This is a genomic window from Noviherbaspirillum massiliense JC206 (assembly GCF_000312045.1).
In the GTDB taxonomy this organism is placed as follows: Bacteria; Pseudomonadota; Gammaproteobacteria; order Burkholderiales; family Burkholderiaceae_D; genus Noviherbaspirillum; species Noviherbaspirillum massiliense.
Map to the genome: position 1 here is coordinate 948,491 of NZ_HE978635.1, position 56,723 is coordinate 1,005,213.

Sequence of the window (56,723 nt, forward strand, 5' to 3'; positions counted from 1 at the left end):
CGAATTTGGCGGGAGGCCCGGGCGCGGCATTGCGCATTCCGGTGATGCCTGGCCTTCTCCCGTCCGTCATGGCCGACCGGCCGCAAGCACGGCAAATGAGGAGAAAACAAAGCAATGTCAACACTGAACATCAATGGCAAACCGATGTCCGTCGAGGCATCCGACGACACGCCCATTCTGTGGGCGCTGAGGGATGAACTGGGCATGACCGGCACCAAGTTCGGCTGCGGCGCCGGCCTGTGCGGCGCCTGCACCGTGCATATCGACGGCCAGGCGGTGCGCTCCTGCGTCACTCCGGTGTCCGAGGCCGCCGGCAAGAAAATCACCACCATCGAAGGCGTCGGGTCCGACAAGCTCGGCGCAGCGCTGCAAGCCGCATGGGTCGAGCAGGGTGTGCCGCAGTGCGGCTACTGCCAGTGCGGCCAGATCATGTCGGCCGTCGCGCTGCTCAAGCGCAACCCTCGCCCGACCGATGCCGAGATCGACGAGGCCATGAACGGGAACATCTGCCGTTGCGGCACCTACAACCGGATCCATGCCGCCATCAAGAAGGTTGCACACTCCCAGGGAGGCAAGGCATGAGCGCGCATATCATTGACATGGAGTCCACCGGCCTGCCAACCAACCCGTCGCGGCGCAGCCTGCTGAAGGCGGCCGGCGCCACCGGCCTGATGATCGCCGTCACGCCCGCCGGCCACGTGTTCGCGCAGACGGCCGCGGCAGCGGATAAATTCGGCGGCGATCGCATGCCGGGCGGCGTGGTCGACAACCCGCTGATCTTCGTTTCGATTGCGCCCAACGGCATCGTCACCGTGACCTGCCACCGCTCGGAAATGGGACAGGGCGTACGCACCAGTGTGCCGCTGATCGTCGCGGAAGAACTGGAAGCCGACCTGAACCGGGTACGGGTACGGCAGGCCGATGGCGATGAAGCCCGATACGGCAACCAGAATACCGACGGTTCGCGCAGCGTGCGCCACTGGCTGGAGCCGGGCCGCCGCGTCGGCGCCGCAGCGCGGGCGATGCTCGAGGCGGCAGCCGCTGCCCAGTGGGGCGTGCCGGCCGCCGAAGTGCAGGCGCAAAACCATGTGCTGGTGCACAAGCCGACCGGACGCAAACTGCCGTTCGGCCAGGTGGCCGAGGCCGCCGCAAAGCTGCCGGTGCCGGCGCGCGACTCGCTCAAGCTCAAGAATCCCGCGCAGTTCCGTTACATCGGCAAGGACGGCAGGAAGCTGATCGATGGCAACGACATCGTCACCGGCCGCGCCGAGTTCGGCATCGATGTGCGGCTGGACGGCATGGTGTATGCCGTGATCGCCCGTCCGCCGGTCGTCGGCGGCAAGGTGAAAAGCTACGATGCCACTGACACGCTGAAGGTGCCGGGCGTGCTGAAGGTCGCCGAGATCGCACCGGCACCCGCACCGGTAGTCTTCAACCCGCTGGGCGGGATTGCGGTCGTGGCGAAGAACACCTGGGCCGCGATCAAGGGCCGGGAGGCGCTGAAAGTCGAGTGGGACGACGGCCCGCATGCGTCTTATGATTCCGAGGCATACAAGACGGAGCTGGAGGCGGCGGCACGCGCGCCGGCCAAGCCCGCACGCGACGATGGCAAGACGATGGAAGTGCTGGCTTCCGCCAAGCGAAAGGTGGTTGCGGACTATTACCTTCCCCATATCGCGCATGCCACCATGGAGCCGCCGGTCGCGGTTGCGCGCATCGTCGACGGCCGTTGCGAGGCCTGGGCACCGATACAAGCGCCGGAGAACGCGCGCAAGACCGTGGCCGACAAGCTTGGCCTTAAAGCGGATCAGGTGACAGTCCATGTAACGCTTCTGGGCGGCGGCTTCGGCCGCAAGTCCAAGCCTGACTTCGTCGCCGAGGCAGCGCTGGTGTCCAAGGCCATGGATGGCCGGCCGGTCAAGCTGCAATGGACGCGCGACGACGATCTGCACCATGACTACTTTCACGCGGTGTCGGTACAACATCTGGAAGCCGCGCTCGACGACAAGGGAATGCCGGTCGCCTGGCTGCACCGCTCGGCGGCGCCGACCATCCGTTCGACCTTCGTGGCTGGCGCCAAGGGCCTGGGTGTGAACGAGCTCGGCCACACTGCGCTCAACGTTCCGTTCCAGATCCCGAACGTGCGCGTCGAGGCGCCCGAGGTCGAGGCGCACACGCGCATCGGCTGGTTCCGCTCGGTCTACAACATTCCGCATGCGTTTGGCGTGCAGTGCTTCGTTGCCGAGCTGGCCCACGCGGCGGGACGCGACCCGAAGGACTATCTGCTCGAGCTGATCGGCCCGGCCCGCCGCATCAACCCGACTGCCCTGGGCGACACCAGCAACTACGGCGAAAACCCGGCGCTGTATCCGATCGACACCGGTCGCATGCGGCGCGTGGTCGAGCTGGCCGCCAAGGGCGCCAACTGGGGCCGCAAGCTGCCGAAAGGCCACGGGCTGGGAATCGCCACGGCGTATTCATTCATGACCTACACCGCGGTTGCGATCGAAGTAGCAGTGGACGACAAGGGCGAGTTCCAGGTTGTCTCCGCCGATATCGCCATCGACTGCGGACCGCAGGTCAATCCCGAGCGCATCCGCTCGCAGGTGGAAGGCGCGGTCGTGATGGGCATCGGCCTGGCCAAGCATGGCGAAATCAGCTTCAAGGAGGGACGCGTCGTCCAGACCAACTTCCACGACCATGTGCTGCTGCGCCACGCCGAGAGGCCGCAGGCGCTGCGCGTCCACCTGGCACCGTCCGACCATTCGGTTCCGCCGGGCGGCGTGGGCGAACCCGGCCTGCCGCCGGTTGCACCGGCACTGGCCAATGCGTTGTTCGCGGCTACCGGCAAGCGCATCCGCCGCCTGCCGATTCGCGACCAGTTGTCCTCGGCTGCCTGAGTTCATCGGCTTTTGCATGAAGTGCTCCCTGGCGCCCCGCGCGGCGTCAGGGGCATTCGACCGGATCAATTCATTTCGACCATGGACAGCATCGACCTCGAAGTATTGAAAGCCAGCGACCGGTGGATTCGCCAGGGCCGGCGATGCCAGCTCGTGACCATCACCAGGACCTGGGGCTCCAGCCCGCGTCCCGAAGGCGCGATGCTCGCAATCTGCGAGGACGGCCAGGTGGTCGGCTCGGTCTCGGGCGGCTGCATTGAAGACGACCTGATCGAACAAGTGAGGAAGAACGGCATTGTCCAGACACGGCCCTGCATCGTCACTTACGGGATCACGGCGGACGAGGCCCATCGCTTCGGCTTGCCTTGCGGCGGCACGATCCAGCTGGTGATCGAGCCCTTGTCCGCCGCGAGCCGGATCGGCGAGTTGCTCGAGCGACTGTCGCAGCATCAGCTCGTGGCACGGCGACTCCGGCTCTCGTCGGGCGAAGTCAGCCTGGGCCCGGCGAAAGGCGGCATGACGCTGCAAGTGTCGCAGGAGGTGCTGACCACCATTCATGGTCCGCGCTGGCGGCTGCTGATCATCGGCGCCGGTCAGTTGTCCCGCTTCGTGGCGCAGATCGCGATGGGCATGGATTACCACGTGACGGTATGCGATCCGCGCGAGGAATATCGCGCCGGCTGGGACTTGGATGGTGTCGAGCTGGTCCACGCCATGCCGGACGACCTCGTGATGGAAATGCAGCTGGACGCGCGCAGCGCGGTAATTGCCTTGACGCACGATCCGAAGCTCGACGATCTGGCCCTGATGGAAGCCTTGAAATCCGACGCTTTCTATGTCGGCGCCATCGGCTCGCGGGCCAACAATGCCAGACGTCGCGAACGCCTCAAACTGTTCGACCTGAGCGAGGAACAGCTGGCCAGGCTGCATGGGCCGGTCGGCATCTACATCGGCAGCAAGACGCCCGCGGAGATCGCCATCTCCATCCTTGCCGAAATGACGGCAATCAAGAATGGCGTGCAATTGCCGAGGGAAGTGCAGATCGAGCATGCCAAGCTTGCCACTGCACAAGTGGCGTCATCGGATTCTTGCGGCATGGCTTGACCGCCTGCGATTGCCGGTTACGTCCTGAGCGACTGGACGAGCCGGCAACGCTGCAGATCTGGCAATTGCTTTCCCGTCACCATACCTTCCTTATCCGGGCAAACCGGACATCTGCCAGGGACCTTTAATTCCCGATCGCCGTCAGAGGAGAGGCATGAAGGCACCTGCAGAAGCAGGGGCCGGCAAGGTCTCGAAATTATCGCAAGCGTAAAATACGGCCTTTTCCACGCAAGACGAAGCTGTTTGCGCGACGGCGACCACAGGAGTTTTACCGATGAGTCTCTTCCGCAAGAAGAACATCGACGCCATGCTCGCCGTGGCCAAAGACGATGGTCTGAAGAAGGTGCTTGGCCCGACGGACCTCGTGATGATGGGCATCGGCGCCATTGTTGGCACCGGCATCTTCGTCCTGACCGGCACGGGTGCGCTGACTGCCGGCCCGGCGCTGACGGTGTCGTTCCTCATCGCAGCCATCGCCTGCGGATTTGCCGCACTGTGCTATGCCGAGTTTGCATCGGCGATCCCGGTATCGGGATCCATCTATACCTACAGCTATGCCACCCTCGGCGAAATCGTCGCCTGGATCATCGGCTGGGATCTGCTGCTGGAGTATGGGTTGGCCACGTCCGCGGTGTCGGTTGGCTGGTCCGGATATTTCCAGTCGCTGATGGCAGGCTTCGGCCTGCACTTGCCAGCGGTGCTCACGGCCGCGCCGGGCGCATTGCCGGGTGTCCACACGCTCCTGAACCTGCCCGCGTTCCTGATCATGATGGTAATTGCCTGGGTGGTGTCGTATGGCGTACGCGAATCCGCGCGCGTCACCAACCTGATGGTGATCGTCAAGATCAGCGTCGTGCTGCTGTTTATCGCCGTTGGGGTCTGGCATGTGAAACCTGCCAACTGGCAGCCGTTTTCGCCTTTCGGCGCGGCCGGCGTGTTCAACGCGGCAGCGCTGGTATTCTTTGCCTTCATCGGCTTCGATGCAGTCAGTTCGGCGGCAGAGGAGGTGCGCAATCCGCGGCGTGACCTGCCCATCGGCATCATCGGCTCACTGGCAGTCTGCACGGTGCTGTATGTGGCCATGGCCGCGATCATGACAGGCATCGTGCCGTTCCCGAAATTCGCGGGCGTGGACCATCCGGTTTCGCTGGCGCTGCAGTTTGCCGGCGAGACATGGGTGGCGGGCTTTGTGGACCTGGGCGCGATCCTCGGCATGACCACGGTGATCCTGGTGATGACCTTTGCGCAGACCCGCATCATCTTCGCGATGTCGCGCGACGGCCTGCTGCCCGAGCGACTCTCGTCGGTGCACCCTGTGCATGCCACGCCGTACTTCGCGACCTGGACTGTGGGCATCGTATTTGCCGTCATCGCCGCCTTCGTGCCGCTGAACGTGCTGGCCGAGCTCATCAATATCGGCACGCTGGCTGCCTTCACGCTGGTTTCCATTGCCGTGCTGGTGTTGCGCCGCACCCGCCCGGACCTGCCGCACGCGTTCCGCTGCCCCGGGGGACCTGTCGTGCCGGTACTGTCGATCGCTTTCTGCGCCTTCCTCATCGCACACCTGCAGGCACTGACGTGGATAGCCTTTCTGATCTGGCTGGTGCTGGGACTGGCGATCTACTTCCTGTACGCCCGGCGCAATGCCGTGCTGCATAACCACGGCGGCTGACGCTGACCAGCGGAGAGATTCAGCGTGGCGCATGCCATGCCGGCCGGCGTCTTCACGTGCGCAAGGCCGCGCACCAGCACCTGATCCGCCGCCGGAAAGTCGACGCGAAGAGACGCCGCCAAGGGTCTTGGAAATTCATCCGATACAGGTGACGTGGCCCACGTTGATCAAAAAATGTCCGAGTCGGAGACCGAGCGTCACCGAGTTGCCTGAATATTGGGGGTCGTCGCCCCCGGAATGCGAAGCAGGCAGGGCCTGCCCCACTTTACTTCGCAGACTCTCCGGTTCTGGCGGTTTGCAGACACCGTCAGATTTCTGCCAAGGGCGAGAAGTAGACGTTGCATATCGCCAATCAGGGTCCGGACCAGGCTCGCGCGATTGCGCTATACTCGACACGGGTGCTCATAGTCCAAGTATGAGCAGGTTCATGCGACGGTCGGGCCGCCTCGCGGCTTCCTGTCGGCCAAATGAACGCACCCTCACGACTCTTGCCCATTCATGCCTCGTCTCCAGCGGGGTTCAGTTTCCCAAGGCACACCCTCCTGGCATGCAATTCAAGCCGAGCGCCGCCGGCAATTCTCCCGCCACCTGGTCGAGAGATACTCCCGCTTCCGACAGGGACGTACTTTCATGATCAGTACCGATGCACACAACTGCGTGCTCATCAGAAAAAGCAAAATGGACGAGAAGATTTTATGGAACACATCAACCTTATTGCCGCCGTCATTTTCGGCTTGGCCCTCATCCACACCTTTTCAGCGAAGTCTTTCGAGCGTCTTGCTGACCGCAGTCCCCGGCATGCCGGACTGTTCCATCTGCTGGGCGAGATCGAAGTTGTCTTCGGCTTCTGGGCATTCATCCTCATCGCCATCATGGCACTGACAGTCGGAGAGGAACAGGCTATCGGGTATCTGGAATCGCAGCAATACACCGAACCCCTGTTTGTGTTCGTCATCATGGTTGTGGCCGCTTCACGGCCTGTGCTCGAGGCGGTACGCACGGCAATTGCGGCAGCGGCCAGACTCGCGCCGACAGACACCTTGGTGGCGCGAGTCTGGCTTTGCTTCGCCGTGGTTCCGCTGATCGGCTCGTTAGTCACGGAACCGGCTGCCATGACGCTCGCGGCATTGATGCTGGCTCCACTCGTATTCCGCCCCGGCATTCCCGAGTGGCTCAAGTACGCAGCACTCGGCGTTTTGTTCGTCAACATCTCCATTGGCGGCACGCTCACTTCTTTTGCCGCCCCGCCAGTGCTGATGGTCGCCACAAGCTGGCAATGGGACACCGCTTTCATGGCGGCGAATTTTGGCTGGAAAGCCGGAGCTGCCGTAATGGTCAATGCGACTTGCATCACATGGCTCCTGCGCAAGCATTTGGTGTCGCCCGGCCACGCTGCCGAAGCCGAGCCGCAAACCGATGTACCACTGGTGGTAATGCTGATACATCTGGCTTTTCTAGGCGCGGTCGTGGTGTTCGCGCACCATCCGGTCGTATTCCTTGGCGTATTTCTGTTTTTCCTCGGCTACACGCACGCCTACTCACAATTTCAGAGTCCGCTGATCCTGAAGGAAGGACTTCTGGTGGGATTTTTCCTCGCAGGTCTGGTGGTGCTAGGCGGCCTGCAGCAGTGGTGGCTGCAACCCATCGTCTCCAGCCTCGAACCAACCGCCTTGTTTTTCGGCGCCCTTGGCCTGACCGCCATCACCGACAACGCGGCACTGACCTATCTCGGATCGCTCATCGAAGGCATATCCGACCAGGCGAAGTACATGCTGGTCGCCGGGGCGGTCGCAGGAGGGGGCCTTACTGTCATTGCCAATGCGCCGAATCCGGCCGGGGTTGCGCTTTTGCGCGATGGATTCAATGACGGCAGCATCGGGATCGGAGGGCTGCTTGCGGGTGCCATCCTGCCCACACTGGTCGCCGCCGGATTTCTCCTCCTGCTTTGAGCGAAGCAAAAAACGGCCGTACAGGTCAGCCGCAGGCACCACCCTATGCCGCGTCAGCCCTGAGTGCTCATCAGTATGCCATCGTAGGAGACGGTTAAACGTCCGACATAGCCGCCTTGGACCGGCCTGGCAGGGCGGCAGTCGATATCACATCCTCATGGCTTGCCTGCCGCGCCTGCTTGACCAGCGTCACCGGCACCTGCACCGCATGCACGACCGTGCTGCATAACCACGGCGACTGAGGCTGACTAGCAGAGCGATTCAGCGTGGCACATGAAGGCCATGCTGGCCGGCGTCGTCACGTGCGCAAAGTGCTGCCACAACGTCTTGGAAAATCCACCGGCACGGATGAGATGGCCCGGCCGGTTCGAAACTCCTCGAGCGAGGGACCGGACGCCACCCGGTTGCCTGAACACGGGCAGCGTCCACTCTGGAACGCAATGCAGTCAAGGAGCCGCACCGATTTGTCCAGCTTGCACAGCTGCGGTTCTGACCGACAACGGACTTAAGCAATCGTCCGCATTGCCCAAAGCCAGAATCGCTCGAATAATTTCCAGCGCGGTTACTCTGCCTTGCACGCGATCCACGCTCCCCAGAACAAGCTGGAAAAGAATCGCTTCGGACTTGCAAACCCGCTACCGGCCAGCAAGGCGAATACAGCTGCTTCGGAATGCGGCGGATCGGCCCCTTGCAGAATCTTGCCCAGTTTGGCCTTGATCTCATCTGCAGTTGCGCCGTGCATACGCCAGCGTTCACCCCAGGCTTTCAGCATGAGCGGCTCGCTGGCGTAAGCATAATGATTGCCTGCCAATATCAGCGGTGCCCCTGGCTTGAGGCGGGACGATATTGCCCGGAGTATCTCCCGTTTTGCTTCGTCGCCAGGCAAGTGGTGCAGAACACCGACTAAGGTCGCAGCATCAAACGCCGGTTCATTTGGCAGATCCTCCACTCGTCCCAGGATCACTTCAGTCCGCCCGGCCATGCCTGCCTCGGCAATCCGGGCCCGGGCAATCTCCAGCATCGGCTCCGACGGATCGATTGCCGTAAAGCGCCAGTTGGATTCCATGCGCCCTGCTCTCGTGATTTCCTGCGCCGGACCACCTGCCCCTACTACCAGCAGCTTCGCCGCACTTCCTGTCCCCAACTGGGCAGAGAGCATGCAGGCTGCCAGCTCATGACATGCATCGTAGCCGGCAAGGGCGATACGGCTTTGCTGTTCATATTCTGCGGCGCGCGCAGGGTCGAATTTGCTCGCGCTATCGAGGCGTGCTTCTGGCATGGTCAACTCCTTTAAGTTGGCATTGGCATTGTCTGCTGCGCAGGATAGCTGCAGAATCATGCTATTAAAAGATGACAATTTATCCTGGTATAAGAGCTACCAGTTCACCCATATGCGAACGAAAAATGACTAGCAAACTCGGCGCGTTCGTCCGCGCTCACCGCGAACGCATAGGCCCGGCATCCATCGGTCTTCCCACAGGCGAGCGCCGTCGAACCCCGGGCTTGAGGCGTGAAGAACTGGCCGTCCTTTGTGGCGTCAGTGCTACCTGGATAACATGGCTGGAGCAAGGAAGGCCTGTAACGGCATCTGCAAAGACGCTTTCGGGCCTTGCTACGGCTTTGCGCTTGTCGAAGGCTGAGCGAAGCTATCTCTTCAGGCTTGCTGACAAGGTAGATCCCGATGCGCACATAAAAGACCTCGCTGATGCAAAAGCCAAAGAAATATCGGGGCTAGTTGAAGTCATATCGACACCGGCATATGTCCTGGATCGCCAATGGAACGCCGTGGCATGGAATGACCCGGCGGCACAACTTTTTCTGACCTGGTTGGGCAAGGAAAGCCTGGAGGGCGAGCGCAATCTGCTCAGGTTCATGTTTTTGCAAGCTTCCGCCAGAGACTTTGTTGTTGACTGGCCAGAACGCGCCCGGCGATTGGTCGCGGAGTTTCGGGCGGAATGCGGAAAGGGAATCGATGATCCGCCGATCAAGGATTTGATCGCCGCGTTGCGCGACCGCAGCAGCGATTTCGCGCTGCTGTGGGATGCACAGGAAGTAGTGACAAGAGAAGGCGGCATCAGGACCTTCATGCATCCCTTTGCCGGACGCCTGACATTCGAGCAGATGGCGCTCCAGCTTCAGGGACGTCCGGATCTCAAGCTGACGATACTGTTGCAGGCCTCAAAGTAAAGGGAGCTGCAGGTCTCTGCTTCTGGCCGCAAGCAGCCCGGTTCGTTGATATTGCTCACGCCACTTGTCTCGGCGTCGCCTATTTTTGTATAAGCGGCGCCGCTTGTGCGGCCTGGCTCGTGGACCGAAGGAGTCTTTCTATGAAACTATTTGGCGCGGTTGTTCTGTCGTTGCTGCTTTTCGGATGCGCTACGAAACAGGGCGTGCAGGCATCGCGCACAGAAGAGTGCAGGTCCATATCGGAACAAGAGATTGCAGCCCTGTTTGATCGGTGGAACCAATCGCTGCAAACCGGAGATCCGCACAAGGTGACAGCCAATTACGCGGAGACTGCAATTCTTCTTCCTACTGTTTCTAACCAGCCGCGCCTTACCACGGCCGAGCGGGAAGACTACTTCCAAAAATTCTTGATGGACCGTCCCTCAGGCAAGATCAATTCCCGCAGGATTTATTTGGGATGCAATTCCGCCGTTGATGCCGGGCTATACACCTTCACCTTCGCAAGAACGGGAGCGATGGTTGCGGCGCGTTATACCTACACCTATGCCTGGGATGGAAAGCAATGGCTGATTACCAGCCATCACTCATCAGCCATGCCGGAGAAGAAATAAAAATGTATTCACCTGCTTCCGGCACCGCCTTCGCCAGTCGATGACCCAAATGATCCGGCAGCCCAGCAAGCAGGCGATCAGCGCGCCGCTTGCGCCAGTTCCCGTGCAAGCAGGTTGTGCGTTTCCAGCACCGGTTCGAGTTCCACGCTGACCAGCCGGCCCTCGCGCACCACCACACGGCCATTGATGATGCTGCAGGCGACGCTGGCTGGCGTGCAGAACACCAGGGCGGCGACGGGGTCGTGCAAGGCGCCGCCGAAACCGACCTGGCGCAGGTCGAACATCGCGAGGTCGGCCGACATGCCGGGCGCGAGCGCGCCGATGTCGTCGCGCCCGAGTACTTTCGCGCCGCCCAGGGTCGCGATTTCCAGCGCCTCGCGCGCCGTCATCGCCGCCGGCCCGAAGCCGACGCGCTGCAGCAGCATCGCCTGCCGCGCTTCCCCAAGGAGGTGGGCGGCATCGTTGGAAGCGCTGCCATCCACGCCCAGCCCGACCGGCACGCCCCGGTCCCGCATGCGGCGCACCGGCGCAATGCCGGAGGCCAGGCGCATGTTGGAGCAGGGACAATGCGCGACCCCGGTCCCGGTATGCGCGAACAAATCGATACCTGCATCGTCGAGCTTCACGCAATGCGCATGCCAGACATCGTGCCCGACCCAGCCGCAATCCTCCGCATACTGCGCGGGCGTCATGTTGAACTTTTCGCGGCTGTAGGCAACGTCGTTGTCGTTTTCCGCCAGGTGGGTGTGCAGGGACACGCCGAAGCTGCGCGCCATCCGCGCCGACTCCCGCATCAGGTCGCGCGACACCGAAAAGGGCGAACAGGGCGCGACCACGATGCGCAGCATTGCATGGCGCTGCCCGTCGTGATAGGTCTCGATCAGGCGCTGGGTGTCCCTGAGGATCGCGGCTTCGCTTTCCACCACGCTGTCCGGCGGCAGGCCGCCTTGCGACTGCCCCACGCTCATGGCGCCGCGCGCCGCGTGAAAGCGCATACCGATATGCCGGGCAGCTTCGATGCTGTCGTCGAGCCGGCAATCGTTCGGATAGATATAGAGATGGTCGCTGGTCGTGGTGCAGCCCGAGAGCATCAGTTCCGTCATCGCCGTCAGGGTCGACACCCGGATCATCTCCGCATTCAGGTTCGCCCAGACCGGATACAACTGGCGCAGCCAGCCGAACAATTCCGCATCCTGCGCGCCCGGTACCGCGCGCGTCAGGCTCTGGTACATATGGTGGTGGGTATTCACCAGACCGGGCAGCACCGCGTGGCCACGCGCGTCGATGACTTCGTCCGCGGTCTGCGGCAGCTCGGCGCTCTGGCCCACCTGTTCGATCACGTTACCCCGGATGAATACCGCGCCATCCGTGATTTCGCGGCGGGCGTCGTCCATGGTGATGAGGATGGCCGCATTGCGTACCAGGGTCGTCTTTTGCATCGTCAATACTTTCGGTTCCAATCGATTAAATGGGGGTTGCCGGAGCAGCACCGCATGTGCCAAGGATACCGTGCGGCGGCGGCGAACGCGACTGCCTGCTGCGTCCGACTCAAGCAGTGCACGCAATACGCGCCATGCAAGACTTCTTCAGGCGCGCACCGAATCGACGCACCGAGGCCCGCGCGCACTCCATACCAGTGCGTGCCACATGCCGGCGAACCAAGTGTGTGCAGCATGTGAATGCATCTCTGTCGCCGCGGCGGTTCATGACGATGCCCTATGCCGCCGTCATCCCGGCGCTGGTTCCGATCCCGCATGACCTGGACTGGATACGGCCTGAATCCCTGGCTTGGATATTGCTATCAAGAACGGCAGCAGCACGCAATCGTTTGAACATTCAGAACAACTTCAGGGAATCTTATGTTCGATCCGAAAAAACGCAGCACACTCAAGTCGGGACTGGTCATTGCGGCTTCGTCGCTGATGCTAGCCGCATGCGGCAAGAAGGAAGAAACCAGGCCGGAAGCCGTACAGCCCGCAGGCGCGGCGACTGCCGCCAAGGCTGAACCGCTCAAAGTCGCCTTCGTGTACATCGGTCCGGTCGGCGACGCCGGCTGGTCGTTCGCGCACGACAATGCGAGGAAAGCGGTGGAAGCCGAGTTCGGCGACCGGATCAAGACCACCTATGTCGAAAAAGTGCCGGAAGGCGCGGATGCGGAGCGGGTGTTCCGCGACCTTGCATCGCAGGGCAACAAGATGATCTTCGCCACCAGCTTCGGCTACATGGAACCGATGCTGAAAGTCGCGAGGCAATTCCCGGACGTGAAATTCGAGCATGCTACCGGCTACAAGACAGCGCCGAACATGTCGGTCTATGAATCGCGAACATACGAAGGCGCGTATCTCGCCGGCGTGGTCGCGGGCAAGATGACGAAGACCAACAAGCTCGGCGTGATTGCTTCGTTCCCGATTCCGGAAGTGATCCGTAACGTCAATGCCTTCACGCTCGGTGCGCAGTCGGTCAATCCCAGGGTCAGCACGCATCCGATCTGGGTCTCGTCCTGGTTCGATCCGCCCAAGGAACGCGATGCGGCCCTGACCCTGATCGGCCAGGGCGTCGATGTGCTGATCCAGAACACCGATTCGCCGGCGACCCTGCAGGCGGCCGAAGAAAAAGGCGTATATGCCTTCGGCTGGGATTCCGACATGTCATCCTTCGGGCCCAAGGCCCATCTCGGCTCCGCAATCATCAACTGGGCGCCATACTACAAGCATGCGGTCGGTGCCGCGCTTGACGGCACATGGAGCAGTGGCGAGACCTGGTGGGGCGTGAAGGAAAATGCGATCGACCTCGCGAGCATCGGGGCGGCGGTGCCGGACGACGTGAAAAAGCTGGTGGCCGAGCGCAAGGCGGAACTCGCTGCCGGCAAGCAGATCATCTTCACCGGCCCGGTATTCGACCAGTCCGGCAAGGAAGTCCTCGCCGCAGACAAGGAAGCCGATGCCGGCTTCCTCAAGGGGATGAACTTTTACGTGAAGGGCGTGCAGGGCAACATGCCGCATTGACGTCCGTCTGCCCTTTCTGCTCATTCCAAGGTGCGGCTGCCGACAGCGGAGCGGCCGCGCCCCTGACCCGATACCCATTCCGGAGGCAAAGAATGACGCCGCATCACGGCTCCCCCAGCATCATCCCTCTTACTGCCGAAGACCGGCGCCACATGCAGTACGTGCTGGCGCTGGCGATCCGCGCCAAGGACGTCGGGCGCCATCCGTTCGCCGCGATCGTGGTCGACCAGCATGGCCGCATCATGGCGGAGGCCGGCAACAATTCGATGCCGCCGGAAGGCGACCCCACCCAGCATGCGGAACGGCTCGCGGCAGCCGAAGCCGGGCGCCGGCTTCTCCCCGAAGCGCTCGCCAGATGCACGCTGTATACGAATGCCGAACCCTGCGCCATGTGCGCCGGCGCGATCTACTGGTGCAGCATCGGCCGCGTCGTCTATGCGATGGCGGAACAGCGCCTGCTGCAACTGACCGGCAACCATCCGGAAAATCCCACGCTGTCGCTGCCCTGCCGCGAAGTCTTCGCGCGCGGCCAGCGTCCCATCGAAGTGCTCGGTCCGATTGCCGAACTGGAGCAGGAAGCCGCAGCCCCGCACATCGGCTTCTGGTCCTGAGGAGCCATCCATGGATCCGCTTCTCCTGAACGACTGGCATCCGGTGGCCGATGCCGCCGCGCTGAAGCCGGGCTGCCTGCTGCCGGCGCGCCTGCTGGAGCATGAACTGGTGCTCTGGCGCGCCAGCGACGGCACAATCCACGCCTGGGATGACCGCTGCCCGCACCGCGGCGCGCGCCTGTCGCTCGGCCGGGTTGCGAACGACCGTGTGGTGTGCGCTTATCACGGCTGGCAGTTCGACGCTTCCGGCCAGTGCCGGCTGCAGCCGGCGCACCCGCAGAACACGCCACCGAGAAATGCCTGCGCCGCCCGCTTCAACGTGCAGGAAGCCTATGGCCTGGCGTGGGTCTGCCTCGGAGATCCGGAGCGCAGCCTGCTGCCCTTTCCCGAATACGAGCATCCCGGCCTGCGCAAGGTGTTGTGCGGCCCCTTCCCGGTGCATGCCTGCGGGCCGCGCATCATCGAGAATTTCCTCGACATGGCGCATTTCGCGTTCATCCACGAAGGCATCCTCGGCGACACCGGCCATGCCGAAGTCCCGGATTACAAGGTGGCGGCATTCGACGACAAGCTCGGCCGCACCGGCATGAAAGGCGTGATCGCGACTGCATGCTTTGCCTACCAGCCGCAATCCAACCTGCAGGCCTCCGGCGGCTCGATGGTGGAATACACCTACCGCGTCGTGCGCCCGCTGTCGGCGATCCTGACCAAGCTGCCGCAGGAGCAGTCCGGTTTGGCCGATGTGATCAGCCTGCATGTGCAGCCGATCGACGAGGAACACTGCCAGGCCTGGATGGTGCTGGCGACGACCGACGAGGGCTCCAGCGATGAGGAGATGCGGGATTTCCAGGGCCGGATCTTCATGCAGGACCTCGCCATCCTTGAATCGCAGCGGCCCAAGCGCATTCCGCTCCAGCCCGGCCTGGAAGTGCCGCAACCCGCGGACCGTCTCTCCGCCGCCTACCGGCGCATGCTGCGCGAACTCGGGATGAAATACGGCGTGATGTGAATCTTCGCAGCCGGCCGCGGCAAAGGCGCGGCGTGGGCCGCCATTCCCAAGCCAGTCAGGTCGGAACACGACGAATGGAATGGTCCTGTCGATGTAACCTAATCTCTGGCAGGTAAGAAGAGGTCCGGAACCGCGCAGCGTATGCAGTGAAGCATAGCCACCGCCACATATTGGTGCAGGTCGAAGTCATGCGCCAGTCATGCGCAGCGGGCGTGCAGATCGCAGTCTTCCATGCGCCGCCGCGGTGCACGTCAAGGTGCACACCAGGGTGCGCAGTGCGATTGCCTTGAAGAATATTTCTGGTACGGATATTGCTGAATGAGGTAAGGCGCAGCAGCGCAAGCCGATTCAAGGAACGCCTGCTGCAATCTCTTCAACCGCATCGACACAGGAATGTAATGAACCTTCACCGCATCTTGCGTAGTACCGCCGCCGTGCTGCTGTGCGCCGTCGCCGCCCACAGCTTCGCCCAGGACAACAAGATCCGCTTCCAGCTCGACTGGCGCTTCGAAGGCCCGGCCGCGCTCTTCCTCGTGGCCAAGTCGAAAGGCTATTTCGCCGACGAGAAGCTTGATGTCACGATCGATGCGGGTAACGGCTCCGGCAATGCGGTCAACCGCGTGGCTTCCGGTTCCTACGACATGGGCTTTGCCGATCTGGCCGCGCTGATGGAATTCATCGGCAACAACCCGACCGCGCCCAACAAGCCGGTGGCCGTGATGATGGTCTACAACGACACTCCGGCCGCGATCTTCGCGCTCAAGAAGTCCGGCATCAGGACGCCGGCCGACCTCGCCGGCAAGAAGCTCGGCGCCCCGGTCTTCGATGCCGGCCGCCGTGCCTATCCGATCTTCGCCGAGGCCAACAAGCTCGATCCGGCCAAGGCAAACTGGATCAGCATGGATCCGCCGCTGCGCGAAACGATGCTGGTCAAGGGCGATGTCGACGCCATCACCGGCTTCTATTTCACGTCGCTGCTGAACCTCAACGCGCGCGGCATCAAGGATGAGGATGCGGTGGTGCTACCCTATCCCGACCATGGCGTGAAACTGTACGGCAATGCGATCGTCGCCTCCAGCGCCTTCGCCCGGCGGCACCCGGAAGCAGTCAAGGGCTTCCTGCGCGCCTTCGCCAAGGCAGCCAAGTTCGTGCTCGCCAATCCCGACGAGTCGGTCAAGGCAGTCAGGGAACGCGACGGCCTGATCGATGAAAAGCTCGAGGCGCGCCGCCTGAAACTCGCGATCGCCAGCGCCATCGTCACGCCGCATGCGAAGGCCGAAGGATTCGGCCAGGTTTCCGCGCCGCGGCTGTCGCTGATGGCATCGCAGGTGTCGGATGTCTATCAGACCAAGACCCGCGTCGATCCAAGAATGGTCTGGGACGATTCCTTCCTGCCGTCGAAGGCCGAGCTCAAGGTTTTTCCGAAGTAACCGCCATCCCAAGGGTATTTCCCCTCGTCGTCCCGGCGGCGAGGGGCTTTTTTTGAGTTAGCCGATCCATCATGTTCGTCGATTTCCAGAACGTCTTCCTCGCCTACGGCGGCGCAGCCGGCTATGCAGTGGAAGACATTACCCTGCAAGCCCGCCCGGGCGAATTCATCGCCATCGTCGGACCGTCCGGCTGCGGCAAGTCCACCTTCATGAAGCTGGCCACCGGACTGAAAGCGCCGACCCAGGGCAGCGTTGCCATCGGCGGCACCCCGGTCACCGGCCCGCTCAAGTTCGTCGGCATGGCCTTCCAGGCACCCACGCTGCTGCCGTGGCGCACCACGCTCGACAATGTCCTGCTGCCGCTGGAAATCGTCGAGCCACACCGCAGCCGCTTCCGGCGCAACAGGGACGAATATGTCGAGCAGGCCCTGCGCCTCTTGAAGCAGGTGGGACTGGACGGCTATGCCGACCAGTATCCCTGGCAACTGTCCGGTGGCATGCAGCAGCGCGCCTCGATCTGCCGGGCGCTGATCCACGAGCCGAAGATGCTGCTGCTCGACGAGCCCTTCGGCGCACTGGATGCCTTCACCCGGGAAGAATTGTGGTGCGTGCTGCGCGACCTGTGGACGGAGCATCGCTTCAATGTGATTCTCGTGACGCACGACCTGCGCGAAGCGGCCTTCCTCGCCGACACGATTTACGTGATGAGCAAGCGCCCCGGCCGCATCGTGGTGCGCAAGGAAAACCCCATGCCGCAGTCGCGCGAGCTCGACGTGACATATTCCGAACCGTTCACTGAACTGGTGCATGAACTGCGCGAGCATATCGGCCGGGTGCGGCATGGTTGAGCGCCTGCCCTGCCCGCTGCAAGATCCATCGACTTTCACTTTGCTGCCGTGAATACCAAGACCGTCAAGCTGTTTGCTCCCTGGCTGCTGCTCGCAGCCATTCTGTTGCTGTGGCAAGCCATCTGCAGCATGTTCTCCGTATCGGAATTCATTTTCCCGAGTCCGCTCGCCATCGGGCAGGCCATGATGGAATTCGCCGGGCCGCTGGCAAGCCATGCGCTGCGCACCTTCTGGGTGACCATGGCTGGCTTTGCTATCGCGGTTGCAGTCGGCGTGCTGCTCGGCGTGGTCCTTGGCTCGTCGCCGTTGCTCTATTCTGCCGCCTATCCGCTCATGACCGCGTTCAACGCCTTGCCGAAGGCGGCGTTCGTGCCGGTCCTGGTGGTCTGGTTCGGTATCGGCGTCGGCCCGGCGGTGCTGACTGCCTTCCTGATTTCCTTCTTTCCGATCATGGTGAATATCGCGACCGGGCTGGCGACGCTGGAACCGGAACTCGAGGACGTGCTGCGGGTGCTGGGCGCAAGGCGCACCGACGTCCTGCTGAAGGTCGGCCTGCCGCGCGCCCTGCCCTACTTCTTCGCCTCGCTCAAGGTCGCGATCACGCTGGCATTCGTCGGCTCTACCGTGTCCGAAATGACGGCTTCGAACGAAGGCATCGGCTACCTGCTGGTGTCGGCCGGCTCATCGATGCGAATGCCGCTTGCCTTTGCCGGACTGGTCACCGTCGGCGCAATGGCAATGGCCATGTATGAACTGTTTGCCGTGATCGAGAAGCGCACGACCGGGTGGGCGCATCGCAATGGTGATGCGAACTAGGCCGGGACCTTTGCGAGAAGTCGGCAAGGCTTGGTACGCCCGACAAAAGCACCAGCGTGCTAGCTGGATTACGAGCCCTTACGCGAAACCGTTCTGAACGGCTGCAAGTTGCCAGAAGCGGTATTCCATGTCGGTTTGCCGTGGCTCGCCTTGACGACCTTGATCGGGATGAAGTCGCTGACGGGGTCGAAGCACCCTTCTGCGGCCAGCAGCAGGCCGATTGCACTCGAATTGGTATGCGCCCGCCGCAAGGTGTACGCGCCCGGGTCGGAGCATTCCGGTTGCAACTTGCGGAAAATGGCAAGGCCGCAATGCGTGCAATCATTTGGCGGCGCTTGCTATCAATGCTTATATCTTGATTTCCGATCGATAGGTTATATCGGCGGTCCGCGAACCAGGCCGGAGATCGTGTCTATTTCACCTCGCGCAATGGCGCTACTGCTGCGCCCTGAATGCCATGGCGCCTTAATGCCTCTGCAACGAAGCCTGATCGCTTCATCTCCTCCACGAACGCAGCGAGCGCGTCTATGGCCTGTTGTCCACGGCTTTTCGGAGTGCCCATTGCCTGCTCGATGACCATGAAACGCCCGGGTAGCAAACGTAACCCAGACAGACGCTGCGCATCGCTTTCCAGCTGCTGCTTTACCCCGGCGGCGATATCGGCCTTCTCGGCCAGGAATGTGTCCACGACGGCCGGGGAACTTGGCGCTCGCAGGATCTGCGCATGTTTGAGTTCGCGAGTAAGGAACAAGTCATAAGCGCTTCCCTTGCCGACCATCACGCGGTGTTCGGCGCGGTCGACATCTTCATTGCGTTGCAATGACGATTCTTGCCTGACTAGATAGCTGCCTTCGATCAGTACATAGGGCGCCGTAAAGAGGATTCCTTCGCCCCGCAATGGATCGATTGCGAAAAAGCCGATATCCGCCTTCTCATTTTTGACTGTCTCAACGGATTTGCCCGCCGTATCGAGCACGACGAGTTCAATTTCCACGCCAAGGCGCCGCGCGAATTCGCGTGCCAGGTCAACTGAAACTCCGCAGGCTTCCCCGGTCGCCGGATCACGATTGGCAAGGATGGGGTTGCCGAGATTAATGGATGCACGAAGGCGGCCAGTTGGAGTGAATGCCGAGATGATGGAGGGGTCGATGGTCATGATAAGCGTTCTTGGATTTAAAAGTTAAGATTGCAGGCAGGCTTCACCAAACCCATCGCCACGACAAGGGCTGATCCCCGCACTCCCGCCGGGCACACAGGGAACAACAGATTCGATGGGCAGGCCCGGATAATTCGCGACGCTTGCCGCACGCGCACATCTCGGGACCGGCGCGGCCGCCCGCAGCGGCATCTTCTTCATGTCCCGATTCCTTGTTCCCTGTTGGGTTACGTGCTGCAAGACCCCAGGCTATGCCGGAGCATTGGTGGCGTGTTTCTGCAGCAGGGCCAGCACGTCTGATCCAATGTTGATACCTTCTTTGCGCTGGCGCTCCATCTTGGCCAATTCTATTTCTCCCGGTACCAGCACTGGCTTGGCAGGGTCGGCTGGCGGGCTGTCATGCAGAATCGCTGCAAAGTCGTTCATGCGGTTTGCAAGCCATTCAGTCGAGCCAAGCAGCCTGGTATTGATGAGAATGAAGAAATGACCGAGATTTTGCGGCTGGTCGGGCGCATCCACCCAAGACTTCACATGCGTCAGGTAGGCAGCATCGGACAGCAATCCAGCGAACAGGTCCACCAGCAACGCGAGTCCATATCCTTTGTGTCCGCCGATGGGCAACAGGAAGCCATCGAGCGCGGCCGCCGGGTCTGTTGTGGTTCGTCCATGCTTGTCGGTGGCCCATGTATCGGGAATAGCTTCGCCCCGCTTCAGCGCATTGCGAATCTTGGCACGTGCTGCCACGCTGATCGCCATATCCAGCAAAAACGGCGCGCCTCCGGGATTGGGCACACCGAATCCGACCGGACTATTACCCAATCGAGCATCGCTACCGCCCCAAGGAGCAATCGTTGTAGTCGCATTGCTGCCGATAATGCTCGCGAACCCTTCTTCTGCCGCCATGAGCGAATATGGGGAAACGGGGCCGAAATGGTTGCTGCCGCGCGCAAACGCAATGCCGACGCCACATTCCTTCGCTACCTCCATAGCTGCGCGCAGGGCGTGCATGCCGACTACCGGACCTACCGCATTATCGCCGTCGACGCGCACTATCGCAGGAGCCACTCGCTCGACGGAAATTTTCGGGCGCGGATTGATTCCGTTGACAAGCAGGCGTTCGCCATACGACTCTACGCGGCTCAACCCGTGCGTAGCCAGACCAAACAGATCCGCCAGGACCAGAACGCGGCACACATCTTCGGCATCCGCTTGCGAAAGACCCAGCCCCTTGAAAGCCTTGATGCCGATTGCGGTGAGTTCGGCTTCGGGGACAACGACCTGATCTGCGGCGCGTGTGTTCATACGGTGGTACTCCTTGTTTATCAATCTATCGATGCTGTTCGTGTAGGCGCGGTAGCTGTTCGGCAGTTCTGTGCGAGTAATAGATAACGAGCAGCGCCTTTCGCATGCCTTGTGACGCCATGACAGCCGCCGCCTGGAAAAATTGCATTATCCAGAGCACCATAATTAGTGTAAAGTGCAAATATTCGATCAATTATTGTCTCTGACGCATGAATTTCGACCTCGCGGACTTGCGCACTTTTCTTGCCGTGGCCGACCTTGGCAGCTTCAAGGCAGCGTCCGATGCTTTGCATCTCTCCCAATCGGCGCTGTCACGACGTGTCGACAAGCTGGAAGAAGCGCTCGGGATATCGCTCTTTGTGCGAACTACCCGCAAGGTGGAATTGACGACGGTCGGGCGAAGCTTTGTACCAAAGGCCCGTAACGTACTGAACGAACTGGATAGTGCCCTGCTCGGCATTACTGACGTAGCCGAACGTATTTCCGGTCAAATCACCATCGCTTGCGTGCCGTCCGCTGTGGCCTATTTTCTTCCGAGGGTGGTACGGGACTATCACGCACAATATCCGGGCATACGGGTCCGGCTCATTGACGAGTCCTCGTCAAATATCCTGCTGAACGTGGCGAGAGGTGAAGCCGATTTCGGCGTGACCTACATTGGCGCGCAGGAAGCAGACCTTGAGTTCCAGCCTGTCATGCATGACCCATTCGTTGTCGCATGTCCCAAGGATCACCCTTTGGCAAAGAGGACAAAGGTCAAATGGAGTGAACTGGAGAAATATGACTACATCAGCCTTGCGCAGGGCAGCGGCAACCGGCTGTTGATTGATCAGGCCTTAAGCACAAGCAGCAGCCGCCCCCGGTGGTTTTGCGAAGTGCATCACGTTCCCGCACTGGTAAGCCTGGTGCAGGCGGGAGCGGGACTTGGCGTAGTACCTCGCCTTGCGATGCCGCCGGAAGGCCATCCTACCCTGGTAAGCGTTCCGCTCACTCAGCCGGAAGTTGCGCGCACCCTCGGATTGATCAAGCGAAGAGGCCGAGCGCTAGGTGCGGCCGCTCAGCTCTTCTATGATTTGCTGATGCGTTCCATCGTTTAGTTCGCCTCGGCCGGCGCGATAGAAATTGGGCGCGCAGAGTATCGTGCGAAGTTGCAGAAAGCAGCGCTTGCATGGGCAACTGCCGCATGAGTGGGGTGGCGGAGGCCAGCACTGCAACCTGGTCATTCAATGCCCTGCAAGCGCCGACCCGATGCAGTCTGCGATCCCCGACCGAGCGAAACAGTGGTCAGCTTACTCGGCTTTCAGTTTCGCTTTACGCACGACTTCTCCCCATCGTACGCGCTCAGCCTTGATGAATTTAGCAAATTCTTCCGGCCCCGCTCCCACGGAAATGGAGGCATCTTCCTGCAAGCGTTGTTTGACGTTTGGTGAATTCAATGCCTTTACAGCGTCTTTATGCAAACGTGCGACCACTTCCTTTGGCGTGCCTTTGGGCGCGAGCAGGCCAAACCATTGGGAACTCTCAAAGTTCGGATACCCTAACTCGGCAACTGTGGGCAGATCCGGCAGCAGAGGAATGCGTTGTGCCGAGCCGATGGCTAAAGCCCGGATTCGCCCTGTCTTCATGTGGGGCAAGAATGGTGGCACGCCTGCGGATGCGGCACTGGTGGTATTCGAAAGCAGGTCGGTCAATTGTGCACCGGTTCCTTTGTATGGCACATGCACCACATCTATGCCCGTAGCCTGCTTGAGCATTTCAAAGGCCAGATGCCCGGCGCTGCCGTTTCCTGCGGAGCCGTAATTCAATTCGCCTGGCTTGGACTTGGCAAGGGCGACGAACTCCGTAAGGTTTTTAGCCGGCACTTCAGAATTGACCACGAAAATCATCGGCACATTGACCAGATGAGTGACTGGCGCAAAGTCACGGTCAGGATCGTAGGACAGCCTGGCAAACATGGCGGGATTTACAGCCAGCACGCCGACATGTCCCAACACCAATGTATATCCGTCCGGTGCGGAGCGCGCGACATCCTGCATGGCGATGGTGCCGGAACCGCCGCCCTTGTTCTCGACCACGACCTGCTGACCGAGCGTGTTACTCATCTCCCTGGCAACCAGTCGGGCGATAACATCACTTGAACCTCCCGGTCCGTATGGCACTACAAGCCGTATCGGCTTGGTTGGTGCCCATTCTGCGGCAGAAGCGCCAGCAGCCGGCACCAATGCCAGGGCGCACAGTGTGGAAAGAAACAACCGCTTCGATTTGCTGCGCAATGACTTGACCGACTTGCAGGATTGAGAAGAACGCGATGAATCCATGTCGAGGGAAATGGTGTGCTTGTTTGCCGCCATAAGATGGGTCTCCATTGTCTAGGTTGTTCACACTGCGCCACGTTATAAACGCCGTCTTAGGCAACCAGCGCACTGGAGCCCAATTCTTACCGGCCGCATAACCGACATGCGTCACATATTTTTGTAGTGCTGGATTATCGGAGCGCCCGCTCGGCAAGTAAAGTGCAAAAATTCTTATTATTCTTGCGTATTGCACATCAATGAAGCACTCCCGCAATGGAAGGTGGCAGATGATCAGGCAATAATCAATTCATGGAAAGGCGAGCGGCAGTATTGGCCGTGGTTTTCCTGTGGCAGATCCGTTTCGAACGTCCGGTGCCGCGCCGAGCGGGGCCTTCAAGAAATTCGATCGATCGGCCGCAACCAGTCGGAACCGGTAGCTCACATGTCGACCCGGTCTTCAATGCACATGCCTTCGCCGGACTGGTCACCATCGGCGCAATGGCAACGGCCATGCATGCGTGTTTGCCGTCATCGAGAAGCGCACCGCCGGCTGGGCGCACCGCAATGGCGATCCGAACTAGGCCGTCACGCATGCGAGAAGCCGGCAAGGCTTGGTAAGCCCGACAAAACCTCCAGCGTGGTAGCTGGATAACGAGCCCTTACGCTGAAACGTTCCGAACGGCTGCTAGCGGCGAATAGCCATCATTCCACCAAGCAAGCTAATCGTCTGCCTGTGGAGCGATACGGGACGACGGTACTTCTCTCATGGTTAGGCTTTGAAGTTTCCCCTTGAAACCAATTCTCTTTTATTGTCAGTCCAGCGATGTCATAGCCTCTTCTACAGAGACCTGGAAATCCTGAAAAAGACGCTTGAGGAAACAAAACTGCCTCTGTCATCGTTGCTGCTGGAATTACGTGAAAGCGTGCTTTGGGACCCGAGGTTTTCGGCAAACTTACTGAATGAAATCAAGGACAGCGGGCTGCTTCTTGCACTTGACGCATTCGGGAATGAATTGACTGCGCTGTCTTCCCTTCAGAAATTTCCCCTGGATGTTGTGAAGCCTTCCAAAGAATTGGTGAAAGAGTTGCCGTCCCAGAAAAGGGACGGCAACAATCCTGGCGGCGATTATCGGTGTCACCCATGATCTGGAAATCGCTGTGTGCGCCGAAGGGATTGAGACCGTTGATCAACTCGCGGCCGTGAAAGGCCAGGGCTGCGATTCTGCTCAGGGATACCTTTTGAGTTTGCCGTTGGGCGCCGATGAGATGGAACGGCTGATTGAGATGGAGTTGGCTCATTGACGAGCGCCGAGCCTGAGTTCGAGGTCGTGCTGCGGGTGCTGGGCGCAAGGCGCACCGATGCCCTGCTGAAGGTCGGCCTGCCTTACTTCTTCGCCTCGCTCAAGGTCGCGATCCCGCTGGCCATCGCCGGGCGCATCACCGTCGGCGCAATGGCAATGGCCATGTATGGACAGTTTGCCGTGATCGGGAAGCGCACCACCGGCTGGGTGCGCCGCAACGCCGATGCGAACTAGGCCGTAAGCTATGTGAGAGCTCGCCGATGCTTGGTACGCTGACAAATCCTCCAGTGTGCTGCGCGGGGAACAAATCCACCGAGCAGACCCGCGCCGAAAATATGACGCCAACTCAAATCCCGCGGCAATCTGCGGATGCCCAGAGCAACGGCTATCAAGCACATCAATGCAATGCCTAATGGCTTGCCGATGAATAGTCCCGCAGCGATGCCGATGCCATTTGCCGAAGCGGGCTCTGACCCGCCTGCCGACGCTGCCCGATAGCCTTATCGGGGAATTGCTGCCGCATCGCCGGATATCGGCCGACTATTCTTTGCCATCATGGGAAGGTCAAGTCCAAACCGAGCATCCTGGCAAGGACGAAGGTGACGAGCCCCAGGCCCAGGAGCGATAGCACGAAGACTGCGGCCACCTTGGCGCCAGCGCGTAGCACCGCGCGCCGTTCCTTCTCCTTCCCCTTCTTCCCTTGGTCGTAATGCCACTTGATGGCGAAGAACATACCCGTGCCTAACACGAGAAACTTGAACGTAACGGCGACTATAGGGAACCATTCCATGATTTTGAGTATTTCCGGGCTATTATTTGACACTATCTATCGTGAGGAGCACTACCTCAAAACGCTGCTTCAGCAGCTTCGTTTTTTGATCAAACCATCGAAGCCACGGCTGATTATTTTGCTCATTAACGTCGGTTGTTATTTCATCTGCCTATGAAATAACAAAGGCATCGAGTGGAGTGATTTGCCGAATGCAGATGAGAGAGGAGAGAACGTCAGTGACTGCCATGCGAGGAGGGTGTTGCTGCACGTTCTGAGGCATTCTACTTAAAAGCACTTTCCATACATTGAGACAAAATGTCCCAGTTGAAAACCATACAAGATGAAAATTTGCCAATCTGGTTGCCGCGACTGGAAACAACCGCTCCATCCGGTTCCTACTGATTGACCAGCCAACCCGGGTTTATTTCCTGTTCGAGCAGGCCTACCAAGAAGCCAAAGGCTCGATCCAAAAGATGGAGGCAGGTGCCAACCTGAAGGCAGTCCCGTGTTTGTTCGGGCTGATGCTTAAGTTCACCCAGGAGGATGCCTTCGGCTCCCAGCTGATCGTCACCGAGGACGCGGACCTCCGCGAGCAGTGGTTCCAGGGCGCGCGGACGGAGCAGCCTTGGACTAAGCGCCCGGCGCTTGTTACGGAGGACTGGAACCAAGGATGATCCCCCTCTTCTTTCAATAAGCAATCAAGAGCAGTTTTGCTCATTGGCATAAAATGGCTGCTCGGATGAAACAAGGTTAAATAAATGGCAGTGGATCTACATCGAGATTTTCCCGGAAGTAGCAAAGTTGGCGCCCTACTGAGAGAGCTTGATTGGTCAACGTCCGTACTCGGCAATCCAAGCACGTGGCCGCTTTCATTGCGCACCGTTGTGCGGCTAATTCTTCACTCAAAGTTTCCAATGGTTGTAGCCTGGGGACCTGAATTAGGTTTTCTTTATAACGACGCTTATGCGGAAATCCTGGGGAATAAACATCCGCGCTCCCTTGGGGCACGATTCCAGGATGTTTGGCGCGAAACCTGGCCTGACATCAGCCCCATCGTTGACTCCGCTCTTCAAGGGCAACCCAGCTATTTTGAAGATTTGCCTCTCGTTGTCGAGCGCGCCGGTCTTCCAGAAAGCGCCTGGTTCACATTCTCCTATTCTCCGATTCAAGACGATCAAGGCGTCATCGCGGGGATGTTTTGCTCAGTTGTCGAGACAACCCGAATCGTCAGGGACAGAAAGCTTCGCCAGTTTCAACTCAACTTGGCCGATAAACTCCATCCACTGACAACTCCTGCTGAGATAGTGGCGACAGCCGGCCAAATGCTGGCGAGGCATCTCGGGGCATCAGGCTGCTGGTACGTCGAGGTCGATGACACCACAGGGATATTTCATACGCAAAGCGGCTGGTTCGAATCCAATGTCCCAGCGCTACCGGAATCCGGAAAAATTGACGACTTCAGTCCTTCATTGCTTCGCACGCTTAGAACGGGCAAGGAGTTCATTTGCAACGACTTGACGACAGACCCGCGCACGCGTGATTTTGCGGATCGTTATCTTGCACTGGGCATCGGTTCGATTCTGATCGTCCCAGTATTAAAGGATGGTCGCCTCGCCTTCACTATCAACGCTACCAAGCGGAATGCCTATATCTGGACGACGGAGGATATTCAGGCTGCCAGGGATGTCCTCGATCGCACATGGGTTGCCATGGAAAACGCTGCTACGCAGCAGCGACTTGAGATCGAACGGGGCCAGAGCGACCATATTCTCAATCAGATGGGCGAAGGCTTCATGCTGGTCGGGGAGGACGGGCGCATTACAAAAGTGAATGCGGAAGGCTTGCGTATACTGCGGCGTCCTGCGGATGATGTCCTCGGCAGAGCTCATTGGGAACTCTGGACGGACGACATAGGGCGCAGGGTTGCGGCTGCGTGCAAGGACGTCGCAGTTACCGGAAGTCCGGCAATCGTCGAACTCAGCTATCAGCAGGAGAACTCGAACGGCAGCTGGCTCGAAATGCGGATTTCTTGCTTGAAGAATGAGGGATTCGCCATATTCTTCCGGGACGTGACCGCACAAAAACACTCAGCACTTGCCTTGCGCCGCAGCGAAGAGCATCTGAGCGCCTTGTTCGAGCAAACGGCTGCAGGGATTGCAGAACGCGATCTCCAAGGACGACTCATTCGCGTGAATGAACGTTTGTGTCGAATCCTTGGCCGTACGCGAGAAGAAGTTCTGGGTGTCAACATCCATGATCTAGTTCATCCTGACGATCTGGAAAGAAGTGTAGCGGCATTCAATCAATTGCTCGTGGATGGTCAACCGTTTGACATCGAAAAACGATATCTCAAACCGGATGGAACGCCTGTTTGGGTAAGTACGACGGTGAGCCTGATTCGGAAGGTTGAAGGCAAGGCGACGGATTCGGTTTTGGCGGTGATTTTGGATATCACCGAGCGCAAGCGGGTCGAGGAGGCGCTGCAAGATGAAACGCGGATTCTTGAGCTTCTGAATCAGTCCGGACAATCCTTGGCGGCAACACTCGACCTAAAAGCCTTGCTGCAAGTGGTTACCGACTCCGGCCGCGCTTTGACCGGTGCAGAGTTCGGCGCGTTTTTTTATAACGACAAAGATGCTAGCGGTGAGGCCTACATGCTGTACACGCTATCGGGTGCATCGAAAGAGGCTTTCGATCGATTCGGGCACCCACGCGCGACCGCCGTTTTCAAACCAACATTCATCGGCGAACCAGCCATTCGTAGTGACGATATTACGAAGGATCCCCGCTACGGAAAAACGGCTCCTCATTATGGAATGCCTAAAGGGCATCTGCCTGTGAGAAGTTATCTTGCAGCACCAGTGATATCCCATACGGGCGAAGTGATCGGCGGACTGTTTTTTGCCCATTCGCAGGTTGCAGTATTTACCGAGCGTAGCGAGCGCCTCGCCACCGGCCTTGCCGCGCAAGCTGCAATGGCTCTTGATAACGCTCGTTTGTACGATCAGGCTCAAAAAGCCGCAGAAGAACGCCAGAAGCTGCTTACCAATGAGCGCGCTGCACGAGCCGAAGCGGAGCGGCTGAACCGTTCCAAGGATGAATTTCTCGCAATGTTGGCGCACGAATTGCGTAATCCGCTGGCCCCGGTGAGTGCGGCTGCCGACGTTCTTCGCTTGGCAAGCAATGATCCTGACCGAGTGCGGCAAGTCAGCGATATCATTTCACGGCAGATTGGCCATTTCGCCCACCTGATCGACGATTTGATGGATGCCTCCAGGGTGACTCGCGGGTTAATTCGTCTTGAGACGGAGCCGCTCGATCTGAAAACCATCATCGGGGCAGCTGTCGAACAAGTCAGGCCGATGATCGAGGCAAGAAAGCATAGCCTGACGACTCGCATCGATGCCGACCATGCCACCGTGAATGGCGACCGGACACGTTTAGTCCAAGTAATCACCAATCTATTGACAAACGCGGTAAAGTACACGCCGGACCATGGCGAAATCACGGTAAAGGTCGAGGCAGACAGGGAATGCGCCAAGATCGTGGTAACTGATAACGGCAACGGCATAGACGCCTCGCTCTTGCCGCATGTTTTCGAACTCTTTTCGCAGGGCGGCCGTGGCTTGGATCGCAGTCAGGGGGGCTTGGGCATCGGCTTGGCTCTCGTGAAAACCATCGTGACTCTTCATCACGGCGAAGTTGAAGCCTTCAGTGACGGTCCTGGTAAGGGAAGCACATTCACAATATGTATTCCTCGAATGCACGTGGAGAGCGAACCATTTCCGGAAGCACGAAGCGAAGGTATGGAATCACCAGGGCTGCGCATCCTGGTGGTTGACGACAATGTTGATGCCGCCAATTCGCTCGCCATTCTACTGAAGGCGGTTGGGCACCATGTGACGATTGCTACCAATGCTAAGGACGCGTTGAACAAAGCAGAGCTGGAGCCGGTTGATGTTTTTATACTTGATATTGGCTTACCGGATATGACCGGTTACGATTTAGCTAAGACATTGCGTCGACGTGCTGCTTTAGAGGATAAAACCTACATTGCATTGACCGGGTACGGGCAACCGCAAGACCGCCTGCTTTCACAAGACGCCGGATTTACGCATCATTTCGTTAAGCCAGTCCATAATCAGCTGTTGTTCAAAGTACTTGCCGAAGTTAAGTCGGCGAGCACTCGTGCATAGTCTTGGTACTCGATGGTTTTGAGTCGAGCGGCGGCTTCAGGTCGAGAGCGTGGGAATCGGTTGCGCACTTTCTTGTCGCATTCATTCATGCCGATTTCAAGAGATCGCTTGATCCATACCCCTGATCTCCTATTGAGTCGCTGCAGGTGTTCAAGCGCATTACTATCCCGAATCTCTGTATTGGCCCATGCTTTTGCGCCGGTTGCGGTGTCTGCGGTGTTCTGCGAACTGACCACCTTGGGGCCGCAGTCTGGCAATTTCCGCCGAATCGGCTTCGTGGTTCTGCCGGCTAAATGTAGGCGACGAACGGCTGCTTTCTGGAGGTGGGAATGGCGCCTTGCGGCCGAAAGCGGAAGCACGGGTAAGTTGAATACGTAAGGCGCAAGGTCGCCACAACGACGTATTAACATGACGTATGTCCTCAGCCGGAATTGATGCCATCGCCACAGCACTCTTTCCTGGCCAACTCTGGCCCCTTATCGAAACACATCTCCCGATGTATCCCCCGTCTCCAAAAGGCGGACCGCTACGCATCGATATCCGGGCAGCATTGACCGGCCAAGCGGCACACAAACGTTCCTCAAGCCTGCATCTCAGTCGCATGCTCGCTCATATGCTGGCGGAGCGTAAGGTTTTGTTAAACGTACTCAGGATCGATTTGAAAATCGTGGTGCGCGGTACGGATCTTGACTGATGAGCTTACGGGTACGGATGGTAAGCCGCGCACTGCAGGTCGAAAGCCGACCCGACCTCACGGTAGCTTTGCAAGCCGAGTCTAAGGCCGACACCACAGTTCGTGAGAGTAGTCGTGGCACAGGCGGGAGCGCGTGATTTCATCGTACGAGCCTCGGCCAAGGACATCCGAGGCAGCGCCGCCATCCCCGGAACTGCTTGTCGTTGCACCCGACCCGGAAGAGGCGGCGCAACCGGCGAGAAGCAGGGACAGCAAGGCTGCGGCTATCGAGATACGCATTGCAATTTCCTTCCGACACTCTTGTTCGTATTGATCGAAACGTCATAGACCACATTAGGAGGCGGAAGGGTGAGCCGTTTGATTTTGATCAAACGGCCCCGGGCACGTGCCGGAAATAAGAAGGGCAAGTCGCAGTGTGCGGCTTGCCTTCAGGTAGCTCTGGTCGATCAGAAGCGGTGGCGGATGCCGGCGCCGAAACTGTTGCCGCTGTCGAAGCCGGTGATCCTGTCGTTCATGTACACCGCATACGCATCGGTGCGCCTGGAGAGGTTGTAATCGTAGCCGACGGACGCCGTCTTGCGCGTGCTGCCGTCGAGGCCGCCGCCCGTGCGCTTCGTTTGCGCGTAGGCGATCAGCACCTTGCCGTTGCCCGCCGGGGCGCTTGCGCCCACTGAGTAGGTCTTGTCCTCGAAATCGGCATCATGCGTGGTCTTGTCGAAGGTCCCATTCAGCTTCACCACGTTGAAATCGTAGCCGGCACCAACGAACCAGGCCTTCTGCTCGGATGCCACGCGCCCGGCCACCGCCTTCACGTTGCCGAGCGGCGTGTCGAGCGGATTGTTCGCTTCCACCTTGTGATAAAAGGCCGTCAGCGACAGCGGGCCGCTGAAATACAGCAGGTTGCCGCCGATGTTGTTCTTGCCGGTGTCGCCCGCGGCTTCGCCGAACTGGTAATGCAGGTTGGCCGTCAGTCCGCCGAAGGTCGGCGTGGTGTACTTGATCTGGTTGCTCCAGCCGGTGTCGCCGGCCAGCGAGCTGCTCCAGCCGGAGGCATTGAACAAGGGAACGTTCAGGTGCAGGATGAGCGGCGAGAAGGTAAACGAATCGCCGAAGGGATTGAACAGGATGCTCGGCAGGAAGTTGGGCGCAAGGCCGCGGCCGAGGGAGATGGCGCCGAAGCTGCCGGATACGCCGACGTTCGCATCGCGCGAGAACAGGGTTTCATTGCCGGGGAAGCGTCCCGATTCACCGGTATCGCCGCGGAAGAAGCCGGTCAGCGCGAAATTGGCTTTCATTCCGCCGCCGAGATCCTCGCTGCCCCTGAAGCCGAAGTAGGACGTCGACATGCCGGCGCTGTCCACCTTGGCGGTCCTGTCGGTCGCCCCGGCCATGCGCATGGAGCCGGCAAAGGCATCCACGAGCCCTTCCACGTTGACGCTGGTCTGCGCGAAAGCGGAGCTCATGCCGGCGCCTGCAAACAGTGCCGCAAGCAGCACCCGGTGTAGTGTGGTGAATCTGAAGTGTTGCATTACTTCTCCTGTGTTGAACGTGTTGAACAGTTTTGGCGCCAGGGCGCAAAAGAGACGGCTGCCGCCCTTTACTTCATGCTGTGCCGGTTGCTGCATAAGCAATTCCGGTGCCAAGTATTTCCTTTTGGTAAGAAGAAGGCGGCGAGCGACTGTTGCTGTGTCCGCAGCAGTTCAATCAGGCAGGGAGAAGGATTTGCGCGCCCGGGCGGGCATGGAATGCTGCACGCCGGGCATTAATGGCGGGGATTTTGCGGTGCGGTGCGCACCATTTTGGTTACAGCGGAAGGGGATCGCCCGGGAGGCCGCCGGCCGGCAGCACGAACGGCGGCCGCAGGGAGTGCGCCGCCGTGCATGTCGTGCATGGAGCAGGCCCGGCACGAGCGCTTGCGCCGGTGCCTCACCTTGTCAGGACATCAGTTCGCGCATGCGCCGGCGCAGCTGCCGCTCCTTGCGCTCTTCTTCCGCCCAGTCTTCGCGGATCGCACGCCACAGGGACAGCACCATCAGCACGATCACCAGGGCAAACGGCAAGGCGAACACGATGGTCGCCGTCTGCACCGCCTTCAGGCCGCCGGCCAGCAGCAGGCTGACCGCAATGCCTGCGACCAGGACACCCCACATCAGCTTGGTCCTGGCGGGCGGGTTCGGATTGCCGCCGGTGCTCATCATGCCCAGCACCAGCATGGCCGAGTCGCCGGAAGTGACGAAAAACACCAGCACCAGGACCGTCGCCACTGTAGACATCACGAGGCTCATCGGCATGGCATTGAACATGGTGAAGAGCGCCGTCGACACATCGGCCTTGACTGCCTGCGCGAGCGGAATGCCCTGCCAGATTTCCATGTACAGGGCGGTGCCGCCGAATACGGAAAACCACAGGAACGCCGCCAGCGATGGGACCAGCACCGTGCCGATGATGAATTCGCGGATGGTGCGGCCGCGGGAGACGCGCGCGATGAACAGGCCGACGAACGGCGACCATGAAATCCACCATGCCCAGTAGAACACGGTCCAGCCGCCGATCCAGCCGCTTTCGCGGAAAGGCGACATGCGAAGACTCATGCGCACGAAGTCGCTCATGTAGCTGCCCAGCGTGTTGGTAAAGGTATCGATGATGGCAACGGTCGGTCCCAGCACGAACACGGCCAGCGTCAACACTCCGGCGAGCAGGAGATTGAAATTCGACAGCCATTTGATGCCCTTGGTGACGCCGCTGATGGCGGAAGCGACGAACAATGCCGTCGTCACCACGATGATGCACACCTGCGCCGTCGTGCTGACCTCCAGGCCAAACACCGCACTCAGGCCGCTGTTGATCTGCAGGGCACCCATGCCGAGCGAGGCGGCAACGCCGAAGGCGGTGGCGATGACGGCCAGGACATTGAACAGTCCGGAGATGCGCTGAATCGGACGCCATGGCAATGCCCGCGTGGCCTCGCTGACCAGCGCCACGCCCTGCCGGCGGTATTGGAAGAAGGCGATCGCGAGGGCGACGACGCTGTAGATCGCCCAGGGATGCAGGCCCCAATGGAAGAAGCCGTAGCGCATCGCGGCATTGGCCGCTTCGGGCGTGCCGGGCTGGATCCCGGGCGGCGCGCTCATGTAGTGGGAGATCGGCTCGGCGACGCCCCAGAACACCAGCCCGATGCCCATCCCGGCGGCGAACAGCATGGCAAACCATGAGCCGAGGGAGAACTCGGGCTCGTCGTCTTCATTGCCCAGCTTGAGATTGCCGTAGCGGCTGACCGCGAGAATGATGGCGAACACCACGAGCGCCAGCACCACCCATAGATACAGCCAGCCGAAGTTCTTGGTGGTGGCGGCCAGGGCGAGGTCGAATACCTTGCCGAGCGATGCCGGCGAGACGATACCCCACAATACGATGGCCAGGATCAGCCCGGCGGAAAAGACGAGTTGCATAGATTCCCCTAAACGTTCTTAGGTGCCGTCATGCGACGACCGGATTGCACGCCCTCGCGGGCGTGGATTTGGTGCGAAGGATGGCGGGCGGCGAATGCCGTCACTGCCCTTCCCTGCACGGTGGATGGCCGGCGCATCGGAGATGACGCGCCGGCCGCGATGTTTGCCAGGACCTCAGAAGGTATGGCTCATGCCGATTGCCATGCCGTTCGCGCTCTCGATCCAGTCCTCGCGATAGAGGTCGGCATACAGATCGGTACGCCCCGACAAGGCGTGGACATAACCCACGCTGATTTTATGGATGTCGCCGCTGCCATCGCTGCGGCCATAGCCGGCGCGCAGGCTGTCGGCGCCGATGGCATAAGTCCCGGCCAGCACGATATTCCGCTCCCGCACGTCGTTCGCGAGGTTGGCGCGGGAATAGGACCCCATCACGGTTGCCGCGCCGAGCCGGTAGGAAGCACCCAGGAAGCAGATGTCATCCTTTCTGGCATTCCGCTCGCACGACAGCATCGCGGCGAGGGGGCCGTTGGCATAGTTGAAAGCGGCGCCTGCGGTGCGTGCATCGGCTCCGTCCGCCCTTTCGATTTCGGATGCGAGGTCGACGCGCATGCCGGAGAATTCCGGCGTGGAGTAAAACACGCCATTGCCGATACGCGAAAAATTGGCGTAGCCCAATGCGGCGTCATTCACCCCGTCGCTGCTGTAGCTGCCGGTCTGATAAGTAGCCAGCGAACCATTGAACCCGCTGTTTGCCCAGGGCTCGTAAGCCCACACGTTTTGCCACAGCGGCGTCAGCGCGCGTCCCAGACGCAGGGTGCCGGCGGACTTGCTGCGCAGGCCGACAGTCGACTCGCCTTGCCAGAATGTCAGCGGCCTTTCCTGCTGCCCGGTATCCGGATTGAAGCGGGTCTGGATATCGAAGATGGCAGACAAGCCGCCACCGAGGTTTTCCTGTCCCTTGATGCCAAGCCAGTTGTTGTAGCCGCGGTCCAGCCTCGCTGCCGTCCCGCGCTCCTTGACGAGGCCCAGATCGAGATTGCCGTACACAGTGAGGTCGGGCGACGCAATTGCAGGTGCAACAAAACTCGCGGCGCCCAGAAAAGCCGCCACACGCATGCGGCCGTTTCGGGTAAGAAACTTCATGTGCCTATCCTTGCAGGCCGGAAACCGACCCTGTTGCGGACGTTACATTCGTTCAAATTATATTTGCGCGAATATAAAGGCAGCCCATTATAACGTTGACCAAGGACAACCGCAAACCACGAGGGCGATTGCCAGGTTTGCATCTGCCTTCGCAATGCTTTGATGCCGCATGTGATGATGCGCATCGGTCGCGTACCAGCGTGCCCTGCAAACGGAACCAATTCCGCCCGCCCGGCTCCTTCGGGAAAGCGCGAACCTGCCTATAGGATGTCGATCGTGGAAAAGTTTTTGATCCGGAATGAATTCGGTCAGCCCCAGGAATTGCTGGGGGAAGAAGTCGGGGTTCCCGGTTACGAAGAGCTGCAATTCATCTTGCACGCCTGGCTGTACGACAAGCGCGGCGGCTGGGCCATCACGGAACGTTCATCCGGAAAACGCATTGCCAGCGGCCCGGCGGGAACGGAACACCTCGCCCGTGAACAGCTCGAGCGGCAGTTGCGGGCGCACGGCAAGGATGCGTTGATGCGGGTGCTCGGACGCGGCGACCTGTCGAGCTGATCCACCGGAAAGCGCCGCATCGTCACAGGCCAGGCAACGTCACCGGGACGCTGCCGCAACGCCTAACAGCGCCGCTTCTCCCACTGGAACAGCAGCCAGCCGATGACAAAGGCGGCGCCCGCGTTCCAGCTTGCGATGCAAACCACGAGCAAGACCACAAGCATGCGCCGGGTCATGCGGGGCGATGGCAGACTTCCCCGAGCAAGCAGCGCGCCGGCCACGAACAGGATGACGCCGACTACTGCGGCCGGGAGTGCGCGCAGCAGCAATTCGACGGAGTCGCTGAAGCAAAGCGCGAGGACGATGAGTACTGTGCCGAGGATGATCGAAGCCCCGCCGGTGCGTGCGCCGAATGCCGTATGTGCGGCGATGCCGCCGGCGCCATGGCACATGGGCACGCCGCCCATGCCGGCACTGAACAGGTTCATCAAGCCCGTCGACACCGACAAGCGCTTCAGCGTCAGCGGCCGGTCCGGAAACAGCCGGTTGCTTTCTTCCCGTGTACCGATGATGGCGTTGCCGAGCGTGAGCGGAATCTGCGGCAAGGCGAGATAGATGGCGCCGACCAGCACATCATTCCAGGACAGGCCCGGCGACTGCCATTGCGGCAGCCGGAACCTTACCGAGATCTGTTTCAGCTCCGCCGCCAGCGATGCATCCTTAACGAGGCTGTAGCCTATCCCCAGCACCAGCAGGGCAAACATTGCGGGAAGCGTCCTGCTTTTGCGCAGGCCTACCGCCAGCAGCAGACCCACCCCCGCAAGCAGCCAGTCGGAATGCATCATCCTTGCGCCGTCGAACATGAAGCGCAGACCCAGGCTGAGCACGATGCATTGCGCGAGTTCCCGCGGCACCCAGCGCGCGACTCTGCCTGCCAAGCCCGACATGCTGGCGAGGAACCAGAATGCGCCGGTCAGCAAGCCGGCTGCCATGACCGGTCCCTGTGCCATTGAGAGTTGCGCAACTTGCGTGGCGGCAGCCGCGCCGATGGCTTTCATCGGCTGCACCGGCACCGGCGTCCGGTAGAACCAGCCACAGGCAATCAGCGCAGCACCGAAGGCAAAGAGCACGCCAAGCGGATCCATCCTGAGTACGGCGATATAGGCTGTCACGAACGGGATCAGGGTGCCAAGGTCGCCAAAGGCGCCCGCCCATTCCATCCGGTCGAAACGATTTCGCGGAATCCGGCTCTCCTTCGGGGCTCGGCCCGGGTTGCCTTCCGTTACGCGGTCGGTCTCATTCTTCATCGTGGATGAGGCAGCTCAATGGATCGGTTCGAATCATGGAGACTGGAATAGTCAAATCAGAAGCACGCATCTTAAGCCAAACAGCTGGCCGCAACAGAAACAGGCCATCAAGATGTTGACCATCACCAGCACGGAGAACTCGGTCCTCCTGGACGAACGAACTGCCGGGAAGCTCGAAGCGAAGACCAACAGCGAGGTCCAGGTGATTCATCGCGGACGAAGAGCCGACGGTGATCGCCGCCTTCAGGGTGGGCAGTCAGCAAATCATTTTCCCTTCGGCCAAGGCCCTCAAATACGCGACCGGTTGGGCATCAAGTAAGTTGGCACTGTTAGCGTGACCTGCAATGGTGCATGCACACCTTTCCGCTCACCACTTCCGTGCACCCTCAGGACCGGCGCGACAGGTCGACGATCGCACGCTTCGTGATGAGCCGGGCGAGAGACAAGCCGAAGCGCGGATTCTCGCAAAAGGATTGCATGACCTTTTCCTGCGACAGGACCAGCACTTCCCCATCGGTCTTGAACACGGCATTCCAGGGGCGCTCCTTCTCCGGGGAAAAGACGCCGATCACGCCCGCCATCTGGCCCGGCCCGATGTCCATCTGCACCTCTTCGACATGCACCACGCCCTCAAGCACGAAGTACAGTTCACGCGCAGGCTCGCCCTTGCGGAACAGGACCTCGCCCGCGGCAACGCGGCGCCGGGTCGCAAACGGCAGCAGCGCTTCGACCGATACCTCGCCGCGCTCGGCCAGTTGGACCTGGCGCAGCAGGCGGCGCATTTCCAGCAGCCGCGTCGCGTTCAGCGGCAGCAGGAAGGTGTGCAGCAGCAGGACCGGAGGCAGGTGGGCGAAATAGCCATACACGATGAAGCACACATTGCTGCAGAGCGCGATATAGCGCAGCGGCAGCATCGCCCGCATGTAAAAAGTCGCGAACGTCAGTCCGGAAGCCACATATCCAATCATTTCGAGCCAGGTCATGTCTGTCCTCCCCAGGTATCCGGCACGGCGGCCGCATGTGCCGCCATGCACCATGGGCTATAGGAGTACAGAAGCGGTCCGCGTTCGTCTAATTTCATTTTCGAATTTGACATATAAGCCGGCGCGATATCAGGCGGCGCAACGGCCCTCACTTAGAGAATGTGCAGATGGACCTTCCCTAGGCGATCCCGATCCCGGCGAGTTGGAATGAGTCTTGCATCTCCTGTGGCATGCAACACACAGGACTCACCACCATGAACATGCGCCCGCCCTTCTCTCTCGATGCCTTTGCCCACTTCCATGTCCGGACTGCGCCGCTGCCCGATGGCAGTCAGTGCTATGAGGTCGTGGGCCGCAACCCGCGTGAAGAAAGCTTCGTCATCCACCGCACGGCAGATGCGATCGAAGCCGATCGCATCGCCAATGCGCTCAACATGGCGATGGAGAGCAACATGGCCGGGCCGTGCACGGCCGCGTCCTGATTCGGCCGGGAAGACTATCCGCTCAGCGCCGGTGCGCAGTGATCCGGCGTGGTGCAGTATTTGCTTTGCTCCGGGCGCAGCCATTTTTGCTGAATCATCAATAAAGGAATCCTCATGAAAGCACTGCACCGGCATTCAACCCTGGCGATTGCCCTCGGCCTGTTCCCACCCCTGCTATGGGCGCACCCCTTGCACGGCACCTCCACGCTCGAAGGCTTTCTCCATCCGCTGACCGGCGCCGACCACCTGCTGGCAATGCTCGGCATCGGCTTGTGGGCCTCGCAGCAGCAGGGGCGGGCGCGCTGGACCATACCGGCGAGCTTTGTCGCCCTGATGGGCCTGGGCGCCCTGGCCGGCTTTTCCGCCCAAATGCCGTCCTTCGTCGAGAGCGGCATCGTCGTCTCTCTGCTGTTGCTCGGCGCATTCATCGGCATCGCCCTGCGTCCCTCCGGCCTGCTCGGCGCCATGCTCGCGGGCGTGTTCGCGATATTCCACGGTTATGCGCATGGCGCCGAGATGCCTGCCTCTGCCGACGCATGGAAATTCGGCGTCGGCTTCCTGCTTGCAGCAGCACTACTGCATGCAACCGGTTTCCTCGCCGGTAACCGCATGAACAAGGTCATGATCAAGGCCGGCGGCACCGCCATCCTCGCCTTCGGCGGCATGCTGCTCCTGCAGGGCCTGCGCTAAACGACTCTCTTCCCGCCATCTGTCCACCATTCATATGAATGGTGGACGGCCCTCGCCGCTTCCGCTTCTTCCGCCTCCCGCCCGTCTTCGGTATCGGACACTCTCGTTCCGGCACAGCATCGTTCATCGCCATGCGGTGAATAAACATTCGCGATTTCGACATGCACCGCGATCGCGCAGATCCTTAGTCCGCTGCACCAGCGAGCACCAAAACTGCACCAGACGCTTCGCATCTGCACCACTTAGTATCAGGACCAGGCATAAAGCGGTGCGCATTTGCGGTGGCACATATTCTGCTAAAGAAACGAACAGGAGCAGTTCATCCTCAACCCTCACTCAGGAGCCATCGATGTCACGCCGTCATTTCATCAAACTCTCCGTCGCCTCCGCCGTTGCGCTGGCGACGCTGTCTTGGGCGCCGCAGACCCTTGCCGCCGATACCATCAAGGTCGGCATCCTCCATTCGCTCTCGGGGACGATGGCAATTTCCGAAACTTCGCTGAAGGATGTGGCCTTGATGACCATCGAGGAAATCAATGCCAGGGGCGGCGTGATGGGGAAGAAACTGGAGCCGGTAATCGTCGACCCGGCGTCGAACTGGCCGCTGTTCGCGGAAAAGGCGCGCCAGCTGATCACTCAGGACAAGGTCGCCGTCGTGTTCGGATGCTGGACCTCGGTCTCGCGCAAGTCCGTGCTGCCGGTCTTCAAGGAACTGAACAGCCTGCTGTTCTATCCGGTCCAGTATGAAGGCGAGGAACTCGAAAAGAATGTGTTCTATACCGGTGCGGCGCCGAACCAGCAGGCGATCCCGGCCGTCGAGTACCTGATGTCGAAGGAAGGCGGCGGCGCCAGGCGCTTCGTCCTGCTCGGCACCGACTATGTCTATCCGCGCACGACCAACAAGATCCTGCGCGCCTTCCTGCATAGCAAAGGCGTGAAGGACAGCGACATCGACGAGGTGTACACGCCCTTCGGCCACTCCGATTACCAGACCATCGTCGCCAACATCAAGAAGTTTGCAGCCGGCGGCAAGACCGCGGTGATCTCCACCATCAACGGCGATTCCAACGTGCCCTTCTACAAGGAGCTCGGCAATGCCGGCCTGAAGGCGACCGATGTGCCGGTGGTTGCCTTCTCCGTGGGTGAAGAGGAGTTGCGCGGCGTCGATACCAAGCCGCTGGTCGGCCACCTCGCGGCCTGGAATTACTTCCAGTCGGTGAAGAATCCGGTGAACCAGGACTTCATCAAGAAGTGGAAAGCTTATGCCGCCGAGAAGAAGCTGCCGAACGCGAACACCGTCGTGACCAACGATCCGATGGAAGCGACCTATGTCGGCATCCACATGTGGAAGCAGGCAGTGGAAAAGGCGAAGTCGACCGATACCGACAAGGTGATCGCGGCCATGGGCGGCCAGACCTTCAAGGCACCGTCCGGCTTCGAGCTGATGATGGACAAGACCAACCACCACCTGCACAAGCCGGTGATGATCGGCGAGATCCGTGCAGACGGGCAGTTCAACATTGTCTACAAGACCAAGAGCCCGATCCGCGCGCAACCCTGGAGCCCCTTCATTTCGGGTAACGAAGGCAAGCAAGGCCTGTAATGCCAAAGCGCCTTCCCCTCGACAGGGGAAGGCAAAGTTTGCAGCGAGTGTGTCGCCCGGAGGGTGGGCCCTCAACCATTCTCCGGTTTTTTTTATTGGCAGCGTACGTGCAGCCGAGATGAACATGTGGAAGAAATTAATTGTAATTGGCTGGCTGTGCATCCATGCCGGCGCTGCGTGCGCCGCGTTGGACGACGCGCTCCTGAAGCCGCTGGCCGGCGACGATCCGGATGCGCGGATCGAAGCGGTCGGGAAGATCGCGGCGCTCGGCAATGAAAGCGCCGCCCGGGTGTTGATCGCCCTGAAGGACGATGCCTTGTATGCCGATACGCAAGGCAAGGTCTACATCGTCGAAGACGGCAAAACCTTTGACCCTGCAAGCGACAGCACCGGGCCGGCGCCGGACGAGCTGGAAGCCATCATGGTGAACAATCGCCTGCGCGCCTCGGTAGATGATGCGCTGTCCAGCCTCAGGCTGTTTTCCGACAACCGGGCCGAGCGGCTCTCCGCCGCGCTCGGCCTGCAGAACCGCGCGAACGCGGCCCAGCTGCCGCTCATCACCCGCGCGCTCGACAAGGAAACCGATCCCGAAATACGTGGCGTGCTGCAGTTGCTCGCAGCTACGGCCAACCTGCATTCGCCGGATGCCGGCCTGCGCAGGGATGCCGTCCTCGCGCTGGGCGGCAGCAGCAATGCCAGCCTGAAGCCGGTGCTGGAGCAGATGCTGGAGAAGAATCCGGACGGCACGTATGCGGAGCCGGATGAAGCCGTCAGGAAGGCTGCCGTCAGCACCCTCCGGGCGATCAATGGCCGCCTGGCGCGCATGGAATTTGCCGGCAACCTGTTCTACGGCCTGTCGCTCGGCAGCGTGCTGCTGCTGGCGGCATTGGGGCTCGCGATCACCTTCGGCCTGATGGGCATCATCAACATGGCCCATGGCGAACTGCTGATGATCGGCGCCTACACCACCTACGTCTGCCAGATGCTGTTCCGCCAGTACTTTCCCGGTGCGGTCGATTTCTATCTGCTCGCCGCCCTGCCGGCGGCTTTCCTGGTGACCGCGGCGATTGGCATTGCACTGGAACGCACCGTGATCCGCTGGCTGTATGGCCGCCCGCTGGAAACCCTGCTCTGCACCTGGGGCATCAGCCTGGTGCTGATGCAGGCGGTACGCTCGATCTTTGGCGCGCAGAACGTGGAAGTCGCGAATCCGTCCTGGATGTCCGGCGGCATCGCGGTACTCGGCTCGCTGGTGCTGTCCTATAACCGCATCGTCATCATCTTTTTCGCGCTGGCGGTGGTCGCAGCGGTCTGGGTCATCCTGAACAAGACCCGCCTCGGCCTGTTCCTGCGCGCCGTCACCCAGAACCGTCGCATGGCCGATTGCGTCGGCGTGTCCACTGGCCGCATCGACATGCTGACCTTCGGCCTCGGTTCCGGCATTGCCGGGCTGGGCGGCGTTGCGCTGTCGCAGCTCGGCAATGTCGGCCCGGACCTCGGCCAGGGCTATATCGTCGATTCCTTCATGGTGGTGGTGCTCGGCGGCGTGGGCCAGCTGGCCGGCACCGTGATCGCCGCCCTCGGCCTGGGCGGCGTCAACAAGTTCCTGGAACCGGTCGCCGGCGCGGTGCTGGCCAAGATCGCAATCCTGGTATTCATCGTCGTCTTCATCCAGAAACGGCCGCAGGGCCTGTTCGCATTGAAAGGCAGGAGCGTGGAATGATGGCGCGCACTCTCTTCTCCCGTCCGGCATGGGCCGGCATCGTAGTGTGCACCGCCGTACTGGCGCTGCTGCCGGTACTGAACCTGGCCTTCGAGCCGGGACAAGCCTTGTACATCTCGGGCTATACCGTGGCCCTGGTCGGCAAGTTCATGTGTTATGCGATCGCGGCGCTCGCGCTCGACCTGGTCTGGGGCTACACCGGCATCCTGTCCCTCGGGCACGGACTGTTCTTCGCGCTCGGCGCGTATGCGCATGGCATGTACCTGATGCGCGCCATCGGCCGCGACGGCGTGTACCAGAGCAATCTGCCGGACTTCATGGTCTTCCTCGACTGGAAGACCTTGCCTTGGTACTGGTCGTTCACCGACAACTTCTGGTACTGCATGGCACTGGTGCTGCTGGTGCCGGGCGTGCTGGCCTTCGTGTTCGGTTATTTCGCATTCCGCTCGCGCATCAAGGGTGTGTATTTCTCGATCATTACCCAGGCCATGACCTTCGCCTGCATGCTGCTGTTCTTCCGCAATAACACCGGCTTCGGCGGCAACAACGGTTTCACTGACTTCAAGCGCATCCTCGGCTACAGCATCACCGCGCCCGGTACCCGCGCCGCGCTCTACCTGGCCACGCTGTTCCTGCTGCTTGGCGCGCTGCTGCTGTGCCGCTGGATCGTGACGTCCAAGCTGGGGCGGGTGCTGCAGGCAGTGCGCGATTCCGAGTCACGGCTGATGTTCATCGGCTACGATCCGCTCTGGTTCAAGCTGTTCGTGTGGACATTGTCGGCTGTCCTGTGCGGCATTGCCGGTGCACTGTATGTGCCGCAAGTCGGCATCATCAACCCGTCGGAAATGTCGCCGGGTAATTCGATCGAAATGGTGGTCTGGGCCGCGATCGGCGGCCGCGGCACCCTGATCGGGCCCATCCTCGGCGCGTTTTCGGTGAATGGCTTGAAGAGCTGGTTCACCGCCGCCTTCCCCGATCTGTGGCTGTATGCGCTCGGCCTGATCTTCATCCTGGTGACCCTGTTCCTGCCGCAAGGCGTGCTCGGCCTGGCCAGGAAAATCCGCGCCAACAGGGAGACAGCATGAAAAAAGTTGACGATCCCGGCCTTGATTTCGAAACCGGCAGCCGCACCCAGCGCGATCCCTCCTACGGCCGCCTGAAGACCGAGGGCCTCGACACGACGCACGGCGCGATCCTGTACCTCGAAGACATCACCGTGTCCTTCGATGGCTTCAAGGCGCTGAACAAGCTCACGCTCGACATCAGCGTCGGCGAACTGCGCTGCATCATCGGCCCGAACGGCGCCGGCAAGACCACGATGATGGATGTCATCACCGGCAAGACGCGCCCGACTTTCGGCAGCGCCTTCTTCGGCCAGACCATCGATCTCACGCGCCTGACCGAGTATGAAATCGCGCATGCCGGCATCGGCCGCAAGTTCCAGCGTCCCACCGTCTTCGAGCAGCACACGGTGTTCGAGAACCTGGAACTGGCGATGCAGATGAAGAAGGATGTGCGCACGACGCTGTTTGCGCGCCTGACATCCGAGCAGGTCGGCCGGATCGAGGACATCCTGAAGTTGATCCGGCTGAATGGGGAGGAGCGCCGGCTCGCCGGCCTGCTGTCGCACGGCCAGAAGCAGTGGCTGGAAATCGGCATGCTGCTGATGCAGGAACCGCTGCTGCTGCTGCTGGATGAACCGGTCGCGGGCATGTCGGATGCGGAAACGGCGCGCACGGCTGAACTGCTGAACGAATTGCGCGGCAGGCATTCCATCATGGTGGTGGAACACGACATGGCCTTCGTGAGCGAGATCGCGCGCGACGGCAAGGTGACAGTCCTGCATGAAGGCTCGGTGCTGGCCCAGGGCACGATGCAGCAGGTGCAGGCCGATGAACGCGTGATCGAAGTCTATCTTGGAAGGTAACGGAACGCCCATGTTGCAAGTCAGCCAGCTCAACCAGTATTACGGATCGTCTCACACCCTGCGCGGCGTCTCGCTCTCGCTGGAAAAAGGCCAATGCCTGGCACTGCTCGGACGCAATGGCGTGGGCAAGACCACCCTGCTCAAATGCCTGATGGGCGTGCTGCCCGCTGCCAGCGGCCAGGTGCGGCTGGGCGGCCGCGACATCACGAAGCTCAGGCCGCACGAGCGCGCCGCGCTCGGCATCGCCTATGTGCCGCAGGGCCGCGAAATCTTTGCCCGCCTCAGCGTCGAGGAAAACCTGATGATGGGCATGGCGACCAAGCCCGGCCGCAAGGCATCGACCATCAGGGGCGAAGTGTATGAATTGTTTCCGGTGCTGAAGGACATGCTGCAGCGGCGCGGCGGCGACCTGTCGGGCGGCCAGCAGCAGCAGCTCGCGATCGCGCGCGCCCTGCTGGCCGACCCGCAACTGATTATCCTCGACGAGCCGACCGAAGGCATACAGCCGTCGATCATCAAGGACATCGGACGCGTGATCCGTCTGCTGCGCGAGCGCGGCGACATTGCGATCCTGCTGTGCGAGCAATACTTCGATTTCGCGCATGAACTGGCCGATGAATTCATCGTGCTCTCGCGCGGCGAAGTGGTGGCATCCGGCTCGCAGAAGGACATGGCGCATGAAAACGTGAAGCGGCACCTGGCGGTATAGTCTTTCGATGAAGCGCTTCGATTCCGATTCCAGCGGGAATCATTCCTTCGCTGCATCCTGCGCCTGGCAGGCGAGCCTGAAGCTTGCGTTCGCGAACGACGAAGGCGTCACGCGCATGGTCGGACGCAGCCATGTCGGCCCGCTGCGCGTGCAGAAGCCGCTCTACCCGGAGGGCGGCGATGTCTGCCACGCGGTCGTGGTCCATCCGCCGGGCGGCGTGGTGGGCGGCGATGAATTGGGAATCGCGGCATCGCTCAAGGATGGCGCCCGGGCTTTCATCACCACCCCGGGCGCAGCCAAATGGTATCGGGCCAACGGCAGGGTGTCGCGCCAGGATGTGCGGCTCGAACTCGGCGCGCGCGCAGCGCTCGAATGGCTGCCACAGGAAACCATTTTCTTCAACGGCGCGCATGTCCGCCTCGACCACTCGGTGGCGCTGGCAGGTGACGCCGCCTACATCGGCTGGGAAATCCTCTGCTTCGGGCGCACCGCGTCCGGCGAAGCCTTCAACAGCGGGCGCATCGAGCAGCGCACCAGCATCCGGCGCGACGGCCGCCTGCTCTGGTTCGAACAAGGCGCGCTGGATGGCGGCAGCGCTTCCATGCACAGCCCGCTGGCGCTGGGCTGCCATACCGTCTGCGCGACGCTGATCGCGGTCGGCGCACCTATCGCAGCGGCGACACTGAAAGCCTTGCGCGAAGAAGCGGAAGGCGGTCCCGGCCAGTTCGGCATGACGCAAATGAAATCGGTGCTGGTGGCGCGCCACCTCGGCAATTCAAGCGAAGCCGCAAAGAATCACATGATGCGGGTCTGGCAAAGGATCCGTCCCGAGCTGATGGGGCGCAGCGGATTCATGCCGCGCATCTGGAACACCTAGGAGAACACATGGAGCTCACCCCGAGAGAAAAAGACAAACTCCTCATCTTCACTGCGGCCCTGCTCGCGGAACGGCGCAAGGCGCGCGGCCTGAGGCTGAATTACCCGGAAGCGGTAGCCCTGCTGTCGGCTGCGATCATGGAAGGCGCGCGCGACGGAAAGACGGTGGCGGAACTGATGGCGGAAGGCACTCAGATCCTGACCCGCGCCGACGTAATGGAAGGCGTGCCGGAAATGATCCCGGAAATCCAGGTCGAAGCCACCTTCCCCGACGGCACCAAGCTCGTCACCGTCCACCATCCGATTCCTTGATAGGCGACCCATCATGATTCCAGGCGAAATGCTGATCGAAGCCGGCGACATCGAAATCAACGTCGGCCGACAAACCACCACGCTGACCGTGGCCAACAGCGGCGACCGACCGATCCAGGTCGGTTCGCATTTCCATTTCTTCGAAACCAATCCCGCGCTCCAGTTCGACCGCAAGGCCGGCTACGGCATGCGCCTGAACATCGCCGCCGGCACCGCAGTGCGCTTCGAACCGGGCCAGGCGCGCACGGTGGAACTGGTCGCGCTGGCCGGCGAGCGCAGGGTGTACGGCTTCAACGCCAAGGTGATGGGGAAGCTGAAATGACGACAATCTCGCGTCAGGCTTATGCCGAAATGTTCGGCCCCACCACCCGCGACCGCATCCGGCTGGCCGATACCGAATTGTTCATCGAAGTCGAACAGGATTTCACCACCTACGGCGAAGAAGTGAAGTTCGGCGGCGGCAAGGTGATCCGCGACGGCATGGGGCAGTCGCAGCGCGTCCATGCGGATGTGATGGATACCGTCATCACCAATGCGCTGATCCTCGATCACTGGGGCATCGTCAAGGCTGACATCGGCGTGAAGGGCGGACGCATTGCCGCCATCGGCAAGGCCGGCAACCCGGACATCCAGCCGAACGTGACGATGGCGATCGGCGCGGCCACCGAGATCATCGCCGGCGAAGGCATGATCGTGACCGCCGGCGGCATAGATTCGCACATCCATTTCATCTGCCCGCAGCAGATCGAGGAAGCGCTGACGTCGGGCGTGACCACCATGCTCGGCGGCGGCACCGGCCCGGCGACCGGCACCGCCGCGACCACCTGCACGCCGGGGCCGTGGCATATCCACGCGATGCTGTCGGCCGCCGATGCCTTCCCGATGAACCTCGGCTTCCTCGGCAAGGGCAATGTCAGCCTGCCGGAGCCCCTGGAAGAGCAGATCCGTGCCGGCGCCATCGGCCTGAAGCTGCATGAAGACTGGGGCTCGACGCCGGCCGCAATCGACAACTGCCTGTCGGTGGCGGACCGCATGGACGTGCAGGTCGCGATCCACACCGATACCCTGAACGAAGGCGGCTTTCTCGAACACACGCTGGCCGCGTTCAAGGACCGCACCATCCATACCTTCCATACCGAGGGCGCGGGCGGCGGCCATGCGCCCGACATCATCGCCGCCGTCGGCGAGGGCAATGTCCTGCCCTCTTCCACCAACCCGACCCGGCCCTACACCGTCAACACGCTGGACGAGCATCTCGACATGCTGATGGTGTGCCACCATCTCGATCCGGCGATCGCGGAAGACATTGCCTTCGCCGAATCGCGCATCCGGCGCGAGACGATCGCGGCCGAAGACATCCTGCACGACATCGGTGCGATCTCGATGATGTCATCCGATTCGCAGGCGATGGGCCGCGTCGGCGAAGTCATCCTGCGCACCTGGCAGACCGCCCACAAGATGAAGGTGCAGAGAGGCTGGCTCAAGCCCGATTCGAACAGCCGCGCCCCTCACCCTCAATCCCTCTCCCCCCGGCGGGAGAGGGAAGCGTCCAGTCCTGCGGTGCAGGAAAACTCCAGGAATGACAACTTCCGCGCCAAGCGCTACATCGCGAAATACACGATCAACCCGGCGATCACGCACGGGATATCGCATGTGGTCGGCTCGCTCGAAGTCGGCAAGATCGCCGACGTCGTGCTGTGGAAGCCGGCCTTCTTCGGCGTCAAGCCGTCGATGATCCTGAAGAGCGGCATGATCGCAGCCGCCCAGATGGGCGATCCGAATGCCTCGATCCCGACGCCGCAGCCGGTGCATTACCGCATGATGTTCGGCGCCTATGGCGGCGGATTGAAGACTTCCTTCACCTTCGTGTCGCAGGCTGCCTTCGATGCCGGCATCGGCGAGCAGTTGAAACTCAGCAAGCCGCTGATTGCCGTGAAAAACATGCGTAGCCTGCGCAAGGCTGACATGATCCACAATGGCGCGACGCCGAAGATGGAAGTCGACCCGGAGACCTATGAAGTGCGGGCCGACGGCGAACTGCTGGTGTGCGAGCCGGCGAAGGTACTGCCGATGGCGCAACGCTATTTCCTGTTCTGACCCTGTCCTGATTATGCTGACACTGACTACCAAACTCGACCACGCCGAGCGCATCGACGGCGAACTCGTGCTCCCCTACGACATGCGCGAAAAAAGCCGGCTGCGCGCCAGGCTCGCTTCCGGCGAAGAAGTCGGGATCTTCACCGTGCGCGGCACCGTGCTGCGCAACGGCGACCTGCTGCGCGGCGACGATGGCCGCGTCGTGCGCGTCACCGCCGCCAGGGAAGCGACTTACCGGGTCGAATGCGGCGGCGCGCGCAAGCTGCTGCGCTGCGCCTTCCACCTCGGCAACCGCCATACCCAAGCCCAGGTCGGCGGCGATGCACAGGCCGCGTTCCTGCGCATCCGGCGCGATCCGGTGCTGAAGGAAATGCTGGAAGGACTGGGCGCGACCGTCACCGAGGAAGAAGCGCCGTTCGAACCGGAATCCGGTGCCTACGGCGGCGGCCATCATCATCACGGCGACCCGCTGGCGCCGATCCCGCTGCGGCAGAGAATCCACCGTCCCTCCGATACACAGGACGCACAGGACAGACAGGCCTGAACATGGACAGCACTGCCCTGCTCCATCTGCTGCAACTGGCCAGTCCCTCGCTGCCGGTCGGCGCCTACAGCTATTCGCAGGGGCTGGAAGCGGCGCTGGAAGCCGGGCTGGTCCGTGACGAGGCCAGTGCGCGCGACTGGATCGCGCACGCCTTGCAGCAGGTGGTGGCGCGCTTCGAGGCGCCGGTGCTGTGGCGCCTGCTGCAAGCCTTCGATGCGCGCGATGCCGCTGCCGTGAAGGAGTGGACCGAACGCTTCCTCGCCGCGCGCGACACCGCCGAATTCCGCGCCGAGACGATACAGATGGGATATTCCCTCGGCAAGCTCGCTACCGAACTGCGGATCGCCGATGCGGAATTGCTGGCGCTGCTGCAGGCGCAGCCGGAAGTGCCGCTGCCGACGGCGCTGGCATTTGCCGCGGTCGCGCTGCAGGTGCCGCATGAAGCCGCCCTGCTCGGCATGCTGTTTTCGTGGGCCGAAAACCAGGTGCTGGTCTGCGTCAAATCCGTGCCCCTGGGCCAGGTCGCCGGCCAGCGGCTCCTGCTGTCCCTGCGCGCAGACATCGAACACGCGGCGCAACTGGCACAGGGACTTGCCGACGAAGAATTGTCGAACTGGGCGCCCGGCCTGTCGCTGCTGTCCATGCAGCATGAGGTGCAGTACAGCCGCCTTTACCGATCCTGACTTCTGATCCTGACTTCCGATTCTCACTTTCCCTTTCCGATCCGTATGAATACTTCCACCTCCTCCGTCAGCAATCCCTTGCGTGTAGGCATCGGCGGCCCGGTCGGCTCCGGCAAGACCGCCTTGTGCGAAATGCTGTGCAAGGCCATGCGCGAGCGCTACGACATGGCTGTCATCACCAATGACATCTACACCAAGGAAGACATGGAAATCCTGCTGCGCGCCGAAGCCTTGCCGGCGGAGCGCCTGATGGGTGTCGAGACCGGCGGCTGCCCGCATACCGCGATCCGCGAAGACGCGTCGATCAATCTCGAGGCGATTGCGCGCATGAGTGCGGACTTCCCCGACCTCGACCTGATCCTGGTGGAATCCGGCGGCGACAATCTTGCGGCCACCTTCAGCCCGGAACTGTCGGACCTGACGATCTACGTCATCGATGTGGCGGGCGGCGAAAAGATTCCGCGCAAGGGCGGCCCCGGCATCACCCGCTCCGACCTGCTGATCATCAACAAGACCGACCTCGCCCCGCATGTCGGCGCCAATCTCGAGGTCATGGCCCGCGATGCGAAAAAAATGCGCGGCGCGCGGCCCTTCCTGTTCACCAACCTGCGCAGCGGGGAAGGCGTGCAGGCGGTGGTCGATTTCATCCGGACCGAGGGATTGCTCGACAGGCAAGCGTGATTTTTCTTCACCATCCGGGTTCGCTCATGTAATTTCTTGCCGCGCCGCGTGTCCAACATTGACGATGCCGGCCTGCTGTCCATGCTTTCATCCTTGCAGGGTTGTCCGGAACGGAACATGAAAGGCATGTATGAGCGAGAAACGGGATATGGTGGTGATCGGCGCGTCCACGGGTGGCCTGGAGGCATTGAAACATTTCGTGGCCCGTCTGCCGCAGGATTTCCCGGCGGCGATCCTGATCGTGCTGCACATTGGTTCGCAGGAAACGTCGCTGCCGCAGATCCTCATGAAGCACAGCGCTCTGCCCGTGCGTAATGCCATCCATGGCGAACCGATCGAACCCGGCGTCATCCTGCTCGCGCCGCCGGACGTGCACCTGATGGTGAATGGGCACCATGTTCACTTTTCCAATGGACCGAAGGAAAATTTTTCGCGCCCGGCCATCGATCCCCTGTTCCGCTCCGCAGCGCTCTCCTACCGCTCGCGCGTCATCGGCATCATATTGACCGGCAACCTCGATGACGGCACGGTGGGCTTGCAGGCCGTCAAGGCTTATGGCGGCCTCACTATCGTGCAAGATCCGAGGGACGCCGACGCGCCCAGCATGCCGCTCAGCGCGATCGAGCATGTCGATGTCGATTACTGCCTTCCGCTGTACGGGATTGCAGAGACGCTCGTGAAGCTGACCGCGCAAGCGGCGCCGCCGGAACCAGGAGATGTACCGGGCGCAATTCCGGAAGAAAACCGGATCGCATTGACAGGGAAGACTCTCATGGATGAGCTTGAAAAAATCGCCGAGCCGTCGACCTTCACTTGCCCCGAATGCCATGGCAGCCTGTGGGAAATCAAGGGCACTTCACCGCGACGCTTTCGTTGCCACACCGGGCATGGCTTTACCGCGCGCACCCTGGCCCATGCCCAGACTGATATGGCGGAAGAAGCGATCTGGGGTGCAATCCGCGCCCTCCATGAAAAGGAAATGCTGTTGAAGCGCCTGGCACAGACGGCGTCCGACACGAACAGGATGGAAGACGCGGCCGAGCATGCGGCAGCCGCCCGGCAGGCTGCCCGGCAAGCGGGGACATTGCGGAAGATGGTGAGCGATGCGCGTCAGGCGACGGATGTGCATCTCGGATGATTCCGCTCTGCAGGTATTCGCAGGTGCTTATGCCCGGCCCTGCGTGTAGAGATAGTCGTCGGGCAGCCCGAGCCGGCGGCACGCCTGCACCGCAGGCGCGGAACGCAGCAGGATGCGGTCGGCCCAGGCCCCGCTTTGCCTGATCTGGCGGCGCTGCCAGGGGTGCAGCGTCCACTGCGCATCCAGTCCGAGGCGCTCGCGCACCCAGACCGGCACGATGTCAACGGCGGCCTTCACCAGCCAGCCCTGAATCAAATTCAGCGGCGGCGGCAGGATGGCAGCCCCTTGCATGATGCCGAGGAATTCGAACACGATGGGCGAAGGCGCGAGCTTGCCGCGCATCGCCGCGAACAATGCCTCGAGCTCGCGCTGCGATGCCGGCGCGCCATGCGCCCCGTACAGCTGCGCCGAGGCCCTGCCCTCGGCATAGTAGCGGTCACGCTCCGCTTCCCCGAGCGGATGCGCGTAGGCGCTCCAGGCTTCGAGAAAGCCGAAGCTTGCGGTGGCATGCACCCAGTCCAGCAATTCCTGGTGATCCGCGCGGTAAGCCTCGCCTTCCGGCGTGGTGCCCGCGATGCGCGCATGGAGCCGATTGACGCCGGCGATCATGGCTTCGGTGCGGCTGCGCGGTCCGTACACCGTCATCATCGCCGCCAGTCCGGTGCGCTGCAGGCGCGGCAGCGGCGCCTTGCGGAAGCTGGTGTGTTCCCACACGCCGGTGCGCACGCGCGGCTCCGCCAGTTCCAGGATGACCGCGGCCACGCCGCCGATGAAGAGCGACAGCGGATTCTTGAACACCTGCCACGAAACTGAGTCAGGCGCGACCAGCGCCGGCTCTCGCGCCGGCTCGGCGAAATCGCGCGCCGAGGCGGTGCCGGCGTAGACGAGCGTGCAGGCGGCCGCTTCCAGCCGGCGCTGCAGCATTGCGGGCAACTCGAGGGCAGTGCTCGCGCGCGTCATGGGCCGTGCATCAGCGGAAGCGCGTAATCGAAAACGGCGCGAAGCGCTGCAGCCCGACTTCGCCGCGGAAGGCGCCGGCAATCAGGCGGCCGGTGTTGATCGAGCCGGTCACGCCGAGGTGGCCATGGCCGAAGGCGCACCACAGTCCCTCATGCTGCGGCACCGGCCCGAGCACCGGCATGGAATCCGGCATGCAGGGACGATGCCCCATCCACATCGACGGCTGGGCGCCGAGCTGCAGGCCGGGCACGCCTTCCTTCGCATGCTCGCCCAGCGCGAGGGCGCGCCGCTCGGTGGGCGGCATCGCCAGCCCGCCGAACTCGACCGTGCCGGCGATCCGCAACCCGGTTTCCAGCGGCACCATGAAAATCTTCCGGTCGCTCAGCACCACCGGGCGCGTGATCCGCACGCCCGGCTCGGTCACATCCAGGTGATAGCCGCGCTGGCTCTCGAGCGGGACATGCCAGCCGAGCGGACGCAGCAGACCGCCCGACCACGCGCCCGCGGCCAGCACGATGCGATCAGCCTGGTAGCGCCCCTGCTCGCCCTGCACCTGCCAGCCGCCCTGCTGCGGCACGAGCGCCGTCGCCTTGTCGCGGATGATCTTTCCGCCGCGCTCGCGCACCGCGGCGGCGATGGCTTGCGCATAACGCAAGGGTTCGGTCACGGCCGCCTGCTCGGGCATGAACACGCCGAGGCGGTAACGCTCGCTCACCGCCGGCTCCATCTCCCGGATCGCGGCGGCATCGAGCATTTCCAGCTTCACGCCGCGCGACTCGCGCAGGCGCCAGCTGCCCGCATCCTTGGCCAGCGCCGCTTCATCGACATAGAGGTGGAGCTGGCCCGACTTCACCACGCGCTCCGGGCAACCGATTTCGCGCGCCAGCGCCATGTGGTTTTCCACCGCGTCGGTGAACAAGCCGCTCAGCGCATCGGCGATCTGCCCGACCCGCTGCGGGCTCGCGGCGGCAATGAAGCGCGTAAACCAGGGCGCAGCATGCAGCCAGTAATGCATGGGCACATGCAGCGGACTATCCGGATCAAGGAACATCTTGAAGGCGCTCTTGATGACGCCGGGCATGGCGAGCGGCGCGACCGAACCCGCCGAGATTGCGCCGGCATTGCCGGAAGAACATTGCGAACCGGGCTCGGCCGGATCGATCACTTCAACGCGGTAACCCGCCTTGCCCAATTCATGGGCGACACACAAGCCGACGATGCCGGCGCCGACGACGATCACCGACTCATCCCGGGTAACACTCATTTGCACTCCTGTCCTGATGAAAATTGGAGCCGGCAAGACGCCGGCGTCATCATGCAATTATCGCCGCTTTCGCCTCGGCATTCCTCTCGCCATTGCGCGGCACTTCCGTTTTTTCGAAGCAATTACAAGACCCGCTTCGCTTTTAAATGCGCGCTAATGCGCCTATCATTGAGTTTCGCGAGACATTTACAGAGAAAGTGCACATGATTGAAAAAACGGAATGGGAAGTTGTCGATGCGCCATCACCGGGCGCGCGTCCGACGCTGCGGCAGTTGCTGCAAGGCGTGCTGGGCCCGCACTGGTACTGGAAGCTCGCCGGCATGGCGGTGGTCGCCAGTCTGGCGTTGGTGCTGTTCGCCACCATTACCGGCGTGATTCTGGTCCTGGCAGCCACCGGCGCCCTGCTGTCGTTCGGCATCGGCAAGTTCAGGCAGTGGATGGCGCACGGCCGTGGGGCGGGCGCTGCGGGCGGCGAGCTGGACATCCTGCGGGAGCGGGACAGCTACCGGCGCGACCGGTACTGAAGAAGCACCAACGCTACGGCAGGGACGCTTCGAACGATCGCTGGTGCCGGAACGGATCCGGCGAAAATGATCAGCCCTCGCTTCGAATGCCGACTGCACACCCGCGCGTCCACCCTGCCATCGATTTTCGTTCCCGACTGAATAGGCCGCGCGGCAGATATATGAATCCGCAAGCGCCGGGTCTCAGGAAAGCGTGACCTCATCGAGGTAAGCCGGCACACTGCACGCCCAGCCAAAGCGCTGTTCGATGCGTTCGCGCAGGGCATTCGCCGCATCGGGCTCGCCATGGATGATGAAGACGCGCTTCGGCGGCGCGGCGAAACCGGACAACCAGCCAAGGATTTCATCCGCATCGGCATGGGCCGACAGGTTCCCGATCTGGCGGACCTGTGCCCGCACCGGGATGTATTCGCCGTGGATCTTGACCGCTTCGGCCCCGGCGATCATGGACGCGCCGCGCGTGCCGCCAGCCTGGAATCCGGCGAACAAAATGGTGTTGCGGCGATCGGGCGCATACAGCTTCAGGTGATGCAAGACCCGCCCGCCGGTGGCCATGCCGTTGGCGGCAATGATCACCATCGGCATGTGCTGCCGGTTCAGGGCAATCGATTCATCCGCGGTACGCACCAGCTTCGCTGCATTGCACATGGCCCGGCATTCTTCGTCATCCAGCCGGTGGTCGCGGCGATGCCTGTGATAGATCTCCGTGGCATTGATCGCCATCGGGCTGTCGAGGTAGACCGGCAAATGCGCAGGGATCTTGCCCTTGTCCTTCAGGCGGTGAATGTAGTACATCAGTTCCTGGGCGCGCCCCACGGCGAACGAGGGAATCACGGTCACGCCGCCGCGGCTGGCGGTTTCGCAGATGGCCTGGCCCAGCAATTCGGTCGGGTCCGTCGAATCATGCCTGCGATTGCCATAGGTGGATTCGACCACCAGGTAATCCGTCTTTTGAATGGCGGCCGGCGCAGGCATGATCGGATCATCGGGCCGCCCGAGGTCGCCGGAAAAGGTGATGCTCGTCTTGCCGTCGTCGAGCGCGACGATGGCGGCTCCAAGAATATGCCCGGCCACTTCCAGCCGCGCATGCACATCCCCGCTCACCTTGAACCGGGTGCCGAAGCGCACCGGCGAAAAATACTTCAGCGCTTCGAGGGCATCGGCCTTGGTATAGAGCGGCAATGCGGGATGGTGTTTCGAAAAGCCGTGCCGGTTCGCGTAAGCCGCTTCCTCTTCCTGCAGATGGCCGCTGTCGGTCAGCAGGATCTTGCAGAGGTCATAGGTCGCTTCGCTGCAATGGATCTTTCCCCGGAACCCGTTCTTCACCAGCAGCGGCAGGTAGCCGCTGTGGTCGAGGTGGGCATGGGTCAGCACCACGGCATCGATGTCCGCGAGATGGACCGGCAATGGCGCCCAGTTGCGCAGGCGCAGCTCCTTGTAACCCTGAAACAGTCCGCAGTCGAGCAGGATGCGGACCGGTCCCGAGCTGACGAGATATTTCGAACCGGTGACCGTGCCTGTCGCTCCCAGAAATCTGATATGCATGCATCCTCCTGATGCGCGTCGCGTTCAGCACAGCCGTCAGTAAGTCCCCAGCACGTTGACGAACCAGCCGCGGCTGCGGTACGACAGGTCGGTCAGGTCGTCGGAGTAATTGGTGAAATTGTACCCGGCTCCCAGCTTGACTCCGTTCGCCACATGCCGGTAGATGCCAGCCAGTGCACCGGCCCGCGCATCCTGCGCTTCCGTGGCGCGCAGCTTGCGCAGCTCGACGAGTGCGTCCCATTCCTTGACCCAGTGCCAGTCCGCGCGCAGGATCCACAGGTCGGCGCGGCTGGAGAACCACTCGCCGTCGACCATGGTGGCTTTCAGTTCGCCGATGCGCACCGCATACTTTCCGCCGACCGACAGCCAGGGTGTGAGGTCATAGATGGTGTCGACCGCGAAGACCTGGCTTCTTTGCGCATAGTCAGCCAGTGTGCCGGAAGCCCCGAGCTGGCCGGTAGTCGGCACATTGTGCAGGTTGGTGTACTTGAACAGCGTATTCCAGCGGTCGTTGTCGACCGGCCGGTACGCTGCGCCGAGCACGTATTCATGGTACTCGCCGTCGACGAAAGCGCCGTCGCTGTTGCTCGAGCGCGAAACATTCAGCTTGCCCAGGAGGCGCAGGGAAGGATCCACCTGCAAGCCGGCGGCATTGCGCAGCAGCCAGGTAGTGCGTTCCCCGGAGACATTGCCGACATCGCGCCGCCATTCGAGATTGCCGCCGTAGCGGATGCCGCCCTGCTTGTATCCGATCGAAGTGCCAAGCGCGCGGCGCTTCAGGTCACCGGCGAGAGGATCAGAAACCGTGCCGAACTCGGCCTTGGCGCCGTAATTCCAGCGGTCGTTGGGTGCCCAGTCGGTACCGAAAGCCTGGCTCAGGCTTTGCGGTCCGTCGCCTGCGGTGGCGCGCGCTTCGCCGAATATGCGCACCTGGTCCGACACCCGCGTGCTCGCGCCCGACACCCAGGTGCCCTGCCGTCCGCGCCAGGCGACGTCCGGGCTCTCGGATTCCAGCACATAGTTCAGGTAGGCATTGCTGCGGTCGGATACGCGATAGTCGGCGCCGAGCTTCCCGCCGGGACCGAGGCTGCCGCCGGAAGCCTCGGCATTGAGCCTGACGCGCTCGCTGGCCTGCCAGCCTCCACCCAGCCCGGCCCGGTTGTTGAGCTCGCGCGTGTCGTCGTGCGCCAGCGTGCCCTGCACGAAGCTGTAGGCTTCCCAATCCTTTTTCGCGCCGGGCTTGCCGCCGTCGTCGGGCTTGTAATCCAGCCTGATCTGCGAATCGGTGCGCGCACCAATCTGCGACAGCGTCGGGCTGGCATTGGCAATGACATTGCTGCGCTCGTCGCGCCGCACGCCCACCGATGCCTGCCATTCACGCGTGAGATCCTGGCGCAGCGCAACTTCCGCCGCCTGGCTGTCTTGGGTTTCGCCATTGCGCCTGTCGGCCTTGCCTGACAGGACCGTACCCTGGCGCACTTCGACATCCGCCTTCACCCCTTGCTGGTTGACGGCTTCGCCGTTGAAGCCGATCTGGCCCGGCCCGGAATAGCCGCGCTCCCGATCCTGCGCATAGCCGGCCAGCTTGCCATTCATGCCATCGCTAATTTCAGCCAGGTCGACCGCGGCTTCGACGCGGCGTGCGTTCGCGTCCTGGCCGCCGGCGGTGAGCCCGTTGAAATTGAAGCCGCCATCCTGCGAGGTGAGCGTGCCGGTACCGGGCCC

53 protein-coding genes and 1 pseudogene (1 of these 54 cut by a window edge) are annotated in these 56,723 nt (G+C 61.5%); 37 read left to right on the plus strand and 17 right to left on the minus strand.

Translation table 11 applies throughout. The annotated features are described in order from the left end of the window. Positions 1-114: 114 nt before the first annotated feature. The 5 genes from HGHM_RS19935 to HGHM_RS19955 all read left to right on the plus strand — a co-directional run bounded on the left by HGHM_RS19935 (position 115) and on the right by HGHM_RS19955 (position 7,625). Positions 115-582 carry a (2Fe-2S)-binding protein gene (locus HGHM_RS19935; protein WP_019143347.1) on the plus strand — a complete coding sequence of 156 codons (468 nt, stop codon included), beginning with the start codon at positions 115-117 and terminating at the stop codon, positions 580-582. Further along, positions 579-2,900, plus strand: a complete 2,322-nt coding sequence (locus HGHM_RS19940; protein ID WP_019143348.1) for a xanthine dehydrogenase family protein molybdopterin-binding subunit — start codon at positions 579-581, stop codon at positions 2,898-2,900. The genes HGHM_RS19935 and HGHM_RS19940 overlap by 4 nt, the downstream gene beginning before the upstream one ends. A gap of 81 nt (positions 2,901-2,981) precedes the next feature. Then, complete coding sequence (locus HGHM_RS19945; RefSeq protein WP_019143349.1) at positions 2,982-4,004, plus strand: XdhC family protein; 1,023 nt, start codon at positions 2,982-2,984, stop codon at positions 4,002-4,004. Positions 4,005-4,278: 274 nt separating this feature from the next. Further along, the gene (locus HGHM_RS19950) at positions 4,279-5,676 is read left to right on the plus strand and encodes an amino acid permease (protein ID WP_019143350.1); all 1,398 of its coding nucleotides are present in this window, start codon (positions 4,279-4,281) and stop codon (positions 5,674-5,676) included. Positions 5,677-6,371: 695 nt separating this feature from the next. Beyond that, a complete protein-coding gene (locus HGHM_RS19955; protein WP_019143351.1) occupies positions 6,372-7,625 on the plus strand; it encodes a putative Na+/H+ antiporter in 1,254 nt (417 codons plus the stop codon). Between the two features lie 562 nt (positions 7,626-8,187). Here the strand turns inward: HGHM_RS19955 and HGHM_RS19965 are convergent. Further along, positions 8,188-8,904 (minus strand): SAM-dependent methyltransferase, encoded by a 717-nt coding sequence (locus HGHM_RS19965; RefSeq protein ID WP_026076233.1) that lies wholly within the window; start codon positions 8,902-8,904, stop codon positions 8,188-8,190. Positions 8,905-9,029: 125 nt separating this feature from the next. Between HGHM_RS19965 and HGHM_RS19970 the strand changes: the two genes are divergently transcribed. Next, positions 9,030-9,812 carry a helix-turn-helix transcriptional regulator gene (locus tag HGHM_RS19970; protein ID WP_051155350.1) on the plus strand — a complete coding sequence of 261 codons (783 nt, stop codon included), beginning with the start codon at positions 9,030-9,032 and terminating at the stop codon, positions 9,810-9,812. A 140-nt stretch (positions 9,813-9,952) separates the two neighbouring features. Further along, complete coding sequence (locus HGHM_RS19975; RefSeq protein ID WP_026076235.1) at positions 9,953-10,423, plus strand: SgcJ/EcaC family oxidoreductase; 471 nt, start codon at positions 9,953-9,955, stop codon at positions 10,421-10,423. Positions 10,424-10,500: 77 nt separating this feature from the next. On the opposite strand, the gene HGHM_RS19980 is transcribed toward HGHM_RS19975, so the two are convergent. Continuing rightward, positions 10,501-11,862: an 8-oxoguanine deaminase gene (locus HGHM_RS19980; protein WP_026076236.1), complete on the minus strand. Its 1,362-nt coding sequence runs from the start codon at positions 11,860-11,862 to the stop codon at positions 10,501-10,503. A 420-nt stretch (positions 11,863-12,282) separates the two neighbouring features. On the opposite strand from HGHM_RS19980, the gene HGHM_RS19985 reads away from it, so the two are divergent. The 6 genes from HGHM_RS19985 to HGHM_RS20010 all read left to right on the plus strand — a co-directional run bounded on the left by HGHM_RS19985 (position 12,283) and on the right by HGHM_RS20010 (position 18,142). After that, the gene (locus HGHM_RS19985) at positions 12,283-13,428 is read left to right on the plus strand and encodes a BMP family ABC transporter substrate-binding protein (RefSeq protein WP_019143357.1); all 1,146 of its coding nucleotides are present in this window, start codon (positions 12,283-12,285) and stop codon (positions 13,426-13,428) included. A 92-nt stretch (positions 13,429-13,520) separates the two neighbouring features. Further along, positions 13,521-14,039 (plus strand): nucleoside deaminase, encoded by a 519-nt coding sequence (locus tag HGHM_RS19990; protein WP_019143358.1) that lies wholly within the window; start codon positions 13,521-13,523, stop codon positions 14,037-14,039. Between the two features lie 10 nt (positions 14,040-14,049). Beyond that, positions 14,050-15,048 carry an aromatic ring-hydroxylating dioxygenase subunit alpha gene (locus HGHM_RS19995; RefSeq protein ID WP_019143359.1) on the plus strand — a complete coding sequence of 333 codons (999 nt, stop codon included), beginning with the start codon at positions 14,050-14,052 and terminating at the stop codon, positions 15,046-15,048. A gap of 398 nt (positions 15,049-15,446) precedes the next feature. Beyond that, the gene (locus HGHM_RS20000; RefSeq protein WP_019143360.1) at positions 15,447-16,478 is read left to right on the plus strand and encodes an ABC transporter substrate-binding protein; all 1,032 of its coding nucleotides are present in this window, start codon (positions 15,447-15,449) and stop codon (positions 16,476-16,478) included. Positions 16,479-16,549: 71 nt separating this feature from the next. Then, complete coding sequence (locus HGHM_RS20005) at positions 16,550-17,326, plus strand: ABC transporter ATP-binding protein (protein ID WP_019143361.1); 777 nt, start codon at positions 16,550-16,552, stop codon at positions 17,324-17,326. A 48-nt stretch (positions 17,327-17,374) separates the two neighbouring features. After that, positions 17,375-18,142 (plus strand): ABC transporter permease, encoded by a 768-nt coding sequence (locus HGHM_RS20010; RefSeq protein ID WP_019143362.1) that lies wholly within the window; start codon positions 17,375-17,377, stop codon positions 18,140-18,142. A 412-nt stretch (positions 18,143-18,554) separates the two neighbouring features. Here the strand turns inward: HGHM_RS20010 and HGHM_RS20020 are convergent, their stop codons facing one another. Both HGHM_RS20020 and HGHM_RS20025 read right to left on the minus strand, forming a co-directional pair. Continuing rightward, entirely contained in the window at positions 18,555-19,298 is a 744-nt protein-coding gene (locus HGHM_RS20020; RefSeq protein WP_019143364.1) for an ABC transporter substrate-binding protein, read from the minus strand. A gap of 249 nt (positions 19,299-19,547) precedes the next feature. After that, positions 19,548-20,600 carry an Ldh family oxidoreductase gene (locus HGHM_RS20025; RefSeq protein WP_019143365.1) on the minus strand — a complete coding sequence of 351 codons (1,053 nt, stop codon included), beginning with the start codon at positions 20,598-20,600 and terminating at the stop codon, positions 19,548-19,550. A gap of 209 nt (positions 20,601-20,809) precedes the next feature. On the opposite strand from HGHM_RS20025, the gene HGHM_RS20035 reads away from it, so the two are divergent. Then, a complete protein-coding gene (locus HGHM_RS20035; protein WP_019143367.1) occupies positions 20,810-21,697 on the plus strand; it encodes a LysR family transcriptional regulator in 888 nt (295 codons plus the stop codon). A 192-nt stretch (positions 21,698-21,889) separates the two neighbouring features. Here the strand turns inward: HGHM_RS20035 and HGHM_RS20040 are convergent, their stop codons facing one another. Next, positions 21,890-22,918 carry a Bug family tripartite tricarboxylate transporter substrate binding protein gene (locus HGHM_RS20040; protein ID WP_051155373.1) on the minus strand — a complete coding sequence of 343 codons (1,029 nt, stop codon included), beginning with the start codon at positions 22,916-22,918 and terminating at the stop codon, positions 21,890-21,892. 752 nt (positions 22,919-23,670) lie between these two features. Here HGHM_RS20040 and HGHM_RS20045 point away from each other — a divergent pair. The 3 genes and pseudogenes from HGHM_RS20045 to HGHM_RS20055 all read left to right on the plus strand — a co-directional run. Next, entirely contained in the window at positions 23,671-24,039 is a 369-nt protein-coding gene (locus tag HGHM_RS20045; RefSeq protein WP_081583624.1) for an EAL domain-containing protein, read from the plus strand. 13 nt (positions 24,040-24,052) lie between these two features. Further along, positions 24,053-24,196 (plus strand): EAL domain-containing protein, encoded by a 144-nt coding sequence (locus tag HGHM_RS23920; protein WP_019143370.1) that lies wholly within the window; start codon positions 24,053-24,055, stop codon positions 24,194-24,196. Next, positions 24,193-24,429: pseudogene (locus HGHM_RS20055) on the plus strand (ABC transporter permease); the annotation flags it as partial. The gene HGHM_RS23920 and the pseudogene HGHM_RS20055, both read left to right, overlap by 4 nt. Positions 24,430-24,437: 8 nt before the next feature. On the opposite strand, the gene HGHM_RS22780 reads toward HGHM_RS20055, so the two are convergent. After that, the gene (locus HGHM_RS22780) at positions 24,438-24,644 is read right to left on the minus strand and encodes a Na+/H+ antiporter NhaA (RefSeq protein ID WP_081583625.1); all 207 of its coding nucleotides are present in this window, start codon (positions 24,642-24,644) and stop codon (positions 24,438-24,440) included. Between the two features lie 104 nt (positions 24,645-24,748). Further along, positions 24,749-24,985 (minus strand): hypothetical protein, encoded by a 237-nt coding sequence (locus HGHM_RS20060; protein WP_019143372.1) that lies wholly within the window; start codon positions 24,983-24,985, stop codon positions 24,749-24,751. Positions 24,986-25,368: 383 nt separating this feature from the next. On the opposite strand from HGHM_RS20060, the gene HGHM_RS22895 reads away from it, so the two are divergent. Together HGHM_RS22895 and HGHM_RS22515 are read left to right on the plus strand one after the other, a co-directional pair. Then, the gene (locus tag HGHM_RS22895) at positions 25,369-25,641 is read left to right on the plus strand and encodes a DUF3732 domain-containing protein (protein WP_343286810.1); all 273 of its coding nucleotides are present in this window, start codon (positions 25,369-25,371) and stop codon (positions 25,639-25,641) included. Positions 25,642-25,881: 240 nt separating this feature from the next. Then, entirely contained in the window at positions 25,882-29,163 is a 3,282-nt protein-coding gene (locus HGHM_RS22515) for a PAS domain S-box protein (protein WP_019143375.1), read from the plus strand. A 775-nt stretch (positions 29,164-29,938) separates the two neighbouring features. Here HGHM_RS22515 and HGHM_RS23335 read toward each other — a convergent pair. The 4 genes from HGHM_RS23335 to HGHM_RS20095 form a co-directional block, all read right to left on the minus strand. Further along, on the minus strand, positions 29,939-30,136 hold the full coding sequence (locus tag HGHM_RS23335; protein ID WP_148415828.1) for a hypothetical protein: 198 nt from the start codon (positions 30,134-30,136) through the stop codon (positions 29,939-29,941). Between the two features lie 167 nt (positions 30,137-30,303). After that, positions 30,304-31,386 (minus strand): porin, encoded by a 1,083-nt coding sequence (locus tag HGHM_RS20085; protein ID WP_026076240.1) that lies wholly within the window; start codon positions 31,384-31,386, stop codon positions 30,304-30,306. Between the two features lie 405 nt (positions 31,387-31,791). After that, positions 31,792-33,306 carry a BCCT family transporter gene (locus HGHM_RS20090; RefSeq protein ID WP_019143378.1) on the minus strand — a complete coding sequence of 505 codons (1,515 nt, stop codon included), beginning with the start codon at positions 33,304-33,306 and terminating at the stop codon, positions 31,792-31,794. Between the two features lie 174 nt (positions 33,307-33,480). Continuing rightward, a complete protein-coding gene (locus HGHM_RS20095) occupies positions 33,481-34,452 on the minus strand; it encodes a porin (RefSeq protein ID WP_148415830.1) in 972 nt (323 codons plus the stop codon). 276 nt (positions 34,453-34,728) lie between these two features. Here HGHM_RS20095 and HGHM_RS20100 point away from each other — a divergent pair, with 276 nt between their 5' ends. Further along, a complete protein-coding gene (locus HGHM_RS20100) occupies positions 34,729-35,010 on the plus strand; it encodes a hypothetical protein (RefSeq protein WP_148415832.1) in 282 nt (93 codons plus the stop codon). A 62-nt stretch (positions 35,011-35,072) separates the two neighbouring features. Here the strand turns inward: HGHM_RS20100 and HGHM_RS20105 are convergent, their stop codons facing one another. Continuing rightward, entirely contained in the window at positions 35,073-36,257 is a 1,185-nt protein-coding gene (locus HGHM_RS20105) for a putative sulfate/molybdate transporter (protein WP_026076241.1), read from the minus strand. A 112-nt stretch (positions 36,258-36,369) separates the two neighbouring features. On the opposite strand from HGHM_RS20105, the gene HGHM_RS23340 reads away from it, so the two are divergent. Continuing rightward, positions 36,370-36,576, plus strand: coding sequence for a hypothetical protein (locus HGHM_RS23340; RefSeq protein ID WP_026076242.1), 207 nt, complete (start codon positions 36,370-36,372; stop codon positions 36,574-36,576). Between the two features lie 67 nt (positions 36,577-36,643). Here the strand turns inward: HGHM_RS23340 and HGHM_RS20115 are convergent, their stop codons facing one another. After that, on the minus strand, positions 36,644-37,240 hold the full coding sequence (locus HGHM_RS20115; RefSeq protein ID WP_019143383.1) for a Crp/Fnr family transcriptional regulator: 597 nt from the start codon (positions 37,238-37,240) through the stop codon (positions 36,644-36,646). 254 nt (positions 37,241-37,494) lie between these two features. On the opposite strand from HGHM_RS20115, the gene HGHM_RS20120 reads away from it, so the two are divergent. The 15 genes from HGHM_RS20120 to HGHM_RS22085 all read left to right on the plus strand — a co-directional run bounded on the left by HGHM_RS20120 (position 37,495) and on the right by HGHM_RS22085 (position 50,705). Continuing rightward, positions 37,495-37,722 (plus strand): hypothetical protein, encoded by a 228-nt coding sequence (locus HGHM_RS20120; RefSeq protein ID WP_019143384.1) that lies wholly within the window; start codon positions 37,495-37,497, stop codon positions 37,720-37,722. A 114-nt stretch (positions 37,723-37,836) separates the two neighbouring features. Continuing rightward, positions 37,837-38,412: a HupE/UreJ family protein gene (locus tag HGHM_RS20125; protein WP_019143385.1), complete on the plus strand. Its 576-nt coding sequence runs from the start codon at positions 37,837-37,839 to the stop codon at positions 38,410-38,412. Between the two features lie 349 nt (positions 38,413-38,761). After that, a complete protein-coding gene (gene urtA / locus HGHM_RS20130; RefSeq protein WP_019143386.1) occupies positions 38,762-40,015 on the plus strand; it encodes an urea ABC transporter substrate-binding protein in 1,254 nt (417 codons plus the stop codon). 118 nt (positions 40,016-40,133) lie between these two features. Beyond that, positions 40,134-41,738 carry an urea ABC transporter permease subunit UrtB gene (gene urtB, locus HGHM_RS20135; protein ID WP_019143387.1) on the plus strand — a complete coding sequence of 535 codons (1,605 nt, stop codon included), beginning with the start codon at positions 40,134-40,136 and terminating at the stop codon, positions 41,736-41,738. Then, positions 41,735-42,823: an urea ABC transporter permease subunit UrtC gene (gene urtC / locus HGHM_RS20140; protein ID WP_019143388.1), complete on the plus strand. Its 1,089-nt coding sequence runs from the start codon at positions 41,735-41,737 to the stop codon at positions 42,821-42,823. The genes urtB and urtC overlap by 4 nt, the downstream gene beginning before the upstream one ends. Beyond that, entirely contained in the window at positions 42,820-43,665 is an 846-nt protein-coding gene (gene urtD / locus HGHM_RS20145; protein ID WP_019143389.1) for an urea ABC transporter ATP-binding protein UrtD, read from the plus strand. Before urtC ends, urtD begins: the two co-directional genes overlap by 4 nt. Positions 43,666-43,675: 10 nt before the next feature. After that, positions 43,676-44,374 (plus strand): urea ABC transporter ATP-binding subunit UrtE, encoded by a 699-nt coding sequence (urtE, locus tag HGHM_RS20150; RefSeq protein WP_019143390.1) that lies wholly within the window; start codon positions 43,676-43,678, stop codon positions 44,372-44,374. A 7-nt stretch (positions 44,375-44,381) separates the two neighbouring features. After that, a complete protein-coding gene (locus tag HGHM_RS20155; protein WP_019143391.1) occupies positions 44,382-45,251 on the plus strand; it encodes an urease accessory protein UreD in 870 nt (289 codons plus the stop codon). Between the two features lie 8 nt (positions 45,252-45,259). After that, complete coding sequence (locus tag HGHM_RS20160) at positions 45,260-45,562, plus strand: urease subunit gamma (RefSeq protein ID WP_019143392.1); 303 nt, start codon at positions 45,260-45,262, stop codon at positions 45,560-45,562. 13 nt (positions 45,563-45,575) lie between these two features. Next, a complete protein-coding gene (locus HGHM_RS20165; protein WP_019143393.1) occupies positions 45,576-45,884 on the plus strand; it encodes an urease subunit beta in 309 nt (102 codons plus the stop codon). Continuing rightward, on the plus strand, positions 45,881-47,659 hold the full coding sequence (ureC, locus tag HGHM_RS20170; RefSeq protein WP_019143394.1) for an urease subunit alpha: 1,779 nt from the start codon (positions 45,881-45,883) through the stop codon (positions 47,657-47,659). Before HGHM_RS20165 ends, ureC begins: the two co-directional genes overlap by 4 nt. A 13-nt stretch (positions 47,660-47,672) precedes the next feature. Next, the gene (gene ureE, locus HGHM_RS20175) at positions 47,673-48,203 is read left to right on the plus strand and encodes an urease accessory protein UreE (protein ID WP_019143395.1); all 531 of its coding nucleotides are present in this window, start codon (positions 47,673-47,675) and stop codon (positions 48,201-48,203) included. Between the two features lie 2 nt (positions 48,204-48,205). Continuing rightward, on the plus strand, positions 48,206-48,886 hold the full coding sequence (locus HGHM_RS20180) for an urease accessory protein UreF (RefSeq protein ID WP_019143396.1): 681 nt from the start codon (positions 48,206-48,208) through the stop codon (positions 48,884-48,886). A gap of 45 nt (positions 48,887-48,931) precedes the next feature. Next, the gene (gene ureG / locus HGHM_RS20185) at positions 48,932-49,567 is read left to right on the plus strand and encodes an urease accessory protein UreG (protein WP_019143397.1); all 636 of its coding nucleotides are present in this window, start codon (positions 48,932-48,934) and stop codon (positions 49,565-49,567) included. Positions 49,568-49,697: 130 nt separating this feature from the next. After that, on the plus strand, positions 49,698-50,705 hold the full coding sequence (locus HGHM_RS22085; protein ID WP_034349237.1) for a chemotaxis protein CheB: 1,008 nt from the start codon (positions 49,698-49,700) through the stop codon (positions 50,703-50,705). 27 nt (positions 50,706-50,732) lie between these two features. On the opposite strand, the gene HGHM_RS20195 is transcribed toward HGHM_RS22085, so the two are convergent. After that, positions 50,733-51,665, minus strand: coding sequence for an oxygenase MpaB family protein (locus HGHM_RS20195; RefSeq protein WP_019143399.1), 933 nt, complete (start codon positions 51,663-51,665; stop codon positions 50,733-50,735). Between the two features lie 10 nt (positions 51,666-51,675). Beyond that, on the minus strand, positions 51,676-52,929 hold the full coding sequence (locus HGHM_RS20200) for an NAD(P)/FAD-dependent oxidoreductase (protein WP_019143400.1): 1,254 nt from the start codon (positions 52,927-52,929) through the stop codon (positions 51,676-51,678). Between the two features lie 203 nt (positions 52,930-53,132). On the opposite strand from HGHM_RS20200, the gene HGHM_RS20205 reads away from it, so the two are divergent. After that, positions 53,133-53,453, plus strand: coding sequence for a hypothetical protein (locus HGHM_RS20205; protein ID WP_019143401.1), 321 nt, complete (start codon positions 53,133-53,135; stop codon positions 53,451-53,453). 183 nt (positions 53,454-53,636) lie between these two features. On the opposite strand, the gene HGHM_RS20210 is transcribed toward HGHM_RS20205, so the two are convergent. After that, a complete protein-coding gene (locus tag HGHM_RS20210; protein WP_019143402.1) occupies positions 53,637-54,998 on the minus strand; it encodes an MBL fold metallo-hydrolase RNA specificity domain-containing protein in 1,362 nt (453 codons plus the stop codon). Between the two features lie 36 nt (positions 54,999-55,034). After that, on the minus strand, positions 55,035-56,723 hold the 3' end of the coding sequence (locus tag HGHM_RS20215; protein ID WP_019143403.1) for an OmpA family protein. 2,445 nt of this gene lie beyond the right edge of the window; only the last 1,689 of its 4,134 coding nucleotides appear in the window; its start codon lies off the right edge, out of view; the stop codon is at positions 55,035-55,037.

What these genes read in the sequence shown, in the direction of transcription:
- HGHM_RS20090 (WP_019143378.1), bottom strand. Translation starts at nt 33,306, where the DNA reads ATGCAACTCGTCTTTTCCGCCGGGCTGATCCTGGCCATCGTATTGTGG.
- HGHM_RS20005 (WP_019143361.1), top strand. Translation starts at nt 16,550, where the DNA reads ATGTTCGTCGATTTCCAGAACGTCTTCCTCGCCTACGGCGGCGCAGCC.
- ureE (WP_019143395.1), top strand. Translation starts at nt 47,673, where the DNA reads ATGCTGACACTGACTACCAAACTCGACCACGCCGAGCGCATCGACGGC.
- HGHM_RS20085 (WP_026076240.1), bottom strand. Translation starts at nt 31,386, where the DNA reads ATGCAACACTTCAGATTCACCACACTACACCGGGTGCTGCTTGCGGCA.
- HGHM_RS19990 (WP_019143358.1), top strand. Translation starts at nt 13,521, where the DNA reads ATGACGCCGCATCACGGCTCCCCCAGCATCATCCCTCTTACTGCCGAA.
- HGHM_RS20095 (WP_148415830.1), bottom strand. Translation starts at nt 34,452, where the DNA reads ATGAAGTTTCTTACCCGAAACGGCCGCATGCGTGTGGCGGCTTTTCTG.
- HGHM_RS22085 (WP_034349237.1), top strand. Translation starts at nt 49,698, where the DNA reads ATGAGCGAGAAACGGGATATGGTGGTGATCGGCGCGTCCACGGGTGGC.
- HGHM_RS20115 (WP_019143383.1), bottom strand. Translation starts at nt 37,240, where the DNA reads ATGACCTGGCTCGAAATGATTGGATATGTGGCTTCCGGACTGACGTTC.
- HGHM_RS19985 (WP_019143357.1), top strand. Translation starts at nt 12,283, where the DNA reads ATGTTCGATCCGAAAAAACGCAGCACACTCAAGTCGGGACTGGTCATT.
- HGHM_RS22515 (WP_019143375.1), top strand. Translation starts at nt 25,882, where the DNA reads ATGGTTGTAGCCTGGGGACCTGAATTAGGTTTTCTTTATAACGACGCT.
- HGHM_RS20040 (WP_051155373.1), bottom strand. Translation starts at nt 22,918, where the DNA reads ATGGATTCATCGCGTTCTTCTCAATCCTGCAAGTCGGTCAAGTCATTG.
- urtD (WP_019143389.1), top strand. Translation starts at nt 42,820, where the DNA reads ATGAAAAAAGTTGACGATCCCGGCCTTGATTTCGAAACCGGCAGCCGC.
- HGHM_RS19935 (WP_019143347.1), top strand. Translation starts at nt 115, where the DNA reads ATGTCAACACTGAACATCAATGGCAAACCGATGTCCGTCGAGGCATCC.
- ureG (WP_019143397.1), top strand. Translation starts at nt 48,932, where the DNA reads ATGAATACTTCCACCTCCTCCGTCAGCAATCCCTTGCGTGTAGGCATC.
- HGHM_RS20035 (WP_019143367.1), top strand. Translation starts at nt 20,810, where the DNA reads ATGAATTTCGACCTCGCGGACTTGCGCACTTTTCTTGCCGTGGCCGAC.
- HGHM_RS20020 (WP_019143364.1), bottom strand. Translation starts at nt 19,298, where the DNA reads ATGACCATCGACCCCTCCATCATCTCGGCATTCACTCCAACTGGCCGC.
- HGHM_RS20025 (WP_019143365.1), bottom strand. Translation starts at nt 20,600, where the DNA reads ATGAACACACGCGCCGCAGATCAGGTCGTTGTCCCCGAAGCCGAACTC.
- urtE (WP_019143390.1), top strand. Translation starts at nt 43,676, where the DNA reads ATGTTGCAAGTCAGCCAGCTCAACCAGTATTACGGATCGTCTCACACC.
- HGHM_RS20000 (WP_019143360.1), top strand. Translation starts at nt 15,447, where the DNA reads ATGAACCTTCACCGCATCTTGCGTAGTACCGCCGCCGTGCTGCTGTGC.
- HGHM_RS20155 (WP_019143391.1), top strand. Translation starts at nt 44,382, where the DNA reads ATGAAGCGCTTCGATTCCGATTCCAGCGGGAATCATTCCTTCGCTGCA.
- HGHM_RS23335 (WP_148415828.1), bottom strand. Translation starts at nt 30,136, where the DNA reads ATGCGTATCTCGATAGCCGCAGCCTTGCTGTCCCTGCTTCTCGCCGGT.
- HGHM_RS23340 (WP_026076242.1), top strand. Translation starts at nt 36,370, where the DNA reads ATGTTGACCATCACCAGCACGGAGAACTCGGTCCTCCTGGACGAACGA.
- HGHM_RS20120 (WP_019143384.1), top strand. Translation starts at nt 37,495, where the DNA reads ATGAACATGCGCCCGCCCTTCTCTCTCGATGCCTTTGCCCACTTCCAT.
- HGHM_RS19975 (WP_026076235.1), top strand. Translation starts at nt 9,953, where the DNA reads ATGAAACTATTTGGCGCGGTTGTTCTGTCGTTGCTGCTTTTCGGATGC.
- HGHM_RS19970 (WP_051155350.1), top strand. Translation starts at nt 9,030, where the DNA reads ATGACTAGCAAACTCGGCGCGTTCGTCCGCGCTCACCGCGAACGCATA.
- HGHM_RS20205 (WP_019143401.1), top strand. Translation starts at nt 53,133, where the DNA reads ATGATTGAAAAAACGGAATGGGAAGTTGTCGATGCGCCATCACCGGGC.
- HGHM_RS20105 (WP_026076241.1), bottom strand. Translation starts at nt 36,257, where the DNA reads ATGAAGAATGAGACCGACCGCGTAACGGAAGGCAACCCGGGCCGAGCC.
- ureC (WP_019143394.1), top strand. Translation starts at nt 45,881, where the DNA reads ATGACGACAATCTCGCGTCAGGCTTATGCCGAAATGTTCGGCCCCACC.
- HGHM_RS19965 (WP_026076233.1), bottom strand. Translation starts at nt 8,904, where the DNA reads ATGCCAGAAGCACGCCTCGATAGCGCGAGCAAATTCGACCCTGCGCGC.
- HGHM_RS20210 (WP_019143402.1), bottom strand. Translation starts at nt 54,998, where the DNA reads ATGCATATCAGATTTCTGGGAGCGACAGGCACGGTCACCGGTTCGAAA.
- HGHM_RS20180 (WP_019143396.1), top strand. Translation starts at nt 48,206, where the DNA reads ATGGACAGCACTGCCCTGCTCCATCTGCTGCAACTGGCCAGTCCCTCG.
- HGHM_RS19980 (WP_026076236.1), bottom strand. Translation starts at nt 11,862, where the DNA reads ATGCAAAAGACGACCCTGGTACGCAATGCGGCCATCCTCATCACCATG.
- HGHM_RS19955 (WP_019143351.1), top strand. Translation starts at nt 6,372, where the DNA reads ATGGAACACATCAACCTTATTGCCGCCGTCATTTTCGGCTTGGCCCTC.
- HGHM_RS19940 (WP_019143348.1), top strand. Translation starts at nt 579, where the DNA reads ATGAGCGCGCATATCATTGACATGGAGTCCACCGGCCTGCCAACCAAC.
- HGHM_RS20195 (WP_019143399.1), bottom strand. Translation starts at nt 51,665, where the DNA reads ATGACGCGCGCGAGCACTGCCCTCGAGTTGCCCGCAATGCTGCAGCGC.
- HGHM_RS19945 (WP_019143349.1), top strand. Translation starts at nt 2,982, where the DNA reads ATGGACAGCATCGACCTCGAAGTATTGAAAGCCAGCGACCGGTGGATT.
- HGHM_RS20125 (WP_019143385.1), top strand. Translation starts at nt 37,837, where the DNA reads ATGAAAGCACTGCACCGGCATTCAACCCTGGCGATTGCCCTCGGCCTG.
- HGHM_RS20165 (WP_019143393.1), top strand. Translation starts at nt 45,576, where the DNA reads ATGATTCCAGGCGAAATGCTGATCGAAGCCGGCGACATCGAAATCAAC.
- HGHM_RS19995 (WP_019143359.1), top strand. Translation starts at nt 14,050, where the DNA reads ATGGATCCGCTTCTCCTGAACGACTGGCATCCGGTGGCCGATGCCGCC.
- HGHM_RS20060 (WP_019143372.1), bottom strand. Translation starts at nt 24,985, where the DNA reads ATGGAATGGTTCCCTATAGTCGCCGTTACGTTCAAGTTTCTCGTGTTA.
- HGHM_RS20200 (WP_019143400.1), bottom strand. Translation starts at nt 52,929, where the DNA reads ATGAGTGTTACCCGGGATGAGTCGGTGATCGTCGTCGGCGCCGGCATC.
- urtB (WP_019143387.1), top strand. Translation starts at nt 40,134, where the DNA reads ATGAACATGTGGAAGAAATTAATTGTAATTGGCTGGCTGTGCATCCAT.
- HGHM_RS19950 (WP_019143350.1), top strand. Translation starts at nt 4,279, where the DNA reads ATGAGTCTCTTCCGCAAGAAGAACATCGACGCCATGCTCGCCGTGGCC.
- urtA (WP_019143386.1), top strand. Translation starts at nt 38,762, where the DNA reads ATGTCACGCCGTCATTTCATCAAACTCTCCGTCGCCTCCGCCGTTGCG.
- HGHM_RS20160 (WP_019143392.1), top strand. Translation starts at nt 45,260, where the DNA reads ATGGAGCTCACCCCGAGAGAAAAAGACAAACTCCTCATCTTCACTGCG.
- urtC (WP_019143388.1), top strand. Translation starts at nt 41,735, where the DNA reads ATGATGGCGCGCACTCTCTTCTCCCGTCCGGCATGGGCCGGCATCGTA.